Consider the following 57,671-nt stretch of genomic DNA (forward strand, 5'->3'; position numbering starts at 1 on the left):
GGGGCCGCGGGGGCGTTCGGCTAACTGCGGGAACGGCCTATTTGCTCAATGTGTTCGGCTGAGATCGGAAATCAACCACCTAGTCATTGGGGACGTTCTTAAACGACCAGTCATTCAAGAACGTCCCCAACGACTAGGACTGTCCCCAAATGCCGGCAGAAAAGGAACGTCCCTAACTGCCGGAACGGAAACGCCGTACTAAGACTCAACGTAACTACTAAGACTCAATATAGTCCTTCAGCTTGCTCGAGCGGCTCGGGTGGCGGAGCTTGGCCAGGGTCTTGGACTCGATCTGGCGGATGCGCTCGCGCGTGACGCCAAACTCGCGACCGACTTCCTCGAGCGTGCGGGGATGTCCATCGACAAGACCGAAGCGCAGCTCGATAACCTTGCGCTCGCGATCGGCAAGCGAGTCGAGCACCTGGGTGAGCTGCTCCTGCAGCATGGAGAAGCTGGCGGCATCGGGCGGAACGATAGCCTGGGAGTCCTCGATAAAGTCGCCCAGCTGGGAATCCTCTTCCTCGCCGATGGGGGTCTCGAGCGACACGGGCTCCTGCGAAATCTTCTGGATCTCGCGGACGCGGTCGGCACTCATGTCCATCTCGGCACCGATCTCCTCGGGGGTCGGGTCGCGACCCAGGTCTTGAAGGAGCTGGCGCTGCACGCGGACGAGCTTGTTGATGGTCTCGACCATGTGCACGGGGATACGGATGGTACGGGCCTGGTCGGCGATGGCACGCGTAATGGCCTGACGGATCCACCACGTGGCGTACGTGGAGAACTTGAAGCCCTTCTGGTAGTCGAACTTCTCGACGGCGCGAATCAGGCCGAGGTTGCCCTCCTGGATCAGGTCCAAGAACAGCATGCCGCGACCAACATAGCGCTTGGCGATGGAGACGACCAGACGCAGGTTGGCGCTGATGAGTGCCTGCTTGGCTTCGAGGCCCACGTTCTCAATGCGCGTAAGACGACGCATCTCGGCACGCGTGAGCTCGAGCTCGCCTGCCTCGGCGGCCTCGAGCTTCTCGGTGGCCTCGAGACCGGCCTCGATCTTCATGGCCAGATCGACCTCTTCGGAGGCGGTCAGCAGGTCGACCTTGCCGATCTCCTTGAGGTACATACGGACCGGATCGCCGGTCAGCATCACCGTGGAGGCATCGATGCCACGCACGCGCGAGCGTGAACGGGACGTGCGCACGGTGCGCTTCTTCTTGCTCTTGGAAGAACCCATCTCGGCGTCGGCCTGACGGGCCATCTTGAGCTCGTGATCATCGAGCGAGCCGGAATCGTGCTCGTCGTCATCATCGAAATCGTCGGTATCGGTATCATTATCGTCATCGTCGACGTCCATGGGGGCGTCGTCGTTACCGCTCGCGGAGATAATCTGGATGCCGCTGTTGCGCAGCGCGGAATACACCGCGGTGAGCTGCTCGTCAGAAACATCGATATCCTTCAGGGCGACCTGAATCTCGTCCTCGGTTACCGAAGTCCTGTTTGAGCCGTTGCCCATGAGCTTTGCAACGTAGGATTCCAGCCCAGTACCCGTGCTCTCAGTCTTTTTTGGCACAGATTCTCCCTTCATAGTCCACAGGACTCAATACTTTAGCACACACATGGACGTCTATACCCAAAAAGAGGACTGGATATAGGCGAGAATACGCTGGTTGACCACAACATCTAGGCCTGCTCGGCGCCCGCCGTCTCCAAACCAATCAAATTGAACGGATCAGCCACACCACCGATCGACTTTTGAAGCTCACGTTGGCGCTGAGAATCTTGCATCGCCTGCATCGTCAGCACGCGGCGCGCTTCATCGTCGAGCGACCGGTCCTGACGCAGCTTGGCCTGTGCGGCGCGCATGCGGCGCTTGATGGTATAGAGCTCGAGGGTGTCGAGCATAAAAACGATGTTCGTCTCGGTAGGATGCTTGCTCGTCGACGAAATTCGACCGGCGCTGACAAGCGACGCTGCCTCGGGACACACCGCGCGCGCCGCATCCATGCACGCCGCGGGGTCGGTGCCCGGCGGCGTCGCCAACACGGCCCATGCGATGGACTCGTGGCGCGGATCCACCCACTCGATCGAGCAGATGCGGTCGGCATACGTGCGGAACAGGTCGGGATAGCTCGTGAGCATCGTCAGCAGCTCGCGCTCCCCTGCCAGGGATTTCCGCTCCAGATCGGTCAAAACAATCGGCATCGACGGAGCAGCCGTCGCGCCTGAACTATCGGCAGCGGGCGCAGCGCTTTCCATCCCCGCTGGAACATCGATTGGCGGCAGATCCTCGTCGACCTCCACCGGCGCGGCCCCATAGGCATCAAGCGGAACGTAGTCGTACGGGTCCTCCTCGACCGGTGCGGACACCGGCGGCGTCGCACCCGCGGCCCAGGCACCACGGACGGCACTGCGCGCACCGGCCGCACCACCGCCCGAGCTTCGTCCCTGCGAACCGCCCGCGCGCTCAGCTTGCGCGCGTTGACGCTCGTAGCTCTGCTCACGCCGGCGCTCGGCGTCCTCGCGCTTGGCGACATCGCGAAACACACGGCCCGAGCTCGCGCGCACGGTCTCCAAGTCCAAACCCAACAGGTCGGCAATCTGGATAAAGTACGTATCGATCATGTAGCTATCGCGTAGCGGATAGATGAGCGTCAGCGCATCCTCGAGCGCCTTGGCGCGGCCGCCCGGCGTAGTAATGTCGCTCGACTCTTGCAGCGACCGGTACACAAAGTCCATGAGGGGCTCGGCCGCGTCAATGCGCGCCTGCAGCGCCTCGCCACCATGCGCCGTGATGAACTCCATGGGATCGTTGCCGTCGGGCAGCACCACGCAGCGCAGGTCCATCGAATCCTGCTCGATAAACTGAATCGCGCGGCGCGCGGCCTTTTGACCGGCGGCGTCGCCATCGAACATATACACGATGCGCTTGGCAAAACGGGTGAGTGTCTTAACGTGATGTTCCGTCAGCGCCGTGCCCAGCGTGGCGACGACGTTTTTGATCCCCGCCTCCCAGCAGGCGATGCAGTCGGTATAGCCCTCCACCACAATGGCGGTATCCTGCGCGACGATAAACTCCTTGGCCCAGTTAAAGCCGTAGAGGTTTCGCTTTTTATGAAACACGCTCGTCTCGGCGGTGTTAAGGTACTTCGGCTGACCATCGCCCATGATGCGCCCGCCAAAGGCAATGTTATGACCCTGCTCATCGAAAATGGGAAACATCACGCGGTCGTAAAAGCGGTCCGCGAGCTGTCCGCGCCCGCGGCTCACGGCCACATTGGCGTCAATCATCTCCTGTGGGGTAAAGCCCGCCTGCGACAGATGCGATACCAGCGCGTTGCGACCCGGCGCAAAGCCCAGGCAGTAGCGGCGACAGACGTCGCCGCCCATACCGCGGCTGGCAAAGTACTCGCGCGGACGGCTGTCCTTACCGCGCATGAGCATGGTGTGGTAGAACTGAGCCGTCTCGGCGCACAGGTCATAGATGCGGGCACGCTTGGTGCCGCGATCGCGCTGTGCACCGGTATCGTGCAGTTCAATGCCCGCACGATCAGCCAAATAGCGGATCGACTCGGGAAAACTCAGGTTCTCGCGCTTCATGATATAGGTGAAGACGTCGCCGCCCTCACCGCAGCCAAAGCAGTGCCACACCTGCGTGGCGGGGATAATGTGAAACGACGGGGTCTTTTCGCCATGGAAGGGGCAGCAACCCCAAAACTCATGGCCACGGGGCTTGAGCTCAACCGTTTCCTGCACGATGGCAACTAGGTCGGACGCCGCGCGCACCTGGTCTTTCTCCTCATCGCTAATCACGGATGCTCACCCCCTGCTCACCCAAGTTGTGACGAATATCCTCGATATTACCCTCGACGGTCGCGATTAGCTCGTCCAGCGAATCGAACACGCGAGACGGACGTAGCCAGCGCGTAAACGCCAGCGACACCGAGGCGCCATACAGGTCGCCCGCATACCCGATCAAGTTGGCCTCGAGATGCGCCGAGGCGGCATCATCGGCATAGGTCGGCGGCAGGCCGACGTTGACGGCAGAAGGCCATACGGTATCGTCGACCAGCACCAGACCCTCATAGACGCCATCGGCAGGCACTTGGATGCCATCGGGCACCTGGATGTTTGCCGTGGGAAAACCCATGTCGGAGCCCTGGTGACGACCGCTGGCAACGACGCCTCGCAGCATATAGGGGCGGCCGAGCAGCTCGGCGGCAAGCTCAACATGACCCTGGCGCAGCTCCTGGCGAATACGGGTGGCACAGATCGCCTGTCCATCGACGCACAGCAACTCGTGGCCATAGACGTCAACTCCGTGCTCGGCGCCCCATACCTGCATCTCGGCAACGCCCGAGGCGCCGCCGCGTCCCAACCTAAAGTCACTGCCCACGCGAATCGAGCGGATATCGACGACGTGCGACACAAGCTTAAGAAAGCCCACGTGGTCGAGTGCCGCCACCGCAGGCGTAAAGGGAACGGCCACCACCGCATCGACCCCGGTTTGAGCCAGGGCATGCAGGCGGTCGGCCGTCGTCATCAGTTTTTGAGCGGGCGAAGGGCTCACCACGACATCCGGATCGGGATCAAAGGTGACTACGACCGCCTTGCAGCCGCGGGCGCGTGCGTCGCGAACGACCGCGTCGATCAGTCTGTGGTGCCCCCGATGCACGCCGTCGAACACGCCGATGGCGATCGACGCGGCACCCAGGCACGCGCAATCATCAAATGCAGCGGCAGAAACGGTACGGGCCTCATCCAACTCACCCGCGAAAAAGATACGCGCGAGCTCGTGAGGCGCCAGCATCATCGAACACCGCCGATCGCCTGCGGAAAGACGTGCTCCATCACAAAGCGACCGCCCTCGATACGGGCGAGTGCCTTGAGCCCGCCATCGAGTACCAACGCAAACGGCGCCTTCGACACATCGAAGCCCGCAAGCGCGCGCTCAGTAGGAATACGACGTCCGCACAGCAGATCGTCGGCAAGATCGCCCGGCAAGTCGACGCGCGTGGCACCCAGTGCAGCAATGGGATCTAAGGCAAAGCCGGCAACGGACTCGGCGGAAAGCTCCTCGACCGCATGGCAGGCACCGATGGAAACAACGCCGGAGGCTGTACGGCGCAGGGCGGAAATATGCGCGGCACTGTCGCAGGCGCGACCCAGATCGCGAGCGAGCGCGCGAATGTAGGTGCCTTTGCTTACCGAAAACGCCACGGTCCAGACGCACGTATCGCCCTCGCCGCTCACGGCAATTAGGTCGGCGGCATAGACCTCGACGGGGCGCGGAGGCAAGGCAGGCGCATTGCCCTCGCGAGCACTCTTATAGGCGCGAACGCCATTGACCGAGATGGCCGAAAACGCAGGCGGCACCTGCAACTGCGGGCCAAGCATAGCGGCCAGCTGCTCACGGGCGTAAGCGAGATCGCGCAGCTCGGGGGCAACGGGCACCGTGCGGACGGCCTCGCCCTCCGCGTCATCGGTATTGGTCTCGACGCCAAACGAAATGTCGGCGACATACCTTTTGGTATCGAGGGTCAGCATGCCCAGCAGACGGGTCGCCTGGCCCACGCCCACCACCATGACACCCGAGGCCATGGGGTCGAGCGTACCGGCATGGCCGACGCGCCGCTCATGGAGGGCGCGTCGGCACTGCGAAACCACGTCGTGGGAGGTACAGCCCACCGGTTTATCGACGGCGAGCAGCATATTCAATTGAGAAGGCGTACGACGAGCCATGTACCATCCAAAATGTTAGAGCTCGACGGTCACCGAAGCGGGATCCTCCCCTACCAGCTCGGCCAGCATGGGGAGTGCCGCGGTGAGCGTCTCGAGAATCGTTCCGTTGTTAGAGAAACCGGCGGCCGCGGGATGCCCGCCACCGCCAAAAGCAGCGGCGATCTCGGAAACATTGAGGTCGCCCTTGGAGCGCAGGTTGCCGCGTACCTTGGTATCGCCCTCAATGCCCTTCAGGAACAGGCAGACCTCCACACCCATCACCGAACGCACCACATCGACCAGGCCGTCGCACTCGTCCGAAGTGACGCCGCAGGCCTCGAGGTCGCTCTGGTACGCATAACTATATGCCACGCGACCATGCGCCACCGTCTTGATGCGGCCCATAACGATGGACTTGAGATGCAAGAACTCTAAGCGCATGCTCTGGTAGACCTCGAGCGCAACGCGCGCCGGATCGGCACCGTGCGCGACCAGGCGCGAGGCGGCATGGAACGCAGCGGCATCGGCGTTTTGGTACTGAAAACGACCGGTATCGGTCACTAGGCCGCACAGCAGGCAGGTCGCGACACTATCGCGCGCCACAATGCCACAATTATCCAAAAAGCGGTCGATGATCATGGCGCAGGCCGCGGCGTCGACGCACCTCAGGCTCAGCTCGGCAAATTCCTCGCGCGCCGGATGGTGATCGAAGCACACCACATGCGACGAGCGGCGGAGCACCTCGGCGGAGTTGTTCAGACGCTCGACGACCGGCACGTCCACCGAGATAAACAGGTTCGGATTGCCGGCATACGCAGATGCGGGCATCAGGCGGTCGGCGCCCTCCATAAAGCGGTAGATGCGCGGAACCGGATCATCGTCTGCAAGCAGCAGGGCAATGTCCTTGTTGGGATAGAACTTCATAAGCGAGAGGCCCAGGCCCAGTACGGAGCCCAGGGCGTCGCCATCGGGAGACGTATGTCCCGAAATCGCAATGGAGGACGCACCCTCGATGAGCTCGAGGATGTGTCGCTGAATATCTGCAGACTCGCACGATGCGAGGTCGGCGGAATTACTCATCTAAAGCTGCCTCCTGGGCGGCATCCGCTATTGGATAGCCGTCCTCGTCCTTTTCGATCGCAAGCGTGGCGGGAACGTTTTCCAGCGCGCGCGTGATGCGCTCGGCCTCATCGGTCGAGCGATCGATGCGAAAATCGAGCTCGGGCGTAACACGCCAATCGAGCGAGCGGGCCAACAGGCTACGGATGCGGCCCTTGGCGCTGGCGAGCGCCTCCATGACCTCGTCGTAGCGGCTCGCATCGCACGAAACGTACACGCGCGCGAACGAACGGTCCACCGCGACCTCGACCGCGGTCAGGGTGACCAGGTCGAGGCGCGGATCGGAAACCTCAAAGAGCAGGATATAACCGAGCTTCTCGCGAAGCTGCTCGCCCAGACGGCGGGTTGCCTGCGTTTGCTTCATAGCGCTACCCCCTACTCGGTACGGGCAACCTGGTCGATGCGGTAGCCCTCAATGGTGTCTCCAGGCTTGATGTCCTGGAAGTTCTCCAGGCCAATGCCGCCCTCGGAGCCGCTCTTGAGGCTCTTGGCCTCGTCCTTGTAGTGGCGCATCGAGGCAATGTTACCGTTGAAGACTACGATGCCGTCGCGCACCAGGCGCACGGAATCGGTCGCGGCAATCTCGCCCTCTTCGACCCGGACACCGGCGGCGATACCGACTTTGGGCACCTTGAAGGTGTCCAGGACGGTCGCGGAACCCGTGGAGACCTCGACCTCGGTGGGCTTGAGCATGCCGATGCGGGCAGCGTCGAGCTCCTCGAGGCACTTGTAGATGACGTCGTAGCAACGGATCTCGACGCCTTCGCGCTCGGCGGCGGAGCGGGCCTTGCCGTCGGGACGCACACCAAAGCCGATGATGATGGCGTTGGAGGCGTCGGCCAGGACGACGTCGGTCTCGTTGATGGCGCCGACCGCGGAGTGAATCGTGTTGATGCGCACCTCGGACTGATCCATCTTGTCGAGGGAGTCCTGAAGGGCCTCGATGGAGCCCTGGACGTCGGCCTTGATGATCAGGTTGAGCTCCTTGACCTCGGCGTCGGCGATGGTCTCGAAGAGGTTCTCGAGCGTCACGTGTTTCACGCGGCTCTGCTCCTCGATACGGGCCTTGAGCGAACGCTCGTCGGCCAGCGCACGTGCCTCGCGCTCGTCCTCGAACACGCGGAACTCATCGCCGGCGTTGGGGACGGACTGCAGGCCCAGGATCTCGACGGCGTCGGAGGGACCGGCCTCGGTAACGGCGTGGCCCTTGGGGTCGAGCATGGCACGGACACGGCCATAGGTGAGGCCTGCAACCAGCGTGTCACCCACGTGCAGGGTACCGCGGGTCACGAGCACCGTGGCAACCGAACCGCGGCCCTTGTCGAGCTTGGCCTCGAGGACGTTACCGGAGGCAAAGGTGTCGGGGTTGGCCTTGAGCTCGAGCACGTCGGCCTGGAGCAGCACGGTCTCGAGCAGGTCGTCGATACCGATCTTCTGCTTGGCCGAGATGTTGACGAACATGTTCTGTCCGCCCCACTCCTCGGGGATGATGCCGTACTCGGTGAGCTCCTGGCGCACGCGGTCGGGGTTGGCACCCGGCTTATCGATCTTGTTGACGGCGACGACGATGGGAACGCCGGCGGCCTTGGCGTGGTTGATCGACTCGATGGTCTGGGGCATGACGCCGTCATCGGCAGCCACGATCAGGATGACGATATCGGTCACCTTGGCGCCGCGGGCACGCATGGCCGTAAAGGTCGCGTGACCGGGGGTATCGATGAAGGTGATCTTGCGGTCGTTGATCATGACCTGCGAAGCGCCGATGGCCTGCGTGATGCCGCCCGCCTCGCCGGCAGCGACGCCGGTGTGACGGATGGCGTCGAGCAGGCTCGTCTTGCCGTGGTCGACGTGACCCATGACGGTGACGACCGGGGCGCGCGGCTTAAGGTCGGCGGGATCGTCGTAGAACGAGAAGGTGTTCTCCTCCTCGGGGGTGATGATCTTGATCTGACGGCCCAGGTCGTCGGCAACGAGCTCGACGAGGTCGTCGGACATGGACTGCGTCATGGTGAGCGGCGTGCCCAGCAGGAACAGGCGCTTGATGATGTCGTTAGCCGGAACATCGAGCGCCTCGGCGAGCTCCTGGACCGTAACGCCCTGGGAGACCTTGATGGCATCGAGTTCCTCGGGGTTCACGCCCTGGGCCAATGCCTCCTCAATCTTGCGCTCTTCCTGAGCCTTTGCCGCCTCGCGCTCGCGCTTCTCCTTGCGCTTCTTGCGGCGACCGGTGGACTCGCGAGAGGCCTCCTCGACGGCGGCGCGGGCCTCCTCGAGCACCTTCTCGCGACTGTACTCCTCGGCCTCGCGAGCCATGCGGCTGTAGTGGTCCTCTTCGTTGTTGTGACCACCTTTACGCTTCTTGCCCTTACCCTGCTTATCGGGGTTGGGGAAGTCCATGCCGGCAGCGATGTTGTTGCTGGCGTTGGTGCGATGGCTGTGCGGACGACTCTCGGAGGCGTTGCGCTCGGAATTGTTATCGGCGGCGTTGCGGTCATTACGACGGCCACCGCGACGGTCGTTATTGCCGCGACGGTTACCGCGCTCGGAGGAGCGCTCGGCCTTGGCCTTGTTCTCGGCGTCCTTCTTCTCCTTGAGCACGGTCTCCTGTGCGGCGATCTGGTCGAGCAGCGAACGGAAGCGCGAACCGGAGTCGGAAGCGGGAACGGCGCGGCGCTGGGCCTCGCGGGCAGCCTCCTCCTTCTCGCGGGCAAGGCGCTCCTGCTCGGCCTTCTTCTTGGCCTCGGCCTCGGCGCGGGCGGCCTCCTCGGCAGCCTGGGCTGCGGCAAACTGGCGGCGCTCCTCCTCGCGTGCCTTCTCGGCGGCGATGCGCTCGCGCTCGGCCTCGGCAGCGCGCGCTGCCTCCTCGGCGGCGGCTGCCTCCTCCTCGGCCTGCTTGGCGGCCTCGACTTCCTGGGCGCGGGCCTCGATCACCGGGGCGAGCTGCTTGCGGACCATGGCGACGTAGGCGTCCTCCAGGGCGGAGGAAGCGGACTTAGCGGGAATCTTCATTTCGGCGAGATGACCCATCAGTTCCTTGGAGGTCATGCCGAACTCTTTGGCCAGGGTGGACACACGGACTTTTGCCATATGACTTCACCTACCCTTTCTGGCACCTAGGGTGCCTAGAGACTGAACGAGCGTGGGAGATGCACCGGGACCCGCCCGGCGCGACCGCGCGCTAGATCAGGTCCTCCGCATCATCGAAGGCGTCGGTGTCGTGGACACCGCAGAAACGGGAGCCGGGGCGGGCCTGGTTGCGGCACTGGACGCCGTCCTCGGACACGTACTCGCAGCGACGGACGTCGTCGTCTTCCTCGTCACCGATCAGGTCGGCGGCGGGCTCCTCGTGAACCGGGACGTTCTTGAGGATGTCGGCGGCAAGGGTCTCGGACTTGATGTCGATGTGCCAGCCGGTCAGGCGAGCGGCGAGGCGGGCGTTCTGGCCCTCCTTGCCGATGGCGAGGGACAGCTGGTCGTCGGGCACGATGACGCCGGCGTAGGCCTTCTCCTCGTCGATGAGGACGCGGGTGACCTTGGCCGGCGACAGGGCGTTGGCAACGTAGACGGCCGGGTCGGCATCCCACAGGATGACGTCGACGCGCTCGCCACGGAGCTCTCCCACAACGGCGCGAACACGGCTGCCCTTGGGGCCGACGCAGGCGCCCACGGGATCCAGGCGGTCGTCGAGCGAGTGGACGGCGACCTTGGAGCGCTGGCCGGGCTCGCGGGCGATCGACTTGATCTGGACGGTGCCCTCATAGATCTCGGGCACCTCCTGCTCAAACAGACGACGCATGAGCTCGGGGTGGGTACGGGAGATGACAATCGGCGGACGGCTGTGCTCGCCGCGAACCGGCTGCAGGTTGGAGTTGGGGTCGCGGACGTCGATGATCACGGCCTTGATGTGCTGGTTGTGCAGATAGCGCTCGCCCATCGGACGCTCGTTGCGCTCGTTCTCGTAACGGCGCTGGTCAAAATGCGGCAGCTCGGCCTCGACGCCATCACGGATCTTGACGATGGTGAAGTCGGGCGTGGACTGCAGTACGGTACCGCTGATGAGGTCACCGATGCGGCCGGAGAACTCCTCGTAGATCTGCTCGCGGGCGGAGTTGCGAACGATGGCGTTGATCTCGGCCTTGGCGTGCTGGGCGGCGATGCGGCTCGTGTTCTTGGGGGTGACGTCGATCTCCTCGAACTCGGTGAAGTTGCCCTCTTCGTCCATGGAATCGTCGATCGGCTCCAGGCGGTAAACGTAAATCTTACCGGTGGTGCGGTCGATGGTCACCTTGGCGCCCCACTCAAGATGCAGGATCTCGGCATAGCTCTTGGCGAGCGACTGCTCCAGGCGGTCGATCAGATAGAGCTGGTCGATGTGCTTATCCTGGCAAAGCTCCATCAGGGCGGACATCATGTCGGATGCTGCCATGTTACTTTCCTTCCTTCGCGGGCTTGAAGTCGTAGGTGGGCTTCAACTTGCACTTTTTAACATCACAGAAATCGAGGGTGATGGACTCGCCGTCCTCGAGCTCGAGGGTCACGTCGGTCTCGGTCGCGGCGGCAATCTTGCCGGTATACTTGCGACGGCCCTCGGTGGCGGTGGAGGAAAGCTCGCAGTCCTCGCCCACAAAGCGGGCGAAGTCGCGCGGGCGGCGCAGCGGGCGCGCCATGCCCGGGCTCGACACCTCGAGCGTATAGCTCGAAGAGATGGGGTCAAGCTCCTCGATCACGTCGCCGACCCACTTGGTATTGGCCGTGACGTCGTTGAGCGACAGGCTCTGACCCTCGGCACCCTCGATACGCACGCGCACGCAGGGGGCCTTGGTGGCGCCCACGAGCTCCACGTCGACAATGTCGACATCGTGCTGGGGAGCGACGGCCTCGAGCGCGTCGATAATCGCCTGCTCGGTCTTGGTCTTGACCATTGCGGCACCTCCATCCATACAAAAAAGAAGCGGGGCCGAAACCCCACTTCTTTCAATTACAACTTCATTTGCAAGCAAACTATACCAATACCTGCACAAACGTGCAAGCGATACGGAAATTCGCAGGTCAGCGTGCCCACAGCATCTCCACAAGAATAGAACAATTGACCGCAGGCACCCAGGAGGGCAAGTGAGAAACGAGGGGCGACCCGAGCGGAATCGCCCCTCGTCTTTCGTGCGTCAACTATGCGCGCGGCATCTACTTGACGACAAGGTTGACCAGCTTGCCGGGCACGCAGATGGCCTTGACGACCGTCTTGCCCTCGAGCCACTTGGCAACGGCTTCCTCGGCGGCAGCCTGCATCTCCTCGTTGGAGGCATCGCGGGCGACATCGATGCGGCCACGGACCTTACCGAGCACCTGGACGACGATCTGCACGGTGTCCTCGATGGACTCGGCCAGGTCGAACTCGGGCCAGGCGGCGGTATAGGCGTTGCCCTCGCAGCCGAGTGCCTCGTGCCACAGCTCGTCGGCCCAAAACGGGCAGATGGGCGCCAGGACGCTCACGATGTCCTTGGCCACGCCGTAGCACAGCGCCTTGTCGCGGTCGGCATCCTCGGTGGCGTTGAGGTAGGCGCTCGCCGCGTTGACGAGTTCCATGACGGCCGAGATGGCGGTGTTGAACTGGCCACGGTCGAAGTCCTCGGTGCACTTGGCGATGGTGCGGTGACGCTCGCGATAGAGCTTCATCGCAACCTCGTCGAGGATGGTCTTGTCGAAGGCCACGCCGGCGTCACCCGACTGGACGAGCTGCCATACGATACGCCAGGCACGCTTGATAAAGCGGTTGGCACCCTCGACGGCCTTGGGATCCCAGTCGAAGTCCTTCTCGGGCGGGGCGATAAACAGGATCGCCAGACGCATGGTGTCGGCGCCGTAGGGCTCGATGACCGAGCTCGGGGGCACGACGTTGCCCTTGGACTTGGACATGGTGTCGCCGTTCTCGTCCTTGACCATGCCCTGGCACAGCAGGTTGGTAAAGGGCTCGTCCACGCTCAGCAGGCCCAGGTCGCGCAGCGCCTTGGTAAAGAAGCGGCTGTAGAGCAGGTGCAAAATGGCGTGCTCGATACCGCCGATGTAGTTATCGACAGGCATCCAGCGGTCTGCCGCCTCGCGGGAGAAGGGCAGCTCGGTGTTGTGCGGGTCGGTATAGCGCAGGTAATACCAGCTGGAGCAGGTGAAGGTGTCCATGGTATCGGTCTCGCGCTTGGCCGGGCGGCCGCAGACCGGGCAGGTGGTCTCGTAGAAGTCCTGGCACTCGGCGAGAGTCTCGCCGGCGCCCAGATCCAGGTTCTCGGGCAGCGTCACCGGCAGCTGATCTTCGGGAACGGGCACAATGCCGCAGTGCTCGCAGTGGATGGCCGGGATGGGGTTACCCCAATAGCGCTGGCGGCTGATGAGCCAGTCGCGCAGGCGGAACTCGACCTTGCGACGACCGCAGCCCATGGTCTCGAGGTCGGCCACGATGGCGGCCTCGCCCTCGGAGTGCTTACCGCCATGCATGCCGGTGTACTTGCCGGACTGGACGAGCGTGCCCTCGGCAGCGTGGGCGCAATCCCAGTCGACAGTCTCGGCATGGAAGGTATCGATGGTCTCTCCGCTCGCCTCGACGGCAGCGCGATCATCATCGTCAAGGATGATCGGAACGATCGGCAGGCCGTACTTGCGGGCAAACTCAAAGTCGCGCTGGTCGCCGCAGGGAACGGCCATGACGGCGCCGGTGCCGTAGTCGGCAACGACATAATCGGCAACCCACACGGGGACCTTCTCACCGTTGACGGGGTTCACCACGTAGCGGCCGGTAAAGGCACCGTGCTTCTCGAGGGTGCCCTGGGCACGCTCGACGGCAGAGATATGCTTGGAGTCCTCGACGATCTTAGTGACGGCCTCCTCGTACTCCGTGCCCTCGACGAGCTCGTGCAGACGAGCGTACTCGGGAGCCAGGACAAAGAAGGAGACGCCAAAGAGGGTATCGGCACGCGTGGTGAAGACGGTGATCTTGCCCTCGTCGCCCTCGATGGGCTCGCCATCCTTGTCGCACAGGGTAAAGTCGACTTCGGCGCCCTCGGAGCGGCCGATCCAGTTGGCCTGCATCTGCTTGACGCGCTCGGGCCAGCCGGGAAGCTTCTCCAGGTCGTCGAGCAGCTCCTGGGAGTACTCGGTGATCTTGAAGTACCACTGCTCAAGGTCGCGCTTCTCGGGCTCGGTGCCGCAGCGCCAGCACTTGCCCTCGGTGACCTGCTCGTTGGCCAGAACAGTCTTGCAGGTAGGGCACCAGTTGACCGGGTTCTTTTTGCGGTAGACCAGGCCCTTTTCCCACATCTTCTCAAAGATCCACTGGCCCCAACGGTAGTAGTTGGGACTGCAGGTCTTAACCATGCGATCCAGATCGTAGGAGAAGCCCATGCGCCTCATCGTGGCAAGCGCCTGATCCATGTTCTTATACGTCCAGGCGGCAGCCTGCGTGTTGTGCTTGATGGCGGCGTTCTCGGCGGGCAGGCCAAAGGCATCGAACCCGATGGGGTGCAGCACGTCGTAGCCGCGCATGCGGGCCTGACGGGCCATGGCGTCGCCGATGGTGTAGTTGCGCGCATGGCCCATGTGAAGGTCGCCCGACGGATACGGAAACATCTCGAGCACGTACTTCTTGGGCTTGCTGTCGTCGGTGTCGACCGCAAAGAGGTCGGAGTCCTCCCAGGCCTTCATCCACTTGGACTCAATGGCCTGCGCGTCGTAGGCAGGGATCTCGTCCTTATGATCTGTGCAATCGCACATATCAGCTCCTTTAATCTTAGCTGGGGTCGGTCGGTTTGGCTTTGTTCGCTACTGCGGACAGTCCTGCGCAAGACGAAGAGCACATTAAGTGCTCTTCTTTGCGTGCGGAACTTGTAGCGAACAAAGCCAAACCGACCGACCCTAAGGTTAACTTGACTGATGATAGCAAATACGACAAGCGAGATGCCTGCGACTTGCAGGCATCTCGCTTTATCTAAATAACGTGGTTGATGCTCAGCCTTTGATATGCAGCTCTAACCTTATCGATAGGAAACGCTCTGCTGGGAGTCTTTCACGACGACATCGTGGGCGCCGCCTTCGACGATGGAGGTGGAGCTAACCAGCGTTAGGCGTGCCTTTTCCTGGAGCTCGGGAATCGAGAGGGCACCGCAGTTGCACATCGTGGACTTAACCTTGTAAAGCGTGCCGCCCACGCCGTCCTTGAGGGAGCCGGCGTACGGGACGTAGGAATCGACGCCCTCGACGAAGCTGAGCTTCGCGGCGCCGCCCAGGTCGTAGCGCTGCCAGTTGCGGGCACGCGCGGAACCCTCGCCCCAGTACTCCTTCATGTACTGGCCGTTGACGTTGACGCGCTCGGTCGGGCTCTCGTCAAAGCGGGCGAAGTAACGGCCCAGCATCATAAAGTCGGCACCCATGGCAAGGGCGAGCGTCATGTGGTAGTCGTAGACGATACCGCCGTCGGAGCACACGGGCACGTAGACGCCGGTCTCCTCGTAGTACTCGTCGCGAGCGCGGCAGACGTCGATCAGCGCGGTGGCCTGGCCACGGCCGATGCCCTTGGTCTCGCGGGTGATGCAGATGGAACCGCCGCCGATACCGACCTTGATGAAGTCGGCACCGCTGTCGGCCAGGAAGCGAAAGCCCTCGGCGTCGACGACGTTACCGGCGCCGACCTTGACGTCCTCGCCGTAGTTGGCGCGGATCCACTCGATGGTGCGCTTCTGCCACTCGCTGAAGCCCTCGGAAGAGTCGATGCACAGGACGTCGGCACCGGCCTCGATGAGCAGCGGCACGCGCTCGGCATAGTCGCGGGTGTTGATGCCGGCACCGACCATGTAGCGCTTATCGCCATCGAGCAGCTCGTTGGGGTTGGTCTTGTGGCTGTCGTAGTCCTTGCGGAAGACGATGCCCATGAGGTGATCGTTGTCGTCGACGATGGGCAGGGCGTTGAGCTTGTTGTCCCAGATGACGTCGTTGGCAACCTTGAGGCTGATGTTCTTGTCGCCCACGATGAGCTGCTCACGCGGGGTCATAAACTCGGAGACCTTCTTCTGGTGGTCATCGCGGCTGGGGCGATAGTCACGGCTGGTGACGATACCCAGGAGCTTGCCCTTGGGAGTGCCGTCGTCGGTGACCGGCATGGTGGAGTGACCGGTCTTATCCTTGAGCTCGATGACCTGTTCCATGGACATATCGGGGGTCAGCGTGGAATCGGACTGAACGAAGCCGGCCTTGTGATCCTTGACGGCCTTGACCATGGCGGCCTCGGACTCGGGGGTCTGGGAACCATAGATAAAGGACAGGCCACCCTCAGTAGCGAGCGCGACACCCATGTCGACGCCCGAGACGGACTGCATGATGGCGGAAACCATGGGGATGTTCAGGGTGATTGCCGGCTTCTCACCGCGCTTGAAGCGGGTTAGCGGCGTCTTGAGAGAGACGTTGTTGGGGATGCACTGCGAGGACGAGTAACCAGGGACCAGCAGATACTCCGAAAACGTGTGGGACTCACCGGGAAAGAACGTAGCCATGTTTCTCCTTTTTCCATGCGACCGGTCGGCTGCAGGCCTCGTAGGACCCAGCCCAACCTTGGGCGCCCAATACTGGGCAAGTATCTTAACGTACTTTGACTGCTACAATGCATGATTTAAGAAGAGCACACGAGGGTTTGACGCAGGCTTTGCGTTTGCCCAGCAAACACTTTAGCGGGGAGACGTGAGGCACATGGAGTACAAGACGACGGCGAAGCTCGTCATTCAAGCGTGCGACAAAGATCTGCCGGGCGTGTTCGGCCATGGTTGCGTTTTGTTGCTGCAAGGCATCGCCCGCGAGCACTCGCTCAACCGTGCCGCCAAGAGCATGGGCATGGCCTATTCCAAAGCGTGGCGTATTGTAAACGAGGCCGAAGGACAGCTGGGCTGCAAGCTCATCGAGCGCGACGGCGCCCGCGGATCCACGCTCACGCCGGCCGGCAAGCGCGCCATAGCGGCCTACGAGGAGCTGCAGGCAGAGATCAACCAAGTAATTGCAACAAGGGCCAGCGACCTCATCGCCAGCATCAACGCAAAGAAGACTATCTGGGCCGATCATTGGTCCGCCGCACTAACGAATTAATACGCGCGCCATACAATGCGCCCATTTACTACGTTTAGTTGAACGCCCTCGACCACCCCGGATTTCGTGAAAACAAAACCGCTGGTAGACGGCTTGCCATTTTTCAAAGATGGCGGGGATGGTTGACCCCAAGGGGTTTAACGTAGTAGATAGGCCGTTTTCGTGGCACGTGCCCCGATAAGACAATATGGAAAGTACCCCATTCAGCGCTTTGAGTAGTCAATTTGGGACGGGGCTATTTTAGCTACCCCTGTCGTTAATCGACCAAACCGTTCGCACTACCTGCCAAGGTAGCTAAAATAGCCCCGTCCCAAATTGACTACTTGCGGAGAACGGTGTCTAGGGTGGCAGCCACCTGCAGGGGATCATCAGTGCCGGCGAAGAGGCGGATGGTGCTTGCCTGCTTGCCGCGTGGGGCCGAAAGGCGCGTTGTTGCGCCGCCGGCGGGCGATGTGCGAAATTCGTCCGGCAGCATGCTGAAGAATTCGCCCGCGCTGCAGTCCATCAGGTCAAACTCTACTGCCGGGCCAAAACCGTGCTCCAGGATGCCGGTCGCGATGGCATGGTCGGGATGCGAGGTCAGCCCGGGATAGCGCACGCTGCGCACCATCTCGTTGGCAGCAAGATACTCGGCCAGCGCACGGGCGCGATCGAAGTGCGCCTGCATGCGAGTGTCGATCGTGTCGAGCCCGTGCTCTAGGACCTCGACCTCATCGGAGGACAAGTCGAGCGCAGCCAATCCGCGCCCTTCGAGCAGGGCATGCGCGCACTCGGCAGCAGCGTCCACGCGATGGCGCTTGAGCTGCGAGCGTGCGACCGACGCCGCCACAAGCTTGCGCGGCGCGTCACCGGCGCACACGCGATCGAGCGCCCCGAGCGACAGTACGGCACCCAAACGCAGGGGATCGCAGCCAAAGATGGAATCCACCGTGTTATCAACGACGAGCAGCGCATGGACAACGCGAGCCGCGCGGCCCAGAGCGCGAAGGTCGGGCACACGCAGGCCAAAGCCACCGATTGAGTTCACAAACCACCACAGGTGCGGTCCTTCGGCATCAAACGAAGCATCAAAGCCCTCGGACGCGGCAGTAAACGCCGCAGCCGACGGCTCCCCCACCAGCACAACATCGCAGTCATCAAAACCGCAAGCAAACGCTTCGGTAAAGTCATCCGCAAAGGCCACCAGGCGGTCACCGGGACGCACGATACCCAGCAGCGACAGAGCCGCCGGCACATGCGGGGCCGCAACAAGACGCGCCTCACGCGCACCAGCCCTTGCAGCCCAGTCCTCCTCTAACTGTTGCACGTCCACGCGACACCGCCCCTTAAATAAAACTGAACCAAATTAGCCCATCCTGGAAGAGCCCGCGCAGCGGCGAGCGTTCCGGCGTTCGTTAGAACGCCGGAACCAAGTTAGCCGTGGTACTCGCCGTTGTACTGGATAAGCGTCAGGTCTTCCACGCCGTCGAGCGCACGGATGGCGTCGGCATAGGGCATATCTACGCCGTCCGAGAACACCTCCACGGCCATCTCGACCTTGTCGCCGCGCATAGTCTTGGACTTGACGGTGAACTTAGTGCGCCCAAAGGCGCGCACGATGTCGTCGCCGGTAGCCTGGCCCGTGTAGTGGATGACCATCATGTACACGCGCGCCTTGTCCTGGTGGCTCGCAAAGCCGGCAATCATCACCACGATGACAACCGCCGCCAGCGCCACGAGCGCGTACATGCCGGCACCCGCCGTAATGCCCGTGGTAATGGCCCAAAACAGATACAGCAGGTCGAGCGGGTCCTTGACCGCCGTACGGTAACGCACGATGGACAGAGCACCGACCATACCAAGTGAGATGACCACGTTGGTCGAGATCGCAAGCGTCACCATACACGTAAGCACGCACATGCCCACAAGTGTCACGGCAAAGCTGCGCGAGTACACCACACCGGTAAAGAAGCGCTTGTATACACAGTAGATCAGGATGCCCATGACGAGCGCCACGAGCAGCGAAAGACCGATCTTGGCAGGATCGACCTGGCCAAACGCCTCCAAGACGGAGTTCTTAAAAAAGTCCTTGGTGCTCATGGTCTAAATATCCCCTCGGTTCTCAAAGTCCGATTCCCAGTAGTTGAAGCCGCGCAGGTAGGCGGTCTTTTCGTAACACAGGCAGTACTTAGAGACTGCCGTGAGTTCGGCCGCGCCCGGCGGCACCATATCGCGCACCAGCTGCGGGCAAAACTCCGCAAACTTGACCTCCATCACCAACTTGCCGGGCTCCAGGACCGGCAGCGCGGGCAAGGTCGCGTCAAAGATGTCAAAACTTCCCACCGCGGCGCGCACGGTACCCTCGTCCATCACCCACGGCTCGCGCTCGTAGTCCACGATGGTCCGCGGGCGCATCATATTGCAGATGCACTCAATGTAGAACTCACGGCAGAGTTGGTGCGGACTCCTCAGCAAAAAGTCGTAGTCGCCAGCCAGAATCTGCTCAAACTCACCGCGCGTGAGCGGCGCGTCCTCCTTATAGATCCAGCTGCCGTACTTCTTTTTGCGCTCGAGCTTAATCACCTTATCGCTGCCGTTATAGATGCGCACGCGATACTTTTTGCGCATAAGGATGCCGGCGTCTTTTTCCTCGTAGGCCGAGTTGCAGTAGTCATCAAAATACAGGCTGCGAATGGTGTAGCCGCCCGCCTGCGCATGCTTGTCCAGCTTAAACACCGGCGCCATGCGACAGGCAAGCGCGGCGTGCTCGCCCTCGTTAATGAGAAATTTGAGCTCGTGGCGGTAACGCTCCTGCGTGGTACGCGCGGGAGGTGCCGCAAGGCGCTCAAGCAGCGCGCTAACCCTCCTCATACGTGTCCTCCACGACCTTACCGCCGTCTTGCACGTAAAAACACTTCATGCCGTAGTGCTTGCCGTCGTCGGTCACATAGTAGTCAAACGCATCTTGCGTATAGCCATCTGAGTTGGTGGCGCGCACGCGCACAAAATACTGGCCGGCATCGGGAGCATCGCAGGTCACCTCGGGAAGCAGCACGTCCTCGGCCTTAAAAAGCACGTCGCTTATGGCATAATCGCGCGCCAGCTCCACGGTATAGCGGATGTCACGCGCCTTAAAGTCGTAGGACGCATCCCAGTTAATGCGCAGCTTACCGTTATCGATCTGCGGCACGCCAATGTAGAACGGCATGGGCTTTTTATAGCTCTCGCGAAAGCTCTTGTAGTTCTCCTCAATCTCGGAGGGAATCGCCGCGGCAATCTGCTCGTATTCGTCCTTGGTCACGGGAAGATTCTCCAGGTCGGGCGCAGCAAAGACGAGCGACTCCGTGACCTCGCGATAATGTTTAATCATCTTGGCCAGGCGTGCCTCGGTCAAATACGTGCGCAAGTCCTTTACGGTGCGGTCGAGCTCACTGCGGAACGATTTGCTGCGCAGCGCACGATTGAATAGCACGTTGCCCCAATAGTTACTTACGCCGCGCTCCCAGCTCGCGTAGTCCGAAAACCCCTTAAGAGACAGCTCCAGCTTGCGCAGCATGCCATCGTTGTCCCAATCAAGGATGTACCAGGTATTTGAGTTGAGCGGGCTGTACAGATAGCAGTTACGGTTCTGCGTGTCGCAATTGCCCGTCAGGATCTGAAACGCCAGCCAATAGACCAGGTTCTCGGTATCAAAGTAGGTGTCGAGCACATCGTCAATCTTTTGCGAATCGTCGTTGAGCGCCTCGAGCATCTCGATGAGCTTGGTGTGGTCCGAGTCGCCTTTGATCTCGAGCATGCCCTCAAAATTAGCCTGGTTGTAGTCGGGGTCGTCGGCAAGTTTTATGGTGTCCTCGTAGCGGTGGAAATCGAAACTGTTCACCTTGTACAGATGCCCGTTCTTATCCAGGCCATGTGCCTTGAGCGCCGTTTTGTTGAGCTGCTCCACCTGCGTAAATAGGCCATAGTCCTCAAAGGTGTCGTTGGATTTCTCGGTCTGGTCGCACACCCATAGATGCACAAACTGCGTGCGCAGACCCATCATCTGGGGAATCCCACGGATAAGATCGTAGGCCATCTTATTGCGAAAACGCATGCCCTCGCCCATGTGCTTGTTGAGCGCAATCGAGCGTTGTTGGCGCCAGGTGCCCTTGCCCTTTTTGAGCTCCACCTTGTAATTCTTTTGCGTGTAGGAGCTCGACGTCTGGCCGCGCACCTGCACAGTGGCATTGGGCGCTTCCTCGCCATAGCCAACCTCGCCAGAAACTGGCCCCTCTTCGTCGCCCGCCTGCAGCAGGCCCATAACCTGATAACGCGTCACACCCATATCGGCGTAGTCATACACCGAGTACGTGTTGACCTCGGCCCAGCTATGGTCCGTGTTCTCGGAGCTGTTGCCGCGCGAGACCGTCAGGTACATGGTCACAATGCCCGAGTCGTCATAAACCTCGTACAAGCCATCCTTATCGCGCAGATGCTTGGTCTCGCCCGAGGCCTCGGCCTTTTTAATCTTGTCCTGCTTTTTGACCTTTTTGGTCGAGGATTCGTCCTGAAACGAGCAGCCCGAGAGCAACAGCGCGCCGGCAGCCGCCTCAAACAAGCGGCGGCGAGACATCATCCTATCGATCATCAGAACCTCCCCAATGGTTGCGATACACGCGGACCACCGTGTGCTCAAACGCGCCATGCGGCTCGCTCTCTTGACGAAGGTCCTCGTAGCGCTGTTCGGCACGATCGAGCAAGCGGCCCAGCTGTGTAAAGCGACCCGTTTTGTCGGTCGCCACCATGGGCTGTTGACTCAGGATACGATACGGCAAGTTGGCGGTATAGGTATCGAGCCGCAGCAGCGCCACGATAAAAAACACCGCAGCACCCAACAAAAAGCCAAAGCCGTAAAACTGCTGCGGCAAAAGCAGCGACACGGCAGTCGCCAGCCCGGCCACACCGGCAAACAGCCCGGAGGCAAGCACGGCGCCCTTGTAGTCGGTAAAGTACAGCAAGATGAGCATCACCGTATTGCCCACAGCATACAGGCCATAGCCCACGCACAGCGTGCGAAAATACCCGTGCATAAGGTTGTTAAAGCCCAGCGGCAGGGCCGAGAGCACCGTGGTCTCGAGCGAAATGACCGCCGCTGTCACAAACAGCTGCTTGAGCGCGCAAAAGCGCAGCTCGCTGTTGAGCGTGAAGAGCATCTCCTCCTCGGCCACCACAATGTCGCCCACCACGCCGCCGTCGTTAAACAGACTGTAGTAGTCGCGGTAGCGCGGATAAAAATTGACCTCGACCGACACCACAAAGTTGACGGTCGTGACCAGGATGGTCAAAAACGCGATGAGCGCCGACACATCGTGGTAGGGCGCGCCATAAAACAAGCCCTTGACCTGCACGCCAATGGGGCCGGCCCAAATAATCACCAGGTGTGCAAAGAGTCCCAGGTTGGTAAATAGGCCCGTGAGCGCCAGCGGCATAAACTGATCGAGCCACTGCAAAAAGAGCCAGGGGCTGCGGTCGCTCTGCGGAAAATACCGGTACAGCAGCACCACGTCCCAGGCGAGCATCACACCGTAGCCCAGGGCGATCGAGGCCAACAGACCCTCGACGGGCGGCAACCCCAGCGCCAGCGCTGCCAGGGCACACAGGCACGCCACACCAATGGCAGCCGCAAAGCTGCACAGGATGCCGCGGTAATCCTTGATGGCCGTGAGGTAGCTCATGCCGTTCCAGTTGACGACCATAATATTGAACAGCCACAGGCACAGCAGCCCCTGCAGCAGCGTGGCGCCCGAAAACAGCAAAAAGACGCCGTAGAGCACGGTACCCACAACGAGCATGATGGCGTTGAAGCCCCAAAATGAGGGCAAGACCTCTTCTTCGCGCTCGGCGAAGAGCATGTCAGCCAAAAAGCGCGTGACCGGCATAGAGAAAAAGTTTGTAAGCGTAAGCGAGGCCAGCAGCGTATACGTCACCATGCACACCAGCAAATCTTGATTGGCACGGCCCACGCCCCACAGGCCGCACAGCACCAAGATTCCCACTTGGAGCAGCACGCCCAGCAGCATGGGGCCCGTGCACACAATGCCGGCGTAGCCATAGGCGCGCATCGTGGCAAACAGACCCTTGCGCCTAAACAGGCGTTTAAGCTCAAATCCAATTCCGGCCATCGGCTACACCTCCATTTTGGGCAGACCAAACGCGCGGGCTGTCTCGTCGTAGAGCGCGCGGTAGTTGGCGAGCATTTGCTCGTGCAAAAAGTACGTGGCCACGCGACGCTGACCGCGCTCCCCCATCTCGATACGGCGGGCGCGGCTTGTGCACATGCGCTCCATGGCATCGGCCAAGCCCTTGCGATACATAGGCGGGGTCACGAAGCCAGCCACGCCAAAGTCATCGCCCGGGGCGCCCTCCAGCAGCTCGCGGCAGCAGCCCACCTCGGTCGTCACGCAGGGACGACGCGCGGCGAGCGACTCCAGCACGCTGAGCGGCTGACCCTCGGAGATACTCGTCAAAATGGTAAAGTCGAGCTTCTCCATGTACTCGACCACGTTGACACGACCGGTAAAGATCAGGTCGCGCACGCCCAAGGTGTCAACGAGTGCATGGCACTCGGCACCGTACTCCTCGTCGTCCACGCCACCCATAATATGCAGCCGCACGCGCGGCAAGCGCTCGTGCGTCTCAAAGAAGGCATAGATCATGGTCTTGACGTCCTTGATGGGCGCCAGGCGCACCACCGCGCCAATGTCCACCCAGCCATCATCGGGCTTTAAGGGTATGTCCTTAAAGCGATCGAGGCGGATACCGTTGGGGATAACCAGGCATTTATCCGCATCGCAGCCCATGCCGATCTGCGTCTTACGGGCGTTGTGAAACAAGCTCGTCACGCGGAAGGCGCGGCGGTAGATCTCCTCCGAAAGCAGGTAGAAAAAGCGAATCCAGCGGTCCTTAAACGACGGCACCACCCAGTCGGCACGAATGATCTCTTCCTCGCGCTCGCGCGTATAGATGCCATGCTCGGTCAGCAGCACCGGCGCATGGTGAACGCTTGAGCCCAGGCAGGCGAGCAGGCCACCGTAGCCGGTCGAGATGGCATGGTACACATCGGCCACCGGAACCTTGCTGCCCAGCAGGTAGAGCACCGGCAACAGCATGGAGCGCATGGTGTGGAACGCATCGGCAAACGGCGTGTAAGGGTACTCGGCCAGGCACACGTCGCGAAAGATATCCATAAATGCGCGGCTCTGCAAAAACGAGAGCGGATGCACGCGACGGCGCTGGAAGATATCGAACAGCACGTCCCAGTCCGGATTGGACAGCGACACCAGGCGGCGTAGCGCCTCGCACTCACGCTCGTCAAAGTCGACTTCTTCCTGCTCGCCCGAAAGCCGCAGGGCATCGTCCAGGAACACTTCGTGTACCTCGACCACGTTACCGGGCAGCTCGTAAACAAACTTGCCGCGGTCGACGGCATGCGCGCCGATCACCCACAGCACAAACTCGTGCTCGGGCATAGCCGTAATGTAGGCGTGCATCCAGGTAGACACGCCGCCGTGCACGTAGGGGTAGCAGCCCTCGAGTACCAAACAGATTCTCATTTGTCGCCGCCCTCCCTGCGCGCGATCGTCACCGTCTTGTCCGTAGCTTTGACCAGGTACAGATCGCCCGTCAGATGCGTAATCTCACCACCCGTGACTGCGCCCGGCTCACCATTGTTGGCGCGGAACATGAGCCACGCCTCGTCGTGGAAATTGCCCAAGCTAAGCGTCCAGGCATCCGCGCTGGTATTCACACTCACCGTCACAGACGAAAAGCGCTGAATAGCACCCGAGCATTCCGAGCCGGTCTGGCGACGTAGGTCGGGCGCCGACTTGGTAAGCCAGTCAAGGTAGTCGGTCAGGCCGCCCTTGTAGACCTCCCAGCCCTGCCTGGCGCCGCGATCGGGATCGAGTAGGTCGTCCGGGTGCATAAAGTGCGTACTCACGTAGTGCATGTTGAGCTCGGACATGGCGGCCAGGCGCATGTAGGGATTATCAACCATGCTGCCCGATACAATACGCGGCTGCTCCACAATGCCGTCGCTCGCCACGCTAAACTCCTGCACGTACGGCAGATCGGTGCCATCCTCAAAATACGTACTGGCGATGGTCTTAATGCGCGGAACGTCGGCGCCGATAAGCTTGCGCGCGCGGACCGAAAGGATATTCGACGGCGGCACGTAGACCGAGCCGTGCGCGTTGGGCAGGACATCGTCTTGGAAGGCAATGAGCTCGTTGAGCGATGCGACGAGCGTCTCCTTGTTCTTCCACGTCTTGTAGTCGTACAGCGTGCCATAGTCGGTATCCCAGAGCGCGAGCGGCTGATGGTTGTAACCATGAAAGCCCAGCTCCCCGCCCATCTGCAGGAGCATGCCGCCAAAGTAGCGGAACTGCGTGGTATCGGGCTGGCGCGCGGGCTCGGCCTGGTTGACCGCGTTCTCGTAGTTCTCGATCATCACGCCGGTATAGCGAATGTCGTACTTTTGCGCGAGCTTTTGCAGATCGGGCCACCAGACCTTGACATAAAAGTCGGCGATGGAAAGCCCGTAGTCACGCTTGATGTAGGTGCCATCGCCCGAGGGCACGGGACTGGGAAAGTCGTCCAAGTAGAAGACGGCGCTGTTGATGACCGGATAGGCTGTGGCATCGCCCAACAGGCTAATCGCCGCAGCGTAGAAACCACGCATGACCTTGTCGTAGATGCCGATGTTACACACCACGGTGCGACCGCTGCCGCATTCGTTCGACCAAATGAGCGGGACGCCCGCATTGCCGGTCGTTGCCCAGACGCGCGCCGTATCGCGCAGCGACACCGAAAGCGACGAATCAAAGGGGTCCGAGAACTCGTAGCGCTCTCCCCCACCCAGCATAAATTCCTCGCTCGGCACGATACTTTCTGCAGTCACGTATTCGTAGCCCGCCGATTCAATGCCAAGCTTGGGGGCAATCACCTGCAGGCAGCTCGAATTATCCGGCGGCATGGCGAGCATGAGCGAGCCGCCGGCGCTCACCCAGCTCATGATGTCGGTCAGGTGCGTACCGAGCGCATCGAGCGACGGCATCAGTAAAATCACGCGATCGAAAGATGTGAGGGAAGGAATCGCATCAACACCATCGGTGGCGATATCCACGTCGCGGTGGGCGATCTTCATGTCAAGCAGAATCTGGTCAAACTGCTCTTTGACGTCCTCGACACCCGCCTGGTCGGTATCGGAAATGACGAGGCACGTGGGCTTTTGGCCAAACATCGCCGAGGAGGCCGGCACCGCATCGTTGGCGGCGAGCATGCCCAGCTTGTGCTGTCCGGCGCCGTACTGCACGCCCGCGCGCTCCACCAGCAGCACGGCGGCCATGGCGATAAAGACCGCCCATACCACGAGCAGCCCCATCCAGCGAAAATGGCCCGCACGGTCGCGGACACGTTGCGCCACGCTCATCGGGCCTCCTCTCCTTCACGCCAAAATGCCAGCTTCTCACGGTTCTCGGCGCTCAAATACACATGTTGCTTATCAACGGCATCAATCACCCGCCGCACCATCTCGCCGTCGCGGCGCAATACGGCCAAGCGCAGGCACAACATCCAAACATCTTGCTCATCGGGGGCATCGGCCACCAACCGCTCGGCAACGTCTTCTGCCTCATCAACCTCACCGGTATCGGCCAGCGCCGTGGCATAGCGAACACGCAGGGCAAGCCCGTCCTCGCGCTCACAGCGACGTGCAAGCAACCGTGCATACTGCTGGCGCTGAATTTGAGCCACACGGCCCTCGGCCAAGTCGGACGCAAGATACGTACCCAAGTAGTCACAGTAGGCGTTAAGGTTTTGCGCACTCGGATCGGTCTTAAAGGCACGCTCCAGCTGCTGCAGCTTAAGGTCGGACTCCTTGGAAATCTGAGCCACCGCCGTCGCGGCATAGTGCGCGACCTCAACATCGTCGTTGAGTTTTGCCGCCTGCAACTGCGCCAGATACGCATCCGGATCCTCGGTAAGCATAGAGAGCATCAGGCGGCGGCGGTCACCCGGGTCGTTGACGATCAGTGCTTCCTCGAGCGGCACCACGCCATCATCGCCCTCGCGTCCCTGCACGAGCATACTGCGATGCATGTCGTCGTTAATGCGCAGCGCCTCCAGCGTGGCGTCCTTAAGGTCGTCACCGAACACCGCGCTGCGCGCGATAAGCAGCACCACTAACAGCGGGCCCCACAACGGTACGAGCACCATCACGGCCAGCATGTGCCCGCGCACCGGCAGCAGGCCCAGTTTCATAAGCGTCCACAGCACCAAACACACCAGCACATGAATTAATAGCAGTACGGTAGCAACGGCAAGCGAGATCAAGCGGCCTCCCCCTCACCGTTGTCAGCGGGCGCGATGCGCTGCAGCAGGGCCACAACATCCTCGCTGCCAACGGGTTCCACCGTAATGTGCTTGGCGGCCAAGCGCGCACAAATAACCGGCAGGTCAGCCTCGGTCGCCTGACGCATGAGCAGGTAAAGCGTGTCTCCATCGACCAAGCCCGCAGCGTCACTCTCACGAATCGCCGGCCCAATCGCGCCGACCAGCTCGCCAACAGGCTCCATGCCCGGCACCACGCGCAGGAGCAGATAGCTCCCCATCTTGCCGTCAGCCAGCGCCTGTTCGGCAGCAAGCTCTTTGCCAAAGGCCGCCTGTTTGAGCACGCACGTGCCGGCAACGCAGCACTTATCCTGTGCCACGGCCTCGTAATCGAAAGCGCGTCCCAACGCACTCTCCACCAAGCCGCACAGGATGCGGAACAGGTTTTGGTAGTACAGGGTCATTTGGCTTTCGGCCACGTGACGCACAAAGATCAACACGGCGGGGGCTCCATCGCGCTCGATCGTATAGCCAAACATCGGAAGCCCCGACGTAAGCGCGCGGTTCACCCACAAACCCGAGATCGCACCTTGGAGCACGGGCGCAAGGTCATCGAACGAGCGCGAGCGCGGCACATCGTTGGAAATCGCCGGGTTCGCCGCTACCAGGCGCGCAAATGCCCCGCCCGAAACATGGTAGATCGTCACCGAATCGCTCTCGAGAATCTCGCCCAGCAGCTCGCAGCACTTGCGGTATATATCGCGCGGGTTGAGTACGTCGAGCTCCTGTGTCACGGCAAAGATCTTGCCAAAGCTGTCGTGGCGCCCCACAATCTGTCGCTTATAGGCACGCTTGTCCTCAATCGCGTCGTGATAGAGCCGCGTTAGGAACGTGTTGCGGTTTCGCACAAGCTCGTTCTCGTCACGCTCCGCCTTAATGGCCTCGCTGTTGCGCAGCTGCACATAGCCGCACACGGCGCCCACCACAAAGTACGCAATAAACGGCAGCCAGTTGGAAGGCTCGTAGAACAGACCCTCGAAGGTGTAACCGTACTGGGTAAAGTAGCTTGCGGCCAAACCCACCGATGCCAGCAGTGCGGCGACCAGGCCAAAGTCGAGCCCGTAGAGTGTGCCAATGAGGACCACATAGAGCAGACGATAGTCGAGCACGTTGAGCTGGGTAGATTGGGAGAACAGATGCTCCAGCACCTCGAACAGCACCCATGCGAAGCCCGTCTCCAGGCATTTAATGGGCAGCGTGCGCAGCTGGATGCGATCGATCGCCGCACGCAAGGGGTTGACCTTTTTGGTGCGGTTGTTAGCCCAGCGGGCATGGATGGTCGAAAGGTCGCGCAGCAGGTCGTAACGTTGAAACCAGCCATAGCGTTTGCGAGCGATATCGCCTGCGGGCAACGCATAGCCGACCGACTCTCCATAGGCAACGGACAGCCCGGGGAACAGACCCTGGAGCGCACCGCCCAAATCACCCGCTGTGTGATGGAAAGCATCTGCAACATCGAGCGTCCCAAAGGTCGCATCCCAACTATCAAAAACGCGATATACCAGCACCGCAAGCTCCTCGGCACACAGCAGGGGAAACGGCGCGTCCGCGGCACCTTGGAACGCGACCGAACCGGTCGAGCACGCCTCGAACAGCGGCACCAAGAAGGGGTCGTTGAGCGCCGCGGATGCTGTATAGAGATAGGGGGTGCACAGGATCTTGGCCTGGATGTCATCTTGCGCGGCGTAGTAGCGACAGAGGTCGTTGGCCGCGCGGGCAATAATGCCCTTACCCGTTTGGGCGGCAGCATCTGTGGCATCAAGCGAATCGGCATTGCTCACCGCGCCGTCAGCAACCTCCGCGCCCGCAGGCCCCGCCACAAACAGCAGCTGCACACGGCGGCCCATGCAGGCACGAAACACCGAGCGCAGCAGCTCAATGTCGCCAAAGGTCTCGGTGTGCGGAGTAAGATAAGTGGAGAGGTAGACCACGCGGTCGAACTCGTAGGCCTGATCCAGGTGGCGCAGCAACTCTTTCCACGAGGTGTGGGGCGATGACTCGCGCTGCGCATCATCGGCAGCTACAACCTGAACATGGTCACCGGGAAACGCCTTGGCACAAAAGTCGTCGTCAACATACGCGGTATTGCCAACAACCAGCACCTCCACGGCGTGCCCCCCTCCCCTAAAATCCACTTTTGCCATAGCCAAACATTCGTATTTTACGCTGTCAATGTAGCTTCCAGGCAACTTATAAAACTGTTTTAGAACATCTTCAGAGGGTGGGGCGAGAGGAATAAGCGCGACGAATTGATAGCGAGTAATGGCGACATCTTATAAGACCGACTAAGAAATTCGTTCCATCCGACGCAAGTAACGATCAAACTGAGGCACAGTAAAATCGACCTCTCCCCTTGCAGCAGAGTAAATCATGCCCTTGCTAATTAATTGAGCTCGCAGAGGTCCAATAGATGAAACGTCTCTCTCCATATAATGAGCTACATTAGCGAGCGTACAAGGAAGCTCGCCGCATCGCACCATGGCAACCAGAAACTCCTTTTGCCTTGGGGTGCATCGATCGTATCGAACGCTGAAGAAACCTTCGTCAAGACGTGCATCCGTTATAGAGGTGCAGTTGAGCACGGTTTCCAGAGAAACGAACTTACAATCAGATGAAGTCCAAATGGTCGAGCAAAGCTCCTGGATGAAATATGGATACCCCTCTGTGTAGTCGATGATGGAATCAATCGCTTCATCGGAATAGCTCACATCGAGCTTTAACGCTGGCCTGACAATAGCCTCAACCGCCTTGTCACGGGGAAGTGAATCGACTTTGACAAAGTTAAATTGTCTCTCGGAATAGGTTTTGGCTTCGCCCAACATCTTTAGAAGCTTGGGTAAGCCGGCGCAGCCAAACATAACGGGAAGGCCAAGCTGAGTCGCACGATGGAGTGCGCATGCCAAGGCCTCAAGCTCTTCTTTACTTGCATACTGCAGCTCATCAATTCCAATAAAGATCGAAGCTCCTGCAGCTTGAGCATATTTTCCCAAAACGACAAGCACATCGGTAAAATCGCCAGATAGATTATGAGACGAGGCGAGAGCCTCCCCCAGAGCCTCTTCATTAAAGCCCAAAGACAATGAGCCATCGCCCACATCAACAGATAACGTTAACGATGTAAACAAGTTCTTAATCTGCTCCAAGTTACTCTTAACGAGTTCAATTCTATTGAGCGAAGCCGATAGCGTACAGCAAGCCGAAGCCAAAGGAGCAATCAGACCCTTCTTCTCTTCGACCTCAATATGGCGGACAAGAATACCTTCGTCCTCGGCTATTGATTCAATCGAGTTAAGCAGCACCGTCTTGCCAACACCCCTAAGGCCGTACAAAACGAACGAACGGCTCTGGTAGTTTGCAGCAAGCGCCTTGAGCTGAAGAGAAACTGATTCAAGAATATCGTCGCGCCCAGCAAGATATTTGGGCATCGCGCCGGCACCGGGCGTATACGGATTGCGAAAATCAATCATTGCAAGCTCCTAGGGAAAAACGACCGCCCGCCGTTACCAGAAAGCACGTCGTAACACCAGATAGAATATCGGTAAACCGATAATGCATCACATATCATACCAAGACACCGATAAAGCAATATTGACAACAAGATAGGCATGACAGGGAGAGACAAGCAAAATAGGCTGCAAGTCATCCCCATGTCTCGCAACCGTGTTAAAGCAATAGCATGCCCATATGCCAAAAAAAGGAAAGACCCGACATAATAACCGGGTCTTCAAAAACTCTATTGGTGCTCCATGGCGGATTCGAACCGTCGACCTTGGGATTAGAAGTCCCCTGCTCTATCCAACTGAGCTAATGGAGCAAATAACCGCACGCCCAAGCAAGCGCAAGCCTGTCAGGCGCAAGTAATTATAACCTAGTTGAACCTACTTGAACTGGTCGTGGTACGCCTTGCAGACCTCATCCACGGGACCATCCATGCGTAGATCACCTTTCTCGATCCATACGGCACGCTGGCAAATACGCTCAACCTGCTCCATGGAGTGAGAAACGAATAAGACCGTGACGTCGCCACTCTCGATAAAGTGCTGAATGCGGCGCTCGCACTTCTGCTGGAAAAAGACATCGCCAACAGAAAGCGTCTCATCAACGATTAGGATATCGGGCTCGGTAATCGTGGCGATAGCAAAGGCAATACGCGCAACCATGCCCGAAGAGAAATTCTTCAGCGGCATGTCAACGAAGTCTTTGAGCTCAGCGAACTCGATGATTTCGTCAAAGCTCGCATCGATAAACTCCTTGGTATAGCCAAGCAGCGCACCGTTCAGATAGATGTTCTCACGCGCGGTAAGCTCGGGGTCAAAGCCGGCACCTAGCTCAATCAATGGCGCGATATTACCGTGAACCCTAACCTCGCCCTCACTCGGTTCCAAAACGCCAGCGATGATCTTGAGCATCGTAGACTTGCCGGAACCGTTAGTACCAACAAGACCAACGACCTCGCCGCGATGCACATCGAACGAAATGTGCTTAAGCGCACGGAATTCCTCAAAGAACAGCTCGTGCTTTGCGAGCTTAATAAAGTACTCTTTAAGGTTTGTAAGCGACTCAGACGCCATGTTAAAGATCATGGTGACGTCTTTGACCTCAACAGCAAGGGGCTGCTTGCTGTAATCAATAGCAGATTCAGTCATAAACAGCACTCCTTAGATGTAGAGAATAAACTTATGCTCGGTCTTATGGAACACGGTATAGCCAATAGCAAGGGCAAGAATAGCCCAAGCAACACACAGGCCAAAGGTAAGCGCGGAGGGCACCGTATTGAACAGGAAAATATCACGCATAAACTGCAGGTAGTTGTACATGGGATTCACCACAACAAGCACCTGAATCCAACGAGCCATTTGACCAATAAAATCAGTCGTCCAGAAAATAGGCGTCAGATACATCCAGGCCGTGATAACAACGGTCCACAGGTGCATAACGTCGCGGAAAAAGACCGCCAATGCCGACAGCATCATGCCTAAGCCCATGCAAAAGCACATAAGCAGCAGCAAGCAAACCGGCAGCAGAATTAAATGCCAGGTGGGCATAACATGGAACCAAAGCATGACCAAAGCGACGGCAACCAAAGAGAAAGCAAAGTTAACAAGCGAAAACAATACCTTCTGCACTGGGAATACCCAGCGATGCACTTTAACCTTTTTCAACAAAGAGGAGGCCCATATGATGGACATCAGCGCCTGATTCGTTGACTCGGACATGACGGAGAACGTCACGTTACCGACAATCAAGTACAACGGATACATCTCGGGCGTGATGGAGCCATTGCGACCTTGAGCAAAAATCGTCGAAAACACGATCGACATAACAATCATCATCAGCAGCGGGTTAAGCACGGACCACGCCACACCCAGAACACTGCGACGATATTTGATTTTAAAATCTTTGGTGACAAGCTGCTTAAGAATGAACCTGTCCTTTTCAAAATCATTTTTAGCGTGAGAGGCCGGTTTAGCCACCGCTTTCTGACTCTCTACGTTGTCAGCCACGGACCATCTCCTTGTCTCGTAAAACATAACAGTGGAAAGTATAGCCCTCCCACGTTGACGATAACCCACCGCAACAAATCTGGAGAACTAACCCATATCTAAGTAACAAGGTGAACGATAGGTATACTTTTGACCAGTTAAGTCGTAAGGAAGGCCCCACATGGACTGTTCGAATATCGCCGTCATTATCCCCTGCTACAACGAAGCGCTGACGATTGGCATAGTTGTCGACGATTTTCATCGAGAGCTACCCGGTGCAGTTGTCTATGTTTACGACAACAACTCGTCCGACGGCACTTCACAAATCGCCAAGCAGCACGGGGCTACGGTGCGCCACGAGTCCAGGCAGGGCAAAGGCAACGTGTGTCGCCAAATGTTCCGAGATATCGATGCCGAGTGTTACTTGATGGTTGACGGCGACGATACGTACCCCGCCGAAGCCGCTAAGTTACTCTGCGAGCCCATCCTTACCGGCGAAGCAGATATGACTGTTGGAGATCGTCTTTCAAACGGCACCTATGCCGAAGAGAATAAACGAGCCTTTCACGGGTTTGGCAACAACCTTGTTCGCGCCATGATCAAGTGGATTTACGGCTACAGCTTTGACGACGTGATGACCGGCTACCGAGCCATGAGCAAGCCTTTCGTCAAAACCTTCCCCGTCTTGAGCGAGGGCTTCCAGATTGAAACCGAGCTCTCTATACACGCCGTCGACCACCGCTGGCGCATTCAAGACGTGCCGGTGGAGTATCGAGATCGACCTGCCGGCTCCGAATCCAAACTCAACACGGTCAGCGACGGCATCAAGGTCATCGCAATGATTGGAACGCTCTTTAAAGACTATCGTCCGCTCAAGTTCTTTACCCTTATAGCGCTCATCTTTGCCATCATAGGCCTTGCCCTCGGAATTCCAATTGTTGCTGAGTACTTCCAAACCGGCTTAGTCCCCCGCTTCCCCACCGCCATACTTGTGGCCTCATTCATGTTCCTGTGTGGGCTGAGCTTGGCAACGGGACTTATCCTCGACTCGGTTGCGAAGGTTGAACGAAAGCAGTGGGAGCTACAAGCCTATAAAACCTATTCAAAATAAGAAGAGGTCCGGACTTAATCCGGACCTCTTCTTATTTAAGACCTAAATACTTTTCCCAGAACTCTCGTGAAGTCATGTACGGCATGGCATCTTTCCATGCCCCCCTGACGCTCTTACCTTCTTTACGGTATCGCGCCATCAGTTCGTGCTCTCGGCGGCGAATGCTCTTGAACCGCGCTCGATCCATCGTGCGAACCGACCCCTTCTCACGGGTCGGATCAAGAAAGACCAGCGTCTTGCAACGCGTCGAGTTGCCCTCAAGCGTACAGCTGCCGTTCTTGACCACATAGCCGGGCTTTCCGCGCAACAGCGCATCGGGAAGATAGTGTTTGTCGTAAGGAATGGATCTCCAGTACTTCATAAACTTTGAAGGATGGAATTCCAGATTAACATTAGCGAGAACTTGCTCCGTAACCCCGGCCTTGCGAAGAAGCTTAGGATCCATTTGGGAAACAGGAATCAGTTTTTCGTTTAGCTTACCCTTACCGATCATCGTCGCGGCGCCATCAAGCTTCTGAAGATACTCAGGGCCACGCAGATAATCTTCAAAGCCATCGAGAATAAACTCGGCAGCCTGATAGTCCATATCGCGCAAGTTCTGACGTACCCCTCGCTGAATACGAAGGACAAACATTTTCTCATCAGCACAATCATCGAGAGCAATCATGGCAAAGAAGTTGCGGAAGTACTGGTAGCAATCAACCGAAGCGCGGAAGCGGCCCTCAAAGCTTGCATGCCACACGCAAATGCAATTCATGGTCATGTAGACAGGCTTATTGCGCATGCCAAACTCAACGTCGTCGCAGCGGATGAAGAAGGGCATGGGAAGGCCATTCCTTTCGATAGCCTTCACCGGAATGCAGCTATACCACCAGGCTCCATAAGCCTGGTCAACCTCAACACACGTGCGCTCGTTTTTGAGAATATCGGACAACCCACCAACATTCAGATCTTCTTTTACACGACGATATGCGCCGGTGGTCGCCACATACGAGACATCCTCGAACTGGCGAGTAGGATCCTCCATTGAGAGCATGGCGCCGTTAATAAAGGCATCCTTATATTTTCCCTTCGCAAGAGAGAGGAGATTGTACGTACGGATCAAACTCTCGGGCATGATGGAGACATCGTCATCCATCAAAATGATATGCGTGAACTGACCAGGAGTTTCGGTAGCCGCCATCATTCCACGTGCAAATCCTCCCGAACCGCCCGTGTTGGGGTTCGGGAGCACGGTGACCAGATCATCGGAAAGCGATGCGGAATCGAGCGTTTGCCCATTGTCGACGACAAACATGTGGAAGTGGTCGTGGATTGGACCGTCCTCGTTAGAAATGCCGGATTTAACGAGCTCGATATTAGGGAGAATGTACTGTTCATTCTTAAACGTGGTGGTAGAAAGAGCAAGATTGATCGGGTTAATTGAGTCCTCAGGAACATCAGTCAGATAAGAGGCGTTCAAAAGGTCTACGGAATTGCCCTCATCACTCTCAATCCTAAAACCGATTAAGTCGTAGCCGACTGTATCAATATCAATATCGAGAACGCAAGGATCAACTCGATCGCCAACAAAAGGATTCGATTTAAGCTCAACAGGATTCAGCTCGCCAGATCTCACCCCATGAACGACAACCCGGCCTCTGCCAAATAAAGCCAAATGCAAGACGACGCTGTCAACAGACGCATATTGGTGCCATTTGCCAGCAGATAAGCCATTCACATACGTCAGAAAGTCAACGTGTCCATTGACATGAAGTGAATGAATGTCGTCATCATATAAGGCATCACCGGAGAGCACGCGATAGTAGAGTTCGGGAAAATCTTTTGCATGCTTTTCAACTTTAAGTACAACATTCGCAAGTTTAAACTGCATTTTAGATACCTTAATCAAAGCCGTTATAGCTGCTCATTACATTCGTCGACAAGCTTGTTCATCGCGGAGCGAACATCAGGATCAGATAAAATATCCCAAACCATGGCTTAACCATCCCAACGACAGACAGTGTACGAAAGCTATTTTCTCATATGATACAAAAGAATGAGTGGGCCCCGCTTTGAAACCCACTCACATGAAGACTACTCCGACGCCTCTTTCAAATACTGTTTCCAGAAATCAATCGAAGTAAAAGCATCTTTATACGAAGCGTATTCGGCATATATTTTATCTTTGTTACGCTTGAATTCCTTCTCGGCTTTACGAAAACGAGTCCAAACCTCTTTGAATCGCTTCTTATCCATATGTCTAATGGCGCCCTTTTTATTAGGCATATCTACCACAATAAGCGTGTCAACATCCCTGATTTTACCGGCGGGATAAACCCATCCCGCAGCATCAATAACAGCAACTCTACCGTTACGTTTGGCGGAGTCGTTAACAAAACGGTGGCCATTAATGGTCAGATAATCCTTAAGTGCCTGCAGCCTAGACCTGTCCCCCCCAAGACCCAAATTGCCAAAAGTCAGTTGCGTCAAGTCGACACCCAATTCTAGTGCCTGAGGGATGAGCTGCTCGATGGGAATCAATTGTTCCCTTTCACGATTTGCCGCCATAAAGCGAGATTCAGCAACAGGATGAGAAATCCACTCCGGACCTCTCAAAAAATCTTCAAGACCTTTTACGGCAAGAACAGCTTCATCGTAATTAAATTTCTTCAAGTCAAGCTCAACTTCACGACGAATCTCATAAAGAAAATCAGAGAGAGGCGCGGCACCAGTTGTCGCCTGACTGATTAGCGTATTTCGGCTTACCTGATAACGCTCCACGGCAGCACTATACTTAAAATTAAAGGAATTATGCCAAACGCAAATACCATTCATGGACATGAACTTGGGTTTACAACGAAGAGCATACTCAGCATCATCCGAACGAACAAATAAGGGCAAGGGCAACCCCTCACGTTCAATCGTTGCGGTAGGTATAACGCAATACCACCAGCCTGCATATTGCTGAGCAGTGTCCTCATAAAGCCCGGTTGGTGCCCTATAAATCTCGGTTTCGACAACATCATGTAGCGAGGTCATAAAACCTCCGGGCTTAAGTGGAGAGAAGGTTCCTTTAGCAGTAAAAAACCCCAAGTCTTCCGTACGCAGATTTGGCTCTTCAAGACTCATCATAGCACCTGACAAGAAAGCATTGGAATACTCTTCCTTGAGAAGCGAAAGCAGGTTGAAGGTGCGGATAAAGCTCTCGGGAAGAACCTCAACGTCATCGTCCATCAGGAGAACATGAGTCGCTTTAGGATTCTGTTCAAGTGACTCAATCATTCCCCGAGCAAAACCACCGGAGCCGCCTACATTTGGATTAGGGTGAATGGTAATTAGTCCAGTACTCAGAGAATCAACATCGAGAGTTCTTCCGTTATCAATTACATGAACACGAAAATGATCTGCGATGTGTTCATGCGAACCAAGAACATTTTCCTTAATCAAATCTAGATTTTTAAGGATATATGCTTCTTTTTTAAAAGTCGTTGTAGCAAGGGCGAGCTCAACAGTGCTCAAATCATCCTCTTCCACCTCGGTGTAGAAGTAGCAATTTCTAAGCCGAAGTTCCCCATCGGTCTTTATGCAAAATGAAGCCAAAACAGCTTTGCTGTCCGGAACAAGCTCAACGTCAAGCGATTGCCAGTTATCAGAAGATGGATAGTTAGATACACGATCCATCTGCTTAATAGAACTCCAGTCCAAAGCAGAAGCATAAGTTGGGAGAAGTCTAAAAGGAGCGCCCATAAACTCAAGATGAACAAAAAATCGCTCAGCTTTGGTATACATACGCCATTTAGAAACAGGCAAAGAGTTGAAATAGGTGGTGAAGTCAAAACAGTCTGGACCTTGCAGAATGTGACTCTCGATATCAGTAAATACCTTGCCAGAGCTCTCACGCCTATACAAAAGAGTTGGATAGTTGGAAAAAGCGGCTGAGCCTTCGAACAGAATATTTCCAAGCTTATAATTAATCAAAGCATCTCCATTACAAACAAATCACTGATAGCGAATATCGAGCCGATTAATCGACAGACACATAACGTCTTGCCTCGATATATATTGGACGGTGCTTATCTTGAATGTACATACGCCCAATATACTCGCCGGCAATACCCAGGAAGAGCAGCTGAATGCCACCAAGAAGCAGAATTACACCGATAAGTGTTGCATATCCGGGAACAGAGATGCCGAAACACATCTTTTGGACAAGCACCACAATAAGGTATATAAGGGCCAGTAAAGAGGCTGTAAATCCCACATAGCTTGCCAAGCGCAAAGGTGACGTTGAAAAAGAAATAATTCCATCGACGGCATATTTAACCAACTTGACAAAAGACCATTTTGATGAACCATGCAGACGTTCAGACGGCTCGTAAGGATACAACTGTTCTTGAAACCCGACCCAAGAAAAAATACCCTTCGAAAAACGGTAATACTCACCAACGTTCAGTATCGAATCTGCAACAACACGTCTGAAAACACGAAAATCACTGGCATCTGAAGGAACCGTCGTATCCATCAGTTTATCCATCAATTTATAAAAAAGGCTCTTAAACATAACAATGATAGGATTCTCGTGTCTGGCACTTTGATATGCTGTAACAATATCGCATTCGTCATCTGCGTCTAAAAGTTTAAGCATATTCAACGCATCAGCGGGCTGTTGCTGGAGATCAGCGTCAATAATGCCGACAAAATCACCTGTCGCATTATTTAAACCGGCCCAAATTGCTGCCTCTTTTCCAAAGTTACGAGAAAACGATATTGCTAGCACGTGCGGTTTTTCGCGAGCCAGCTTCTTCAGTTCATCTCGAGTTCCATCCGTGCTGCCATCATCAATAAATAGAAGCTCATAATCGAATTCAGAAGCATCAAAGACTCGTGAAAACTCCTCATAAAAAGGCAGAATATTTGCAGCCTCATTAAATGCGGGAACAATAAAACTAGCTTTTAATCTCATAGACCAACCACGCTACTTAAATACAACATTCCGATAGAGAATAAAGTTCCAACACACTATACAGCACATTGAAAGCACCTTTGCAATTACTGGCATCATGTTTAAAGTCGCCATACCCGAAATAAACACCGATGAAAAAGTGGTATTAAATGCAAACAGCAGAAGATATAAAACAACGGACCTAGTCGACCATTCCCTACTTTCAAATGCCCAAATTTTGTTTAAAACAAAATTGAAAAAAGTAGAAATGGAAACAGCTGCGACATTAGCAACCGCGAGCGAAAGAAAGCCAGATAAGAGATAAAAAACTACCAGCTCCAAAAGAGCCGTAGATCCACCAACCAGTAGATACTTAATCGCAGAAACTACATCTTTATGAGAAAACTTCATTTGTTATCTTTCGCTTCCAATTTCACTAATGTTTCTTTACATAAATAATAACTACGCCCAAGACAACCAATCCGAGCACCGAAGTTACAATTCCAGGGATGATACCAACGGGCTTGTAGGTTAGGACAATTTCATTATCACCAGATGAAAGAGGCAATGCCATCATTCCATATAACTCTTTAATGTTTACAGGAGCGCCGTTGATCGAAGCCGACCATCCCTTTTCAAAAGGAACGCTAAAGAAGCAGTACTGTGATTTATCCACCGAAACGTGCGCTTTTATCTGTCCGTCATCGAAAGTGTCTATCATAACGGCATTTTCACTAGAGCACTCGATTAAAGAAGAGAAACTAGACTCATCAAGTTGACGACAGTCAACAGATCCATTCATATAGGAATCTACATTACCTCCCTTAAGCAAAACCCGTACAGTCTCACCTGAATGAAAATCTCCCAACGAAACAATATTGCTACTGAACTCCCAGTCGTTAACATTTTGCACAAGCTTGCCATTTACATAGACGTCGCAAGCGGCTTCAGACTTAACAAAAACATATAACGGGCCGTCATCCTTAACCTGATAAGATAATTCGCGTCCCGTGCCATATTTATAGCTGTCCTCAACAGGATGCAGCGAATGATATAAAGAATCGACCCCAAATATCGAGTTAGCAAGCTTTTCCTGATTTTCAAAAGGACAAGTAGTGTAACTAATTTGCGAGGGATCGCTATTCATCAGATAGGCAATTGACCGGGAGCCGCTCAAACCAACAAGAGACAATTTTCCATAAGGTGAGCTATTCGAAGAAATTATAGTCGAGCTATAAACATACTGGGCATCGTCCGAGACAATCAAACCTCCGACTCCGAGGCAAAGATCAGAAACTGGAAGCGATGAATTGTAATAGACAATACCTCTTGTACCGGCACTTCCACAATAACCCAAAGAACCCAATAAGTCCTTCTGAGATTGTCTGCCAGCAGATGAATAATGATCGGCACCGTTAATTCCTAATGCCATCGACTCGCCCGTCGGAAACGTACGATTAGCACTTCCCAAATACGTAATTCCGCAATGTTCAAGTCGAGTGTTTTCCATAGTTGCCTTTGAATCTTCAACGAGTCTAGCAATTGAGCGGATATAAGAAGAATATGTCTCAACATTAAGTTTAGGAGTAGTCGAATCGACAGTGAAGCAAAGCACAATAGGACAGACAAGCTCAACGCAAACTAGTAAAAATATAAATAGAGAAGGTATCTTTGCCAATTTAGTATCTTTAATCCCCAGGCGGCCCCTTTGCATTGTCCAAATAAATGCAGTAGAGATCACAAGTGCGAGCACTTGGAATAAAACAATCTTTTTATTTGAAATATAACCGAGCTTGAATAAACCCGCTAGAGACAGGAGCAGGAACGGGAAGTAGTAGTAAGAAGCAGCAAGTGTTCTATCCTGTTTTGAATCAAAAGAAATTGAGAAAATAATGCCCAACAGAAAAACAATCAAATAATGGAATCTAGGATTATAGGAATCTGCGCGAGAAAAACCTGTCCAGAGTAAAGATAAAGGCTGGAAAAGCTCGCATAATAACAAGAAGCCAATTAAGCACGCAAGAATACCGATCTCTTTACGATTGTTCTTAAACACAAAAGGTAGGGCCAAACAGCCTGCTACCAGCAAACTGTTGATATACAACCCACCAGCCATGCCAGAAGAATCTGGATGAATAGACATGTTGGCCATGTTCCATTTTGCAAGGAGCGCATACAAATTCGATACGGTAATAAAACCGCCGTTTGATGATGTTGAAGGGGCCGATCCCGTACTCAATAAGTCCAAAACCGTTGGAACGAATAGCAACCCAGAGATCATCAAGCCAATGATCAGATAGAGGCTTATCATTAAAGTGGACTTGAAAAAGCCCTTTTTCCCTGTAGACATTTGAGAGCATTCGTATAAGGTCCACAGAAAAGAAAACAAGCAAATCTGATAGCCGGCGTACCAATTCACAATTACCGCATAGGCGATCAACAAAGACAGAACGTAAGGCTTCTCGTGCAATAACGCTGAATGAATTGCCATACAAACGATTGGCAGCATTACAGCGCCGTCGAGCCACATTAAATTAGATCCAGAAACAAAATTACACGCGGCAAGTCCATACGATACGCCAGCAAGAATACAAGAATAACCACACGCATTAAACCTACGTTTAATGAACCAAGCCATTGAGGAGGCCATCAAGCATAGCTTAACTATTATAATTATGGTCATAACCTTTGGAGCATCTTCTGGTTTAAAGAAACCCATCATTAAATTCAGCGGGGAAGCAAGATAGTATGCGTACAATCCGATAGTGCTGCCGCCCAATCCCTTTGAAAAGGAATAGAAAAGATTGGCCTCACCCTTTAATACTCTCGAAAACCAGCCGAAAAACCCAACGTACTGATAAATAGCATCTTCACGAAGCATGGCCGTCTTTCCAAACGGAAAGATACCGCCACACACGCACGCAATCATGAGCAAAAGCAGCGCGACAAAAAAGGAAAGCCCCGCAAGCTTTAGAGCATCTCTTTCATTAGAACAAATTTGGAACAGTTCTACGTGTCTCTCTTTTTTTTGAATCATACGTCGTAAATCCTAAGCACCAGTTTCACCATATATAAAAGATTATCGTCAAGTAAATCAATTGCCTAAGTACTGATTTGCCTTCGCAACAAGCCAATTGACATCCGTTCCGGCAGGACAGCTAGTCGATGAATACCACTTGTGAATACCGACATTATCCCCCATCGTCAAATGCCTCCAGCCTTTAGATCTGGCAAGCGCAGCCATAAGCTGCGCACTGGTGTCAAGAGTAGCATACGAAGGCGGATTGGCGGTGGTGCCCACATGTTCAATAGACACCGAACGCTTATTCCACTCCCAGTTGCCAACCGCCCATGCCGTATCGTTAAGGCCAACATACTGGTGAATTTGTCCCGGTGCCACGCCATAGTGAGCCGACGCTTCGCGTGTACCCCAAAATGTATTATCAATCTGGGAAAGCGAAGTGCACTCCGAAATGTGAATAACAATCACGCTCCAGTCTTCGCCATAGCGAGTCGAGGAATAATGCGCGCAGCCCTTCCACTGAACACCAGTCAGTGCTGGCGGAATGTAAGTTGCCTTCTCAAAAGCAAAGCGCTGATTAGCAGAACCACTATCTTCGCAAAGCGCGAGTGCGCCATTAGTCGAAGCAAGAACAAGGCCACCAGTCGACTGAATGGCATAGCCCTCTCCCCTGTTGTATACCAATTTCCATTTTTGGGCAGTACTCTCGTTTCGCGTCCAAATTTGTACCCCATTGCCAGCAACTTGATTGGCGTCTCTAATGTCTAACGGCTTGCAAGATTTAGCGCTCGAAATCTCATATGTGCCGTCAGAATTTTTACGAACGTCCCAGATCTGAGCCGCCGTTCCATTCGAACTATAAAACCCTACCGATGAACCAGCGTTCGTTGAGCCACCAGAAACATCGAACACCTGCGACCGATTCGACATAAGCTGAATGGTAAATGACCCCTCAGAGAGAACCCCCACGCTCTTTGCATTAAAACGAACACCGGGCAATTCAAGAGAATCAACCATGCCCAATGTCGAAGAGGAACCCGAAACACAGAGGTACTGACCTGTGGCTGCATTCTGCAACGCAATCTTTCCGCCAGACAACGCACTATGCCATCGCTGGGAATCAGTACCGTTGGCTGTCAGTTGAACAAGCTTCCCCTCATCAGTAAGAGAGAGCACCTTCGCAGAACCGATACACTCAATCTCGTACGTATTGTCCAACCCAGGCACTTTGCTCACATACCATTTTTGAGCAAGCGTATCGTTTGGTGTATATAGTTGGATGGCAGCGCCATCTTCCATGGACCCACCGACAACATCCAAGACTTTCGAAGCAGTAGTCGACTCAAAAGAAGTCGCGCCCTCACTCAAAAACTCGGTAACTTGATGAAGCGAAAACTTCTGAGCGGCAGTGCCATTAGATAGAGATACGTTAATATTCGCATGAGCGGAATCGGAGCCGTTGGCAACGTTGAGGACAAGACCAGTTGCCTTATTAACGAAAGAAAAGGTCCCGTCACTGTTATCAATAGCTGCAAACAACTGATTTACATTAGTCGAGTCGCCGTCCCACTGCTGTACATTAGCACCTGGAATAAGCTCGCCGCCAGCAACATCAAGCACCTTTTGAGACTTGACGTTACGGATTACATAATATCCGTCGTGGTATTCAAAACTAAACAACTGGGCGAGCGTGCCGTTATCGTTATAAAGTTGCACATTAGCACCATTAGAGCTTGAACCACCTGCAATATCAGTGACCTTACCGGAGGAACTACAGGCAGGGCTCAACGTAAAATACCCTTCCGGAAGAATGTCATCGCATTTGGCAACAGAAGGAGTCGTACTGAGCAACACAAAGCGCGAATTGTCTTGATTTGAGCTTAGCTCCACATTCGCGCCATTAGACGCTTTTCCTCCCCTAGATCCAAGATAGAATCCAGGCCTAAGAGCACTCTCGATAAGATACGAGCCATCAGACCGCTTTGCAACAATCCACTTTTGGGCATATGTGCCATTGGAGACATACTGAGCAATATTAGTTCCAGAGGAAGCGTTTCCACCAGCGACATCAATCACCTTATTGGAGCCAACGTTCGTGAACGTAACATAGCCCTTTTCGTCATGGGAAACGGTCCAGCGCTGAGCGTTGCTCATATTCGACGTATACAGCTGGATGTTGGCGCTGTTTTCTTTCGACCCACCAGAAACATCCAAAACAAAGGAATAGTTCATGCTCGAGCTGACGACATACTCCCCATCTGGCAAATCAGACATATGAACCGCGGCGTCAGCATCCTGTTCGGAGCGCAAACATTTAAAGCCAGATGGCGTAAAGGCAACTGATAGCTCACGCACGTCACCCCTGAATACCGTAATGAGCTTGCCAGAAGCGCCTACACCCAAAACACCGCCAGTTGCAGCGTTAACGATACGATACAGCCCGTTACCTGCATCTTCAATGGCCCAATTATAAATCGGCGTCGAGGGCGACAAGTTGCCCTGCTTAACCGCGGCCCCAGGAACAATGTCCCCGTCCTGAGCATATAGGTAGCGATAGGATTTCGCAGACTTAATTGCATAAAGACCTGCCTCAGTATCAAATTCGAAGCCAAACGACTGCGCAATGGTCCCATTAGCGCTATAGAGTTGAAGGGCTGCTCCGCTATCCATACTGCCACCGGTCACGTCAAAAACGCGACCATCGGAAGACATTACAACAGCAGACTGAGAATCAAATGTTTGAACCTTAGAAACTTCTCCGGCGGTATACAGTCGGAATCGCTGCGCAGCAGTGCCGTTGTCGTCATAAACCTGGACATTCGCGCCATTTGCAGTGGAGCCGCCAGCTAGATCCAAAACAAAGCCTGCCCTAATCGCAGAGCAAATTTTGACTGAGCCGTCACCACAATCGACAAGGATCCATTTCTGAGCCCAAGAGCCATTGGGCGCATACTGCTGAACATTGGCACCAGCTTTTTTGCTGCCGCCAGAAACATCTAGGACTTTCCCCGATTTCACATTCGTAATGGTCGCATAACCATTTTCATCATAGGAAAACATCCAACGCTGGGCCTTAGTTGCGTTAGATGTGTACAGCTGAAGATTGGCTCCGGAATTCGTAGATCCGTCAGCAATATCGAACACATGACGCTCAGAAACAGAGCCGATAGCATATTCAACGCCCTCTTTTACAAGACCCTTGCTCGAGGCGGCGAGATCATCCAGCTCCTGGCGAACGGTACGCGCCGGCGCAAGCGTCCATTTCTGCGCATCAGATGCGTTATAAGTATAAATCTGAAGCGCGGACCCACTCACGCCGTTACCGCCCGGAACGTCAATAGCTTTACCGGATTTCGAATTAATGAACGAGTATTCGCCATTGCCGCAATCAATGATGGACCAATGCTGCGCGCAGGTGCCGTTGGATGAATACTGAGAGATTGCCCCACCGTTGGAGACAGATCCGCCTTGCGCCTCAAAGGGCTTACCAGAGTTAACGTTTACGATTTCGTACAGGCCGTTCCCAACTTGCTTAAACGTGAACATCTGAGCCTGACTATTATTGGCGTTATAGATCTGAAGCCGTGCTCGATTATCAGATGACCCACCGTAGATATCCATGACAAGCTGCGGATCGAGAACGCTCTTTATGGCAAAAGCAGTATCAGTTTTTATGGTTGAAGCGGAAGCGAACGTAAAACGCTGCGCGGCAGACTTATTCGGAGCCCAGATGCGGACCGAAGTGCCATCTGCCGTGCTACCACCACTCACATCGAGCACCCAATTGCCCAAAGCGGACTGGATATAGAACCCATTATCGGCAGTACGAACGTGCCACAGCTGATGTTCGTCCTGGGCATATGCCGCCTGAACAACCGTCGAACCACTTTGAGCGTTACCATCCACCACAGAGAGATACCGCCCAGTTGCTTCATTCTTGATTCGATATGCCCCCGAGCCAGCTAACTCAAGGATGAAACGCTGATTAGCCATTCCCTGGGCACCATATAAAGAAAGACTTTCATCTTCGGCGACGGTAACGCTCGAGGAATCTTTTGCAATCGAATCGATGTAGTAAGTTCCATCAGCAAGAGCAAAATCAGGCAGGTTGAGCACATTGACAAAATCTGCTGAGGAAAAAGCGCTCATATCGACCGTGTTGGCGGTAATACCGTCAAGGCGCTCAGAAGACGTGTACTGCCATCCATACTGACCGGCGCAACTAAATGAAGTTTTGAGTTTAGGGCCGTATTCTGCAATCCAAGACACACGGGGACGCACGCTTGCGGCCTTTAAATAGGTATCCGTAAACCATCGGCCGGAATAAATAGAAACGTTATTAATCCCAAAACCAGAAAGCGTATTAAAATACGCATTCACAATGCCCTCGTATGCCGAAGCGCTATTTGGAGACATCGGATTACCGTTGCTGTCGTAGAACGCCTCAAGGTCATAGAAAATCGGCAGCGACAGATCGTATAGGCCATATTTGCTCACGATTTGCTGGGTAAAGTACGCTTCACTTGTGGCGTCATTCGAATTCTGGGCGGTACTAAAGATGTACAGGCCAAACGGAATTCCCAGACGACGGATCTCGCTCAGGTTGCGCTCAAATTGCTTGTCAAAGTGACTCGTCGAATGCGCAAAACGTAAAATGACAGCATCCACACCTGAGTTCTTGACCTTATTCCAATCAATCGTCCCCTGCCATTCCGAAACATCGATGACCTTAAGGGCGGGCGATGCGAACACCTCGTCGTAACCGTTATAGAACGTTTTAGAAGCGTTGGAGCCGCCCCAATACGGGGAGCCATTTCCCGCACGAGCATCGAGTGCCGCGGCAAGCGGCTCCCTCTCCATCGAGCTACCGGCAGTATAGGTACCAAGGTCATCATCGGGATGCGCCTCGCCATAAGCTAAACGCTCCTCCAAGGAAGCGTCGACAGGAAGCGGGGCATCATCAGCAAAAACAGGAGTTGCCCCCAGTCCGCAAAGCAGACCGAGGGCAACTAACAGAGATGATACAAGACGAGTATTCTTGCGCATAACCATCAGCCAAAACCTAATCTAACAAAGGGCGATATTACGGTACCAACCCCAAAGCGGCGTATACGTTGTCCCATAATAATCGACCCAGTCATCAAGCCCACGGACGTTAACACGACCAATGTTCTCAATTACTTTGCCATCTCCAATATAAATTGCAATATGGCCCCAGATGGACCCTGCCCACGTATTGGAGTGAGACGGGACAGCAATAATCATACCAACTTTCAAATTAGCGCGGTTGCTGTCATGGCAATAAGACCAAAACATGTCGCAGGCATCGCCATTTGCATAACCGTAACCCGCCGCGTTAAACACGCGCGATATCCACTCAGAACAGAGGTTAAATCCAGGAGAAGGAGTGGAGTAAGCAATGTCGACGAGTCTCCGTTGCGCACCGTTAGCGTAAGCGTAAGGTTGCTCAGAAACAATCGTAGTATCAAAGCGCCATGAGTCGCTACCACCATTGCCAAGAACAAGACCGTTATCGCTGTCCATCAAAGCAAAAGAACCGTCAGCAAGCATCGAATAAATTGCGATGCCACCGCCATCGGCAAGGCGAAGCAGCCGCTTTTGTGCACCAGAACCATTCCAGTCCCATTGCTGAACAGAAGCGCCATTAGATGCGTTAGCGCTCGGCACGTCGAGCGCCTTCCCAGATACAAAGGCAGTCAGACTGTAGGCACCGTTTCCCAAAGAACGGACATACCACTTTTGCGCGTTCGTTCCATTAGCGGTATACAGCTGCACTCGAGCTCCGACACTGCTGGATCCGCCGGCAACATCCAGAACACGATTACCGCTCGATTGGTTCACCACAACGTAATAGCCATCGTCAATAAGCGAAGCCGCAACGAAACGCCATGCCTGAGCTGCCGTAAAATTATTGGCGTACATCTGAATCGCGGTGCCTGCAGCGGCATTGGCGCCGGTCAAGTCAATCACAGCGCCCGAGGCTGCGTTCACAAGAACAAGACCGCCCATTGGAAACACCCGCGGAATCCAGTGGGAACCTTCCGCCGCCCCCTTAACACTCATCAGCTTGTCGTCAATTTGTGAAAGGTACTTGCCCGAATTTGTGCCTTTGATAAGAACCGACCCATCGTCGCAAACACTAACCGACCATTTCTGTGCCAACGTGCCGTTACGATTCCATACCTGTAATTTAGCGTCGTCCGCCTTCGATCCACCAGAGACATCAATCAGACGGTTACCGTCCACGCGAGAGTAGATCTCGTACAGCCCGTCACGCACAAATACCGTCGGAACCGAAAGCGTCCACTTTTGCGCGAGCGTTCCATTTTGTGAATAGAGCTGCAGCTTAGTTCCGTTGGCAGAATTAGCCCCTGACACATCAAGGGCCAAACCGCTTTTGGCGGAAACAAGAGACACGCTGCCGTCGGCATTCATAACGACGCGCCACCATTGGGCAGTTGTACCGTTTTCGGCATACTGCTGCACCGCGGTTCCATTCGAAACGCCACCGCCGCGGCAATCAAGAACCTTACCCGATACCGCAGAGCGAACCGTATAATATCCCGTCGATTTGTTATACGTAAACGTCCAATACTGGGCAAGCGTATCATTGGAACCATAAAGCTGAGTTTGCGCCGAATCGCTCAAAGAGCCTCCGGCGACATCGACAACTTGACCGTCGTTGAGCATGGAGCCAAGTCGATATAAGCCGTCATCGATAGTCCGAGCGATCTTAACGAGATTCCAAACCTGTGCATTCGTAGCGTTCCAGCTATAAACTTGTGCGTTTCCCCCATTGGCAACGCTGCCGCCAGAAATATCGAGCACAGAGTCGCCAAGGCAGGACTTAATAAAATAGCCGCCATCTTGACGGGCAACAAAGTCCCAAAGCTGCGCATTCGTGTGATTGAGGACATATTGCTGGACATTCGTACCATTTGCGCCGTTACCGCCGGACACGTCGAGCGCCTTGCCACTCGCGACATTTACGAGCAAATAATGCCCATTAAACTTTTCGATTCTCCAGCGCTGGGCGGGCGTACCGTTTTGACCATACCGCTGGACATTGGCGCGGTTATCGCATGAGCCGCCCGAGACATCTAGGACCCTATTAGAGCCGGCGTTAGAGATCTCATAGACGCCCTCATTGATAGTCGCTGCAGGAAGGTCAGAAATCTTTGGATTCGAAGGCAGGCCGGAAGGCTCAACAGGAACATCTGGAACAGGAGAAGAAGCGCCAGCCTCATCGTCGCCTACAGCGGGAGCCTGCACATCGCCCGGAGTGATATCACCAGCGTCCTTCGTGGAATCCAAAGAATCTTTTCCAGAAGCCCCGTCGGCTTCAATCGAATCACCGTCAGAAGAAACTACCGAAGAAATAAAGGCCTCATCATTCGGGGAAGCCTGCTCAATAGAGTACGCCTGAACGGGAGAGCACAAGGCAGCGACCGCGAAGCATACGGGCGCAAACGACGCGAACAGCACTGTTTTTTTTCATGTCTTATAAACCTCGATTGATAAAATGAATTATACGAACGGGCGTGCAGCACCAATGGGATTGCCGCGCTCGTAAACACCATGGACGCCGACACCCTGACGAGGCCAGGAGTCAATCATGCGCCCATCCCCCAGATAGATGGCGATATGACCACGATAATAGATAACGTCACCTCGCTGCATGCTGTTAACACTTACCGGCAAAAATGTACCGCTATTGTACCAATTCATAGAATTGTATGTCTGCCATGCAAGCCAACGATGGTTATAGGGGTTGTAGATACCCATATCCATGTCGGTGGCATAGAGGCACTGCAGCAAAAAGCCCGACCAAACGACGGCGCCACCAGGCGCGGTAGAGTAGGGCTCGATATACCTCGTACCAACATACTTGCCCGAAACAAGCGAAGCGATCGTGTAGTAACCGGATGCATTGTCATATGAAAGACGGAGTGCCAGCGCGACGATACCGTTCTTTGCGTACGACTGAAGAGCCGCACCAGACTCAGCAGAAGCGCCTTTCACATCGAGCGCTAAACCGGCAGATTCAAGACAATAAACACCGTCTGCGACGTTCTGTCCTAAAGAGTCAACGACCGGATTACAGTCGAGCGCAAAAAACAGCTGTGCGGGGGTCTGATTAGCCTTATATTACTGGACATTAGCTCCATTAGCAGAGTTAAAAACTCGTCCTCATCCTCATGCACTAACCAGCGCTGCGCTTTAGTCATATTCGAGCTTCACATCTGGACATTAGCGCCATTTAAGAAAGATCCCCCCCCCCCGCAACATCCCACACCTTGCGCGATGCATTGTTGCAAGCAAAAACATAAGTCACACCGTCAGAAAACGTCCCCTTGTTTTTAACGGATAAGTCCTCAATGCTCTCGACATAATGAGACGTCGCGCCGGTCGATTCGGCAGCAGGCGTCGATGAGTCTTGTAATTGTCCTTCACCAGACAGGACAGTCGAGCTATTCGGAGCGAAACTACCATCGCCGCCATCAGCGGCACCCAATTCGATTACTCGGTTAGCATCAGACCCGTTCGTGAACACTTCTTCGGCAAATAACGGAGACACTCTGACAGCGGAACCAAAAAGGCCCGAACCAAAGCAACTACGATAATAATAGCTAGGCTACGGGCATTTCGACTGCGGCTCATATCAGACCCCAGTTTCAAATTAGCACTGAATCTATAATAGTTGATACGAGCCGCAAGAATGATGCATCTGGTTACTTAATTACGACTGCCTGAACACCTCGTTGCTGGTAGACCCAGGCAATCCAATCTCGATCGTAAGTGGTATAGCCATCGATGGTGTCGGAAATCATGACCTTATTTGTTTGAGGGTTATAGCCCTTCAAAACAACCGTATGAGAGTTAGCGCAGGCAAAATATCCACCCTGACGAGCATAAATATTTCCAGCGTTACCCTGATGAACGGTAGTCCAAATAATAACCGGATGTCCATCATCAAGGTAATTACAGAGGTCATACAGAGAGGTTCCCGATACATCGTACGAGCGCAGGTTGCTCCCCCTACTTGCTAGGAAATTATTGGCAGCCCTATTGAGTCCAGGAGCGCAGATCTCGTTACCGTTGTTATAGCTGTGGGGGTCTCCCCAGAAGCACCAGACAAAGTCCCAGGAGCTACGGGGGATCCATCGATCGGCCATCTCGCACGGACCAACGCCAAAACCGTAATAGTTAAGGACGTTGGTCAGAGCCGCCGATTCACAGCCGTTGGGGAGACCAACGGAGTACTGATTGTAAACTGGGACAGCCAGATCTACTGCCTCGGGCGTATAGCTCGTCTGGGCAAAGTAGAATCCCTGCGCGTCGGAGCCATTAGCAGCGTAAATCTGGATATTGGCTCCATCATTAAGCGCGCCTCCGTTCACGTCCAAAACGAGCGAGTCGTTAAGCGCAGAACGAATGACAAAGGAGCCGCCGCCTACGTAGTCAACACGCCAGCGCTGAGCGGAGCTTCCATTCCCCTGCCACTGCTGAACGTTAGCGCCCGAAGCACCCTGAGCATTCAGGACATCGAGATATTTTTTGCTTCGGCAGTTTTGAATCGAAACGGTTCCATCCGAGTTAACGCTGACGTTCCATTTTTGAGCGCCAGAACCATTGGAGGACCAAAGCTGAACGTTGGCACCGTTGGAACGAGAACCGCTCGCCACATCCAACACCTTGGAGCGGTTAGAAGAAGCAGCAATGGTATAGGTACCCGAGTCAACTAACGAGCAGGCAGACAGTTTAAAAGACTGAGCCGCTGTGCCGTTAGAATCATACATCCTAATATTAGTTCCGTTGCTTGTTGAGCCACCTACGGCATCGAGGACCTTGTCGGTTGCAACGTTAACGAAGTTGACACCGCCCTTGTCAATCTGAGCGGTCCAAAGTTGAGCATCGCTATTATCAAAAGATCGGACGCAGACGTTGCCATCTTCATCTGCCGTTAAGACCTTGCCAGACACCAGGGTTTCAACGGTATACGTATTATCTCGGTCGGCGACCTTGGCGACTTTCCACTTCTGAGCAATCGACTTGTTGCTTCCATAGAGCTGAACGTTAGCACCATCACTGGCCGAGCCGCCCGCAACGTCCAAAACCGCAGAGGAGGAAGCAGAGCTCGAAATGGTAAAGAAGCCCTCGGACAAAAGTGAAGTCAACTTTGTAAAGGCAAGACGCTGCGACGCGGAATCAGACGGAATGTCTCCGTACACATTAGAGTTGGCGACACTTAGGACCAATCCGGTTGCTTTATTCGTTGCCGCATAAGAACCGTCATCGTTACGAGCAATGGAAAATAGCTGGTTTGCGTTATTGCGGTCACCGCTCCATTGATGGACATTTGTTCCAGGGCACACATTGCCGCCATCAACATCGAGAGCCTTACCAGACTGGGCATTCACGATTCGATAGTAGCCATTCACATATACAAATTTAAAGACCTGAGCAAACGTGCCGTTAGCAGCATAAGTCTGGACGTTTGCCCCGTTAGAAGAGGACCCTCCAGAGATATCAAACACACGAGATGAATCCGATGACAGCGAAATAGTGAACCAGCCGTCCAAACCAAGATCGTCGGACGGGGCCACATCGGGAGCGGCCGATACAAAACGAACGCGCTGGGCGACAGTACCGTTACTCGTATACGTTTGAACATTGGCACCATTCGAAGATGATGCTCCCGCAACATCTAGAACAAGATCGGGCAGGACCGCGGACTGCAACCGGAAAGAGCCACCAGGCACCGAGGGAACGGCGATCCACCGCTGGGCACGTGATCCATTGGATGAATACTGTTGAATATTAGTCCCCAACGTACAAGAACCACCTGCAATATCAAGCACCTTGCCAGAGGAAACATTTTTGATAATCAAATAGCCGAGTTCATCATGCGAAATGTCCCACTGTTGAGCCGCTGTCATATTCGACACATACGACTGAACATTGCCGCCGTTGGCTTTAGAGCCACCGTTCACGTCCAGAACCCTAGCTCCTCCGACGCCAAGCGCCAAGACATAGCGCCCATCAGCAATATTGCCAGCATTTTGCTGGGCAAGTGCATCCAGGTGTTCGCGCTGAACGTCTAAATTGAAAAATGTCCAACGTTGAGCAATCGTGCCATTATCCGACCAAGTTCGCACGTTCGTGCCGTTACTTGTATTACCGCCGGCGATATCAAGGCAGATTGACGGATCAAGCGCAGACGCCAGCTTGATGGAGTCCCCATCCTTAACGGCAATCCATTTTTGCGCCGCAGAACCGTTTGACGCGTATTGCTGAACATTCGTTCCAGATTGAGCGCTTCCACCAGAAACATCAAGAACAAGACCGGAACCACTGTTGGTTAATGTGACAAACCCATTTTGGTCATGAGAAACGGTCCACGTTTGTGCAGCTGTAGCGTTGAGAGCATATATTTGGACATTCGCACCCGATGACCTAGATCCACCCGCAACATCAAGCGACTGCCAGGAACTCTTTGTCGAGCGAATATAGTAGGTGCCGTCAGCGAGGTCGGAGGCGTGGGCGGCAGCAAGCTCGGCGAGGATGGCAGCCTTGGACTTCTCGAGCGTAAACGTCTGAGCAACGGATTCATTGGATTGGTAGAGACGGATTTCTGTTCCGTTGGAATCGCTGGCGCCAGCGATATCGATGGCAAAATCATCATCGATGACAGGCGAAAAGACATATCCGCCGCCAACCTGTCGAGCATGCCATGCAAAGCCCCAAGCGCCATCATAGCCAACATTCTGCGTAAGACGCGGATGGTCCGAGAAACGAGAGGCATCGTTTGGGTAGCAAAGGTACAACCCCGACTTAATGTTTTTAAAAGCGTATTGACGGCTGCCAAGATCAACAAGGACAAACTGCTGTGCAGCCGTCTCATTTCTCCCATATAACTGTATCGCAGCGCCGACACTCACCGAACCGCTCGTAACATCGAGCACTCGATGCCCCGACAAAGTCGAGGTAAGAAAATATGTACCCGCGTCAAGGGTCGCATACTTAGATGGATCAGAAGCTGTGGTAGAAGGGTCAGATTCTTCACCAGTGTCGCTTTCTTTCGCGTTGGTGTCTTGAACTAAATCGTCCGAAGACTGAATCTGCTCGGAATTAATCCCGTCCTTTGTTTGTTCAGATTCTTCAACGACAGGACTAGCGAAAGATTCTTCAGCAAAAGCAGTCGAGCCTGATTTGAGAACGAGGGGTAAAGCCAGAAGCAACCCCAGCAAAAATCCAACTCGTAATAGAGCGCAAACGCGTTTTTTATGACGCATAACATCCCCCAGACGATCTTGCCAACACCAACAACCACAACGCATTGAAACCTCAGGCAAACACATATCCCTATTATCGAAGCATGCGATATTGTCTGCAATGAAAATGTTTACATGTTTGGTTCATTTAATCGCTGTTCAGCGCGGCATGCAACCATTTGAGCAAAAAAGGCGGCTCACAAACTGCGAGCCGCCCCATGACAAGGATTAGTAATTGACCACTTTGGTTCCATAGGGAATGTTGTCGTAAATCCATTTAGCGTGATCAGTTGTAAGCCTGATGCAACCTGCCGAAGCGCGATGCCCCATTGTGGGATCCTTCACATTAAACGTTCCCGTATAACAAGGCTGCGAATGGAATAAATAGTCTCCATAAAACTGCGTGTAGTACCAGCAGGTATATCCGTGTCCAAACGAAATACCCTTTCCGTAAACAGAGAACTCACCCAACACCGTTGGCGACCCATTTTTGCCTGGAGCACACTGCCAGAAGGACCAGAGCCTCCAATTACCACGAGAGCCCCTAAAAATACCCGTACGGCATCCAACGGTATCAGTCAAAATAAGCCATTCCGTGTTGCTGTTATACCACTGTGCACGGTTATACATTGCCTGCTGATCGGCAGGCAGCGGCTGCACGTACGCAGTAGCTCCGAAGATAAACCGCTGCGCCCCCGAATCGTTACTTGCATGCAGAGCAACGTTCGTCCCGTTTACGCTGTTGCCTCTAGAAACATCGATAACGAACGTTCCATTCAGAGCGGAAGACAGCTTAAATCCACCGGGTACATAATCGACATACCAACGCTGAGCAGCACTTCCGTTCCTAGACCACTGTTGAATATTGGTGCCAGAAGATGCAGCCCCATCTTTTACGTCAAGAGCCTTGCCACTGGCGGCATTTACGATGTTGTATGAGCCATCACCGTTACGAGAGAAGTTCCATTTTTGAGCACCCGAATCGTTGTTCTGCCAAATCTGAACGTTTGCACCGTCCGAGTACGATCCGCCAGAAACATCTAAGACCGAACCCGCGTGAGAAGCCATTCGGATGAAGTACGTACCATTGTCGATGGTTGCCGAAGTAGCGCGCAGGCGGAATCTCTGCGCAGCGGAACCATTGGAGGAGTGGACTTGAACGTTGGAAGTCGATGCAAAATTACCGCCCTTCACATCAAGCGAAAGGTCTTGGTCATCCGCAGACACAAACTCAATACCATTGCTATCGATTCGCGCCACCCATTGCTGCGCCTTCACATCTGCCGGTGCCGTCGTGCAAACATTGGTACCGGAAACAGCGAGCCTGTTAGTTGAGCAAACGGATTCAAACGTATAGGTATTCTTCGTTCCATCCACCTTTTTAAGCAGCCATTTCTGGGCGAAGGAACCATTACTGGCATAGAGCTGAACGTTAGCGCCGGAGTCAACAGATGCACCCGCGACATCAAGCACATAGGAGGAATTTGCAGACGGATAGATTTCATAAAGGCCTTCGCTCAGCAGGTCTTCTTGCTCGGCAAAAACAAACGACGTCTGAACGGAATCTCCCGCCGTAGCAGCAACTAGATTTGAACCGGATACCGTGAGCATGAGCCCTGTGCCCTTATTGATAAACGAATAGCTTCCGTCTTCATTGGCAACGACGCTAAAGAGCTGATTGTCGTTGGAGCTTTCATCCCACTGCTGGACATTCGTCCCCGGAACAACGTCGCCCGCTGCAACATCGAGCACCTTACCGGAACCAGCATTACGCAGAACATAGTAACCGTCTCGATACTCAGCCTTAAATAGCTGGGACAGCGTGCCGTTGCAGGAATATGTCTGAACGTTGCCCCCGTTCTTCAATGATCCACCGGCAACGTCAAAGGCAACAGAGCCATTTGAAAAGGGCGAAATAACGCACCAACCCTTGTCTTTCAAAATGTCATCGCATGGGTCAACTGACGCAGGGTTTGCGGCAATAAAAGTGAAGCGCTGCGCGGCAGTTCCATTCGAAGCATAGAGCTGCACGTTTGTCTGAGAGTTCAGAGAGCCACCGGCAACGTCAAGCGTGCGCTGTTGCCAAACAGCAGAAAGAAGTCGAACACTTCCATCGCCATTCGGTACCGCAATCCACTTTTGTGCATAGTTCGCATCGCCACAAGCCGCGTACTGTTGGACGTTCGTTCCAAGAGAAGTTGAACCCGCAGAAACATCAAGTACTTTGCCAGACTTTACATTCGTTATCGTGAGATAGCCGTCATCGTCATGCGAAACACGCCAACGCTGAGCGGCGGTCGTATTCGATTGATAGATCTGCACGTTTGCACCGCTAGAAGCAGAGCCTCCGACAACATCGAGAATCATTCGAGACAAATCCGGACCGGCAGTTATCGCATAGTCCCCGTCTTTGACAACTTCTCGGTTATCGGAAGCGAGCTTATCGAGCTCGGAACGCACAGCCGTCGGATCCACAAAGTTGAAGGATTGGGCAGCCGTTCCATTTGCACTATACAGCTGAAGTCCGGCACCAGATGCTATAGAGCCACCAGGGACGTCGGCGACCTTTTGTCCGTTCAAGCCCGACACAATCCGATAGCGCTCGCCGTCTTTCTCGATGATCCACTTTTGGGCCTTGGTTCCATTGGCGGCATAGGTCTGCAGCTTCGTGCCGTTGGCGTCTTTGCCGCCCGCCGCATCCAGAACCGCCCCAGCACCATGAATCGCAATGGTGCGATACCCGTCCGACGTAGTTGAGACATCGAACGTTTGAATACCTGAATATCCGAATTTATCAAAAGACAGTGATCCGCCGCCTGCGATCAGAGCAAACGAATCGTTCGAAGCCAACATAGCATACGTTCCGTCAGGAAGGTCAGCGAGATGTGCCGCCGCTCGATCATCGAGTTGCTGTTGCTCAGTTTTGGCAGGCGTTAGCACCCATCGCTGAGCTGCCGTACCATTTGCCTCATACAACTGCACGGCAGAGCCATTTGCGGCAACTCCACCCGCCACGTCAATGGCAAACGACTGGTTGAACGCCGAAATCAAGGTGTAGCTGCAATCGGTTTCTTTAATTGCAACCCAGCGCTGCGCAAGGGTGCCGTTATCGGACCAAAGCTGAACGGGATTTCCATTGCTCGCGCTGCCGCCGGGGACATCAAGCGTGCAACCCTTGACAGACGCAATGACAACAAAGCCATTCTGATCGTGAGACACTCGCCAGACCTGAGCATTCGTCTTGTTCCCACTGTACAGCTGCAGCTTTCTGCCAGCAGAGGCCGTACCACCAGGAACATCAAGTACAAAATTGCCGTCAACCGAAGAGCCAAAAGTGTACAACCCATCCGCAAGGTCATCGACGTGCTCGGAAGCAAAATCATAGACAGACTTGGGCTTTTCCGGCTTCACAGCATCAGACGAATCTGGTGTATTCGAATCGGACGTACTGTCCACGGACATAGCTTCGTTGGTAACGAGC

The 57,671-nt window shown here is 55.1% G+C and carries 35 protein-coding genes and 1 tRNA gene (1 of these 36 running past the window's edge); 2 read left to right on the forward strand and 34 right to left on the reverse strand.

The features are described from left to right. Window positions 1–217: 217 nt before the first annotated feature. From rpoD to GT495_RS05310, 11 genes are all read right to left on the reverse strand, one after another. Entirely contained in the window at window positions 218–1,567 is a 1,350-nt protein-coding gene (rpoD, locus tag GT495_RS05260) for an RNA polymerase sigma factor RpoD (protein WP_117798136.1), read from the reverse strand. Window positions 1,568–1,677: 110 nt separating this feature from the next. After that, window positions 1,678–3,807: a DNA primase gene (gene dnaG, locus GT495_RS05265; protein ID WP_161162024.1), complete on the reverse strand. Its 2,130-nt coding sequence runs from the start codon at window positions 3,805–3,807 to the stop codon at window positions 1,678–1,680. Continuing rightward, window positions 3,800–4,807, reverse strand: a complete 1,008-nt coding sequence (gene ribF, locus GT495_RS05270; RefSeq protein WP_161162025.1) for a riboflavin biosynthesis protein RibF — start codon at window positions 4,805–4,807, stop codon at window positions 3,800–3,802. Before ribF ends, dnaG begins: the two co-directional genes overlap by 8 nt. Further along, entirely contained in the window at window positions 4,804–5,736 is a 933-nt protein-coding gene (gene truB, locus GT495_RS05275) for a tRNA pseudouridine(55) synthase TruB (protein WP_161162026.1), read from the reverse strand. The genes ribF and truB overlap by 4 nt, the downstream gene beginning before the upstream one ends. A gap of 15 nt (window positions 5,737–5,751) precedes the next feature. After that, window positions 5,752–6,795 (reverse strand): bifunctional oligoribonuclease/PAP phosphatase NrnA, encoded by a 1,044-nt coding sequence (locus GT495_RS05280; protein ID WP_161162027.1) that lies wholly within the window; start codon window positions 6,793–6,795, stop codon window positions 5,752–5,754. After that, window positions 6,788–7,198 carry a 30S ribosome-binding factor RbfA gene (gene rbfA / locus GT495_RS05285; protein WP_117647311.1) on the reverse strand — a complete coding sequence of 137 codons (411 nt, stop codon included), beginning with the start codon at window positions 7,196–7,198 and terminating at the stop codon, window positions 6,788–6,790. Before rbfA ends, GT495_RS05280 begins: the two co-directional genes overlap by 8 nt. Window positions 7,199–7,209: 11 nt before the next feature. Further along, entirely contained in the window at window positions 7,210–9,921 is a 2,712-nt protein-coding gene (infB, locus tag GT495_RS05290; protein ID WP_161162028.1) for a translation initiation factor IF-2, read from the reverse strand. A gap of 91 nt (window positions 9,922–10,012) precedes the next feature. After that, a complete protein-coding gene (nusA, locus tag GT495_RS05295) occupies window positions 10,013–11,260 on the reverse strand; it encodes a transcription termination factor NusA (RefSeq protein ID WP_152074583.1) in 1,248 nt (415 codons plus the stop codon). A 1-nt stretch (window position 11,261) separates the two neighbouring features. Then, window positions 11,262–11,756 (reverse strand): ribosome maturation factor RimP, encoded by a 495-nt coding sequence (rimP, locus tag GT495_RS05300; protein ID WP_161162029.1) that lies wholly within the window; start codon window positions 11,754–11,756, stop codon window positions 11,262–11,264. Between the two features lie 259 nt (window positions 11,757–12,015). Further along, window positions 12,016–14,592 (reverse strand): leucine--tRNA ligase, encoded by a 2,577-nt coding sequence (gene leuS, locus GT495_RS05305; RefSeq protein ID WP_161162030.1) that lies wholly within the window; start codon window positions 14,590–14,592, stop codon window positions 12,016–12,018. A 260-nt stretch (window positions 14,593–14,852) separates the two neighbouring features. Further along, the gene (locus GT495_RS05310) at window positions 14,853–16,364 is read right to left on the reverse strand and encodes an IMP dehydrogenase (protein ID WP_161162031.1); all 1,512 of its coding nucleotides are present in this window, start codon (window positions 16,362–16,364) and stop codon (window positions 14,853–14,855) included. 193 nt (window positions 16,365–16,557) lie between these two features. Here GT495_RS05310 and GT495_RS05315 point away from each other — a divergent pair, with 193 nt between their 5' ends. Beyond that, window positions 16,558–16,947 carry a winged helix-turn-helix domain-containing protein gene (locus GT495_RS05315; protein WP_161162032.1) on the forward strand — a complete coding sequence of 130 codons (390 nt, stop codon included), beginning with the start codon at window positions 16,558–16,560 and terminating at the stop codon, window positions 16,945–16,947. A 319-nt stretch (window positions 16,948–17,266) separates the two neighbouring features. Here the strand turns inward: GT495_RS05315 and GT495_RS05320 are convergent, their stop codons facing one another. From GT495_RS05320 to GT495_RS05380, 13 genes are all read right to left on the reverse strand, one after another. Further along, window positions 17,267–18,259 carry a PLP-dependent transferase gene (locus GT495_RS05320; RefSeq protein WP_161162033.1) on the reverse strand — a complete coding sequence of 331 codons (993 nt, stop codon included), beginning with the start codon at window positions 18,257–18,259 and terminating at the stop codon, window positions 17,267–17,269. A gap of 101 nt (window positions 18,260–18,360) precedes the next feature. Continuing rightward, complete coding sequence (locus tag GT495_RS05325; RefSeq protein WP_161162034.1) at window positions 18,361–19,026, reverse strand: DUF4956 domain-containing protein; 666 nt, start codon at window positions 19,024–19,026, stop codon at window positions 18,361–18,363. 3 nt (window positions 19,027–19,029) lie between these two features. Next, complete coding sequence (locus GT495_RS05330) at window positions 19,030–19,797, reverse strand: polyphosphate polymerase domain-containing protein (protein WP_161162681.1); 768 nt, start codon at window positions 19,795–19,797, stop codon at window positions 19,030–19,032. Beyond that, window positions 19,784–21,553 carry a CotH kinase family protein gene (locus GT495_RS05335; RefSeq protein WP_161162036.1) on the reverse strand — a complete coding sequence of 590 codons (1,770 nt, stop codon included), beginning with the start codon at window positions 21,551–21,553 and terminating at the stop codon, window positions 19,784–19,786. The genes GT495_RS05330 and GT495_RS05335 overlap by 14 nt, the downstream gene beginning before the upstream one ends. After that, window positions 21,543–23,087, reverse strand: a complete 1,545-nt coding sequence (gene pelG, locus GT495_RS05340; RefSeq protein ID WP_161162037.1) for an exopolysaccharide Pel transporter PelG — start codon at window positions 23,085–23,087, stop codon at window positions 21,543–21,545. Before pelG ends, GT495_RS05335 begins: the two co-directional genes overlap by 11 nt. Window positions 23,088–23,090: 3 nt before the next feature. Further along, window positions 23,091–24,518, reverse strand: coding sequence for a GT4 family glycosyltransferase PelF (gene pelF / locus GT495_RS05345; RefSeq protein ID WP_161162038.1), 1,428 nt, complete (start codon window positions 24,516–24,518; stop codon window positions 23,091–23,093). After that, a complete protein-coding gene (locus GT495_RS05350) occupies window positions 24,515–26,395 on the reverse strand; it encodes a DUF2194 domain-containing protein (protein WP_161162039.1) in 1,881 nt (626 codons plus the stop codon). The genes pelF and GT495_RS05350 overlap by 4 nt, the downstream gene beginning before the upstream one ends. Next, window positions 26,392–27,297: a tetratricopeptide repeat protein gene (locus tag GT495_RS05355; RefSeq protein ID WP_161162040.1), complete on the reverse strand. Its 906-nt coding sequence runs from the start codon at window positions 27,295–27,297 to the stop codon at window positions 26,392–26,394. The genes GT495_RS05350 and GT495_RS05355 overlap by 4 nt, the downstream gene beginning before the upstream one ends. Next, window positions 27,294–29,462, reverse strand: coding sequence for a DUF4118 domain-containing protein (locus GT495_RS05360; RefSeq protein WP_161162682.1), 2,169 nt, complete (start codon window positions 29,460–29,462; stop codon window positions 27,294–27,296). Before GT495_RS05360 ends, GT495_RS05355 begins: the two co-directional genes overlap by 4 nt. Before the next feature lie 177 nt (window positions 29,463–29,639). Further along, on the reverse strand, window positions 29,640–30,821 hold the full coding sequence (locus GT495_RS05365) for an AAA family ATPase (RefSeq protein WP_161162042.1): 1,182 nt from the start codon (window positions 30,819–30,821) through the stop codon (window positions 29,640–29,642). A gap of 270 nt (window positions 30,822–31,091) precedes the next feature. Then, window positions 31,092–31,168: transfer RNA gene (locus tag GT495_RS05370), tRNA-Arg, on the reverse strand. Between the two features lie 64 nt (window positions 31,169–31,232). Next, window positions 31,233–32,000, reverse strand: coding sequence for an ABC transporter ATP-binding protein (locus GT495_RS05375; RefSeq protein ID WP_161162043.1), 768 nt, complete (start codon window positions 31,998–32,000; stop codon window positions 31,233–31,235). Window positions 32,001–32,012: 12 nt separating this feature from the next. After that, window positions 32,013–32,858 (reverse strand): ABC transporter permease, encoded by an 846-nt coding sequence (locus tag GT495_RS05380; protein WP_370457597.1) that lies wholly within the window; start codon window positions 32,856–32,858, stop codon window positions 32,013–32,015. 160 nt (window positions 32,859–33,018) lie between these two features. Here GT495_RS05380 and GT495_RS05385 point away from each other — a divergent pair, with 160 nt between their 5' ends. After that, complete coding sequence (locus GT495_RS05385) at window positions 33,019–33,948, forward strand: glycosyltransferase family 2 protein (RefSeq protein ID WP_161162045.1); 930 nt, start codon at window positions 33,019–33,021, stop codon at window positions 33,946–33,948. A gap of 31 nt (window positions 33,949–33,979) precedes the next feature. On the opposite strand, the gene GT495_RS05390 is transcribed toward GT495_RS05385, so the two are convergent. The 10 genes from GT495_RS05390 to GT495_RS05435 form a co-directional block, all read right to left on the reverse strand. Further along, entirely contained in the window at window positions 33,980–35,821 is a 1,842-nt protein-coding gene (locus tag GT495_RS05390; RefSeq protein ID WP_161162046.1) for a glycosyltransferase, read from the reverse strand. A gap of 203 nt (window positions 35,822–36,024) precedes the next feature. Further along, window positions 36,025–37,908 carry a glycosyltransferase gene (locus GT495_RS05395; RefSeq protein WP_161162047.1) on the reverse strand — a complete coding sequence of 628 codons (1,884 nt, stop codon included), beginning with the start codon at window positions 37,906–37,908 and terminating at the stop codon, window positions 36,025–36,027. A 46-nt stretch (window positions 37,909–37,954) separates the two neighbouring features. Then, window positions 37,955–38,893: a glycosyltransferase family 2 protein gene (locus GT495_RS05400; RefSeq protein ID WP_161162048.1), complete on the reverse strand. Its 939-nt coding sequence runs from the start codon at window positions 38,891–38,893 to the stop codon at window positions 37,955–37,957. A gap of 12 nt (window positions 38,894–38,905) precedes the next feature. Further along, entirely contained in the window at window positions 38,906–39,283 is a 378-nt protein-coding gene (locus GT495_RS05405; RefSeq protein ID WP_161162049.1) for a GtrA family protein, read from the reverse strand. A gap of 25 nt (window positions 39,284–39,308) precedes the next feature. Next, window positions 39,309–41,909, reverse strand: a complete 2,601-nt coding sequence (locus GT495_RS05410) for a YfhO family protein (RefSeq protein WP_161162050.1) — start codon at window positions 41,907–41,909, stop codon at window positions 39,309–39,311. A gap of 57 nt (window positions 41,910–41,966) precedes the next feature. Further along, the gene (locus tag GT495_RS05415) at window positions 41,967–46,946 is read right to left on the reverse strand and encodes an RICIN domain-containing protein (protein WP_161162051.1); all 4,980 of its coding nucleotides are present in this window, start codon (window positions 46,944–46,946) and stop codon (window positions 41,967–41,969) included. Window positions 46,947–46,961: 15 nt separating this feature from the next. Next, window positions 46,962–49,400 carry an RICIN domain-containing protein gene (locus GT495_RS05420; protein ID WP_161162052.1) on the reverse strand — a complete coding sequence of 813 codons (2,439 nt, stop codon included), beginning with the start codon at window positions 49,398–49,400 and terminating at the stop codon, window positions 46,962–46,964. 42 nt (window positions 49,401–49,442) lie between these two features. Continuing rightward, window positions 49,443–49,937: an NlpC/P60 family protein gene (locus GT495_RS11095; RefSeq protein WP_161162053.1), complete on the reverse strand. Its 495-nt coding sequence runs from the start codon at window positions 49,935–49,937 to the stop codon at window positions 49,443–49,445. Window positions 49,938–50,647: 710 nt separating this feature from the next. Beyond that, a complete protein-coding gene (locus GT495_RS05430) occupies window positions 50,648–54,211 on the reverse strand; it encodes an RICIN domain-containing protein (RefSeq protein WP_161162055.1) in 3,564 nt (1,187 codons plus the stop codon). 207 nt (window positions 54,212–54,418) lie between these two features. After that, window positions 54,419–57,671: the 3' portion of an RICIN domain-containing protein gene (locus GT495_RS05435; RefSeq protein ID WP_161162056.1), read on the reverse strand. 146 nt of this gene lie beyond the right edge of the window; only the last 3,253 of its 3,399 coding nucleotides appear in the window; its start codon lies beyond the right edge, outside the window; it ends in the stop codon at window positions 54,419–54,421.

This window comes from Collinsella sp. BIOML-A6, assembly GCF_009875845.1.
Classification (GTDB): Bacteria; Actinomycetota; Coriobacteriia; order Coriobacteriales; family Coriobacteriaceae; genus Collinsella; species Collinsella aerofaciens_H.

Excerpts from the sequence above, each read along its gene's own strand:
- GT495_RS05405 (WP_161162049.1), bottom strand. The coding sequence starts at position 39,283 with ATGAAGTTTTCTCATAAAGATGTAGTTTCTGCGATTAAGTATCTACTG.
- GT495_RS05430 (WP_161162055.1), bottom strand. The coding sequence starts at position 54,211 with ATGCGTCATAAAAAACGCGTTTGCGCTCTATTACGAGTTGGATTTTTG.
- GT495_RS05410 (WP_161162050.1), bottom strand. The coding sequence starts at position 41,909 with ATGATTCAAAAAAAAGAGAGACACGTAGAACTGTTCCAAATTTGTTCT.
- leuS (WP_161162030.1), bottom strand. The coding sequence starts at position 14,592 with ATGTGCGATTGCACAGATCATAAGGACGAGATCCCTGCCTACGACGCG.
- rbfA (WP_117647311.1), bottom strand. The coding sequence starts at position 7,198 with ATGAAGCAAACGCAGGCAACCCGCCGTCTGGGCGAGCAGCTTCGCGAG.
- GT495_RS05330 (WP_161162681.1), bottom strand. The coding sequence starts at position 19,797 with ATGAGGAGGGTTAGCGCGCTGCTTGAGCGCCTTGCGGCACCTCCCGCG.
- ribF (WP_161162025.1), bottom strand. The coding sequence starts at position 4,807 with ATGATGCTGGCGCCTCACGAGCTCGCGCGTATCTTTTTCGCGGGTGAG.
- pelG (WP_161162037.1), bottom strand. The coding sequence starts at position 23,087 with ATGGCCGGAATTGGATTTGAGCTTAAACGCCTGTTTAGGCGCAAGGGT.
- GT495_RS05310 (WP_161162031.1), bottom strand. The coding sequence starts at position 16,364 with ATGGCTACGTTCTTTCCCGGTGAGTCCCACACGTTTTCGGAGTATCTG.
- infB (WP_161162028.1), bottom strand. The coding sequence starts at position 9,921 with ATGGCAAAAGTCCGTGTGTCCACCCTGGCCAAAGAGTTCGGCATGACC.
- GT495_RS05315 (WP_161162032.1), top strand. The coding sequence starts at position 16,558 with ATGGAGTACAAGACGACGGCGAAGCTCGTCATTCAAGCGTGCGACAAA.
- GT495_RS05325 (WP_161162034.1), bottom strand. The coding sequence starts at position 19,026 with ATGAGCACCAAGGACTTTTTTAAGAACTCCGTCTTGGAGGCGTTTGGC.
- GT495_RS05280 (WP_161162027.1), bottom strand. The coding sequence starts at position 6,795 with ATGAGTAATTCCGCCGACCTCGCATCGTGCGAGTCTGCAGATATTCAG.
- truB (WP_161162026.1), bottom strand. The coding sequence starts at position 5,736 with ATGGCTCGTCGTACGCCTTCTCAATTGAATATGCTGCTCGCCGTCGAT.
- nusA (WP_152074583.1), bottom strand. The coding sequence starts at position 11,260 with ATGGCAGCATCCGACATGATGTCCGCCCTGATGGAGCTTTGCCAGGAT.
- GT495_RS05400 (WP_161162048.1), bottom strand. The coding sequence starts at position 38,893 with ATGAGATTAAAAGCTAGTTTTATTGTTCCCGCATTTAATGAGGCTGCA.
- rimP (WP_161162029.1), bottom strand. The coding sequence starts at position 11,756 with ATGGTCAAGACCAAGACCGAGCAGGCGATTATCGACGCGCTCGAGGCC.
- GT495_RS05390 (WP_161162046.1), bottom strand. The coding sequence starts at position 35,821 with ATGCAGTTTAAACTTGCGAATGTTGTACTTAAAGTTGAAAAGCATGCA.
- GT495_RS05365 (WP_161162042.1), bottom strand. The coding sequence starts at position 30,821 with ATGATTGATTTTCGCAATCCGTATACGCCCGGTGCCGGCGCGATGCCC.
- GT495_RS05385 (WP_161162045.1), top strand. The coding sequence starts at position 33,019 with ATGGACTGTTCGAATATCGCCGTCATTATCCCCTGCTACAACGAAGCG.
- GT495_RS05375 (WP_161162043.1), bottom strand. The coding sequence starts at position 32,000 with ATGACTGAATCTGCTATTGATTACAGCAAGCAGCCCCTTGCTGTTGAG.
- pelF (WP_161162038.1), bottom strand. The coding sequence starts at position 24,518 with ATGAGAATCTGTTTGGTACTCGAGGGCTGCTACCCCTACGTGCACGGC.
- GT495_RS05415 (WP_161162051.1), bottom strand. The coding sequence starts at position 46,946 with ATGGTTATGCGCAAGAATACTCGTCTTGTATCATCTCTGTTAGTTGCC.
- GT495_RS05335 (WP_161162036.1), bottom strand. The coding sequence starts at position 21,553 with ATGATCGATAGGATGATGTCTCGCCGCCGCTTGTTTGAGGCGGCTGCC.
- GT495_RS05350 (WP_161162039.1), bottom strand. The coding sequence starts at position 26,395 with ATGAGCGTGGCGCAACGTGTCCGCGACCGTGCGGGCCATTTTCGCTGG.